We start from the raw sequence: 45,130 nt of genomic DNA, 5'->3' as shown, positions 1-45,130 counted from the left end.
GTCGAGCCGGCCCCGGGCGCATCTCGATCAATCACGACCGGGTTGGCCACGATGGAGGTTGGCACCATGGGCGCCACCTCGGCGGCGGCGGCACGCGCCTCCTCCGACAACAAGATCGCGTGGTCCGCATGCTTCAACGTGGCGCCCACATAGCGCGGGTTCGACCGCGCGAATGCGGGAAAGTCGGCACCATGCAGCGTGACGATCACCCGCAAGCCGCGGGCCCGGGCCAATCGGATCAACGGCCCTTCGCGCAGCCACGCTCCGCCATTCGAGATGTGAAAGTGCGCGACGGTCGTGCGAGAGGCGAGAGCCAGCGCCATCCCGGCGTGCGCGGTGAGCAACAGGTTCTTGGCGTGGTGCCGCCCGTTCCACGTGGAAAGGACGCGCATGTCGTCGGCGCCAATCTTGTTGTCATGTATGACCCGAATGACGGACTGCGTCCCGCCGATGCTGTACATGTCGGGTCCTACGTGGGTGACCGCGTTCATTGCGGCCTGGCCGTTACGGTCAGCGCCGGCGCTTGGCCGGTGACTATTTGGCTCGCACCGCGGTCGCGGCGCTGCAAGCCGGCGAACCCCATCGCCGCTCCCAGGGCGATACCCAATCCCAAGGCGTCCATCGGCATCTCCGGCAATGGCCAAACGGCGGAGATCGCCAGCAGGCCCGCGGCGACCGCCGCACTGATTTTCGCCTGCGCCGACGCGCAACGCATCGCAAGGAGCACCGGCGTGAGCGCGAACAGTGCGAACGCTGCCATGCCGACCACACCGGCCTTAGCCAACCACCACAAATAAAAGTTATGGGAGTAGGCGGGATACAGGATCTGATGGAACTCGTCGTCTCCGTTCGGCGGTTGATAGGGGTAGCCCAGGCCATGACCGAATACCGGGGCACGGGCGATGGTTTCCTTGAGCAGGTTGATCTCCCGAAGTCGTTCCAGCGCCGAATCGTCAACGGCGAGCGCGCTTGACGACACCCCGCCGAGCACCCGCTGACTGAACGCGACGAACTGGTCGCTGAGCCATGCCCCGGTTTTCGACTGCTGTAGTAAAAACAGCGAGCCGGGCACCGCCACCGCGACGATGGCGGCACCGACGAAAGCGGTGGCGATCATCCGTCGCAGCGCCGCCCAGCTGAAGCTCGCAAGGAAAGCGACTCCGGCCGCAACTCCCATGGAAATCAACGTGTTACGGGAGAAGGACAACAGCGAAATGATCACCGCGGGCGGGCCCAGGGCGACATACATTGCGGGCTTGACGCGACCGACGATCGGGGCGGCGACCAACGCGGACAGGACGGCGGTGGCCGGTGTCTGGGTGGACAGGATGATGCGGAGGGCCTGGCCGGCGCCCGTGGTCCATTCGAGGCTTTCCGCCCGCCCGGCCAGCCGGACCGCGTATAGCGAACTCACTATTGCCATCCCGGCCGAAAACCAGATGACGGCGACCATCACCCGGATTGACCATTTGACGTGACCACCGTAGACGACAAACAACGCCAACACGAAGCCGAGAACCATTTCGAGCATGCTGGTGGATTCGCGCATCACCACCAGGGCCGACTGTCCAGTTGCGAATCCAGTTACGGTGGCCGACACCACCGTCAGCACCAGGATTCCCGGCCACAGGAAATCGGCGGGCCGCGCTCTCACGGTCGGGATCAGATAGCAGATCGCGAGCACCGCGGCCACGTGGTAGGCGTAGATGGTGACCGGCCCGATGACTTTGCCGACGTGCAGGCCTTCCGGTAGTGCGGCGAAAGCGCCGAACAGCGTGACCCCTACCATCCCTTCGGGTTTCACCCAATACACGACCACGCAGAACAACGCTGCGATCAGCAACGCTCCCTCGGTGGTTCGGCGGACCGAGAGCACTCCGAAAGCAAAGCAGCCGAACAGGAATACCGCCAGCAGGGCGCCATCCACGGCGAGGCGATGGCGAGCGGGCAAATAGGGGATCACGCCGGTCCGCTGACCTTCGACCGGTAGGTTCGTGCGGCGGCCCTTACGTGCAGAGCCGGTCGGGCGTCGGTCAGTACGGTGCCGACAACCTCCGCGCCGGCCGAGCGCAGCGCGGCCAGCGCGTCCTTGAGCTCGTCGGCGGTGGTCCGACGAGCCCGCACCACCAACACGGTGGCTTGCACGGCGCCGGCCAGCAGAGCGGTGTCAGCTGTCGCCAGCACGGGCGGCCCGTCGACCACGATTCGATCGAAACGGGACGACAAGTCCTGCAGCACTCGGTCGATCGTTTCCGGCAGGAACGCGCTGCACGGCGGCGTTTCACGGCGGGCTGACCTCGAGGCGAGGGTGAACAGCTTCGGAACCGATGACGGTTTGACGACTTCCGCGGCGGTGTCGGGGTTGGCCAGCGCATTGGCCAGCCCCTCCCCCGCTTCGACTCTCAGCAACCCGGCGATGACGCGCCGGCGGGTATCGCCCTCGACGAGTAGGACGTCCTCGCCGATTTCGGCGAGCGCGAGCGCCAGATTGAGCGCGGTCGTTGTGGTCCCTTCCGCGCCGAACGGCCCCGCCACCAGCACGCGACGGACATCGGGCCTCGTCACCCTGAGCAGCCGGGCGCGCATCGCCCGCACGGCATCGTCGAATGCGGTGTCGGTGCCGAATCGCGGAGCCGTGCCGCGCTTTCCGGGCAGCTCCGCCAAAGTGGGCAAACCCGTGAGTCCTTCCAGCTTCTCGCGGGTGCGGATGGTGCGATCGCCGGCCTCGCGGGCCAGCGCCACCCCGATGGCAAGCAGAACACCGGCGATAAATCCGATCACCATGTTGCGCATCGGCAGGGGCGAAACCGGACTACTGGGTACCCGGGCCGGCTCGACCACCGTCGCCCGGGCCACCGGTAGTGGTTTCGCCGTGGGCTGCACCGATCCAGGTGCGTCCAACGGTTGGCCCGAGGTTGGGGTCGTCTCGTCCGCGTCGGGTCGCGCTCCGGCGGTTACCGGCGCGCCCACACTGTGTGGACCCGGATTTATCCCGAGCGTCGGCACGATCGCACCGAATTGATTGGCCATCGCGCCCGCCAGCGCGGCAGCTCGCGCCGGATCGGTGTCTTTGACGCTGATGGTGAACAACATCGATTTCGAGGTGTACTTGACTTGGGTTTGGCTCACCACGTCATCGGCGCTGATCGGTAGTTGAAGCTGACGGACCGCGCGCTCAGCCACCAGGTGTCCGGCGGCGATCTGGGCATACGATGACAGCCGTTCCTGTGCGGCCGTCGTGCCGCTGTACAACTCATTCAGGTCGGTAGCACCGGGAAACGAGACGAGGACCGTGGTCGAGGACTGGTAGTGCTTGGTCTGCAACGCCGTGACGAACGCGGCGCCGACGGTACAGGTCAGCAACGCGGCAGCGGCGAGTTTCCAATGTGCGAGAAGAATCTTGACAAAGGTGCGGAAATCCATCCACTAACCTTTCTGGCCGGCGCCACACGAATAGCGTCGAATTGATTTACTTCGCACCGCCGCGCAAAGTCCAGTGCACATTATGCAGCAATCGCCATGCGGCAGCGGCAAAATCGCAAGTGTGCCTGCCGACCGGCATTCATTGTCGAGGCGCAGAGGTCAACACACCGCGTGATATGTCCAGCGTCGCGAGCGGATACCACCCATTGCCGTCGCGTCCGCCGCGCGCCAACTGCATGGGTGGATAGTTCACCACGTGCGAGGCATTGGGCTTGTGTTGCTGCCAATCCACTGCAGCGCTCAGCGTGTAATGGCCCGGCGCCAATCCGGCCAAGTCGATGGCCACCGAATCGGTGTAGGACGCCGGGACCGGTTCGGTATCAGACTTGTCCCCGGATTGCCCCTGGGCCAGCGTCTTCAACGGCACGTGCGCGGGCAAGGTGCGGACTACCTGTCCCGAGAAATCCGTTAATCGGTAGCTGGGGACCCATGTCTCGGTCGAGGCGGCCGAACCGTAGTTGGTCCACACCACCGATACGGTGGGCACCCCGTCGCGTGCCGATCGCGACCCGGCCCGCGCCTCGGCCGAATACCGGTAGCCGGCCGAGACATTGGCTTGCGCCCATACCAGGTACAGCGCCGGGTCCATCGGAGTCGTCGAATCTACCGCCGGGAAGTTGTAACTCGACGTCATCGACACGTGGTATTTGACGACGTCACGCAGACCCTTGTCATAGTAGGACCGCGGATCGGTTCCGTCGGGCAACTGGCACCACTCGGTGATCACCAATGCCGAGGCCAGCCGGTCTTTGAGTTGTCCGACAACAGGATCTTTCGACCGCACATAGTATGAGCCGTCCGCCTCGGCCCAGGTGGGTAACGGCGCGTACACGCCGAGGCAATCCGAGCGGATCCCCACCGGCGCAGACAGTTTCTTGGTGACATCGTCGGCCAGCAGTTGGCGAACGATTTCCGGGTTCAGCGCAGTTGTCACCAATTGTGTGTGGGGAAAGGCATTTACATTCGCCGAGACCAGCTGCGCAATGGAGGCTTTGGTGATGCTCTGATCGCGGAACTGGCTGTAATACCCCAGCTTCGCGACACTGTCTTCCGCAGTGGGACCCGGTGCGCCCAGCGTGTCCCGTAGGTACGCGATGTGGTTCTCGCTGAAATCCCCGTAGCCGGAGAACTCGAATACACTGAGCCGCTCGTCACCGTCGTAACGACGGCCCAGCGCGGCCAGCAGCTGGCCGAAGGCGTTGAGGTAACCGGGGTTGTTCCAGTTCGGTACCACCTGCGTCACCCCGGCTGTCCACCAATACCGTTGCGGCCCGGTGAGGCTGACGGTGGCGTCGGGAAGCGCACGCACCCAGTCGGGCATGCCGATGTTGGTGTTGTTGGCATAGGCCGTGTCGCAGCAGGAATTGTAGGCGACCACGCGAAGGGTCAGCCGCATGTTTCGGCTGGCCAACTTTGTCAGCGCGTCGTCGATCACGCTGAAGTCGAACTTGCGATCATCGGGCGCGTCGGGGGGCAGCGTGCCCGGATCGGTGGGCTGCAACTGTCGCCACGAGATACGCACACTGGCGTCATACGACGACGGCCACGCCGGGAAGCGCCGCTGCACGGAATTGGCTTGGGGGAAAAGCGGCATCAAGAGGTCTTCATACTGGCCGCGCAGCGGATTGGGCACCTCTTGAACGCTCAGGGGTAAGGGCGGGCTGTTGACCACGGACAAAGGACCGGGATCGGCGCGGTGACCACCGCATCCGCTCAGCACCAGCGCCGAGCACAGGGCGAGGATCGCCGTGGTGTGCCTTATTGTTCGGACCACCGTTGCGATGCTAGAGGGAACCCAGCGACGATGACTCCGGATCGGAAAGGAATGGCATCGGCATCCATCGGGCCGACAGCAACGCTTCCATCGCATCGCCGGCGACGGGACGCGACAGTAGGAAGCCCTGCGCCCGGTGGCAGCCGTGCTGCATCAAAGTCAATGCGGCAGCGGGTGTCTCGACGCCTTCGGCAACGACTTCCAGGTCAAACGCCTCGGCCAGCCCGATGATCGCCCGGACGATGGCCAGATCGCCGGCGTCGGTCGCCACCTCCCGCACGAATCCGGCATCGATCTTGAGCATGTCGACCGGCAGGGACTTCAGGTGGGACAGCACGGCATACCCGGTGCCGAAGTCGTCGATGGCGATCTGCACCCCCACTTCTTTGAGATCCGCCAAGGTCTTTCGAGTGGTGTCGATGTCGTGCACCACCGCGCGCTCGGTGATCTCCAGGCACACCGATCCGGCGTCGATCCCGAACTCGCCGATGGTATCGGCAACACTTTCCACGAAACCGCGGCCTATCAGCTGGATGGGCGACACGTTGATCCGCAGCATGGCGCCTGCCCCGACTCCGTTGGCCCGCCACCGGCTGAAATCGGCGCAGGCGCCGCGCATCACCCACCGGCCCAACTGCGCAGCGAGATTGGTCGATTCGGCTACCCCGATGAACGCGTCGGGCAACAGCAGACCCCAGACCGGGTGCCGCCAGCGCACCAGCGCCTCGGCACCTACGATGACGCCGGTCCACAAGTCGACCTCGGGCAGGTAGTCCAAAATCAGACCTTCGCTTTCGATGTCGCCTTGCAGATGCAGTTCGATGTCGTTGCGGAAGGCCCTTTTCAGCGACATGTCGTCGGTGGATACCGCTGTCTGGTTGCCGCCGGCCCGCTTGGCCGTCAGCACGGCCTCATCGGCTCGCCGGAGCAGATCGGCGCAGTTGTCGGTCCCGGGCGCGCCCACCGCCAGCCCGATGCTGACGGTGCGGCTGATCACGTGCCCGCCGATGGTCAGGCGGTCGCACAGCATCGTCGACAGGCGCCGCGCGAATGCCTCGGCATCCTCCGGCGACATCGGCTGGTCCGGGATGACCACGAACTCGTCGCCACCCAACCGGGCGATCATGCTCTGAGTTCCGGCGCACTCCTCGATGCGTTGCGCGAACATTCTGATGAACCAGTCGCCCGCGGAGTGGCCGAGGTAATCGTTGATCGCCTTGAGCCGGTCGAGGTCGAGGTAGAAGACCGGGACGGGCCCGGGGTTGCCGGCCGCGAGCCGTTTGGTCAGATACGCGACCAGTGCCCGACGGTTGTAGACGCCGGTCAGATCGTCGTGTTCGGCGAGATAGCGCAGTCGTTCTTCGGCGGCGATGCGGGCTTGCAGCTGGGCGAACAGGGCGGCGACCGCCTCGAGCGTGTTGATCTCTGCTTGCTTCCACTTGCGGGCGCCGAACTTCACGAAGCCGAGCACACCGGTGGTCGCATCGCCGGACACCAGCGGCGCAACGGCCAGCGAGGGCAACGCCGGTGTCTTGCGCTGGTTCAGCGAGCGGCCAAACCAACCGCGGCGCTGATCGGGCGCGATCACCACCGGCTTCCTGTCGCGCTCGCACTGGGCGAGCACCGATTCGGCGCCGTCCAATTCGAGATGGGCTATCGGATCCGGCTCGGCAGCGTCAGCGCGGCGAGGCCACTCGGCTACCGGCACCGACGCCGGCGCGTCCTGAGCGTGGTGGCGCAAGAAGCTGACGTCCACATCGAACTGCTCGACGAGTTGGGCGAGAACTTTTTCACTGACCTGGATCGCCGTGGATGCCGTGGCCTCCATCAACTGGGTGGCGACGGAGGTGACCACTAAATCCAGGCTGCGCGGCACGGGTCCTCCGGAATGGGGCACCCATCGAGGGGGTCCGGTAGTTCGCTGGGCTGTTTGCTGACGAATTTCGATCCACGCGGCGACTGGGCCGAAATCCGTGGAAAAACGGTATCACGCACAGTGCCATCCATCAGGAAGTTGCGAAAAGCCGCGGGCAACTGCTGCGGCAACAGCGCCGCCGCGGGTCACTGACCGTTTGCTGACGCCGAGTCGCTCGGGATGTCAAGTGTGGCAATCGGATACAGCCCCGAGCTGTCCCGGCCGTCCCGGGCCAGGGCCATCGGCGCGTAGTTCACGACATGTGAGGCGCCCGGAATGTGCTGTTGCCATTCGACCGAGGCACGCAGCGTGTAATGTCCGGGCGCCAGGCCCGTGACGTCGACGTGCACCGACTCGGTGGCCAACTCTGGAACCGGCTCCTCACGTGACTGGCTCGATTCGTCGTGCACCAGCTTCTTGAGGTTGACGGTCGCGGGCAGGCTGCGAACCACCGCCCCCGAGAAATCCACCAACTTGTAGTCGGGAACCCAACGTTCGGTGGCCGCCGCCGAACCGTAGTTGGTCCACACCACCGAGATCGTCGCCACCTTGCCCTGGATCGATTGCGATCCCGGCTTCGCCTCGACCGAATATCGATAGCCCGCGGCGGTATTCGCCTTACCCCACAGCAGAAACAGCTTGGGATCCATCGCCGCTGTTGCGTCACGGTCCGGGAAATCGGCGCTCGACGTCATCGACACGTGGTACCGGATGACGTCATGCAGCCCCTTCTCGTAGTACGAGCGCGGATCGGCTCCGCTGGGCAGTCGACACCACTGGCTGATCACCAACGCCGTCGTCAGCCGCTGCTTGATCGCGCTGACGACGGCGTCGTTGGACCGGACGTAGTGCGAGTCGTTGGCTTCGGCCCACTCAGGCAACGGAGCCTGCACCCCGAGGCAGTCCGCGCGGATACCGACCGGCGCGGCCAATTTGTTGGTGACGTCGTCGGCGAACAGTTCGCGCACGATCTCCGGGTTCTGCGGAGCTACCACTAATTGGGTGTGCGGAAACGCATTGACGTTGGCCGAGACCAGCTGCGCAATGGAGGCTTTGGTGATGCTCTGGTCGCGGAACTGGCTGTAATAGCCCAGCTTTGCCTCGCTGTCATCCGGTGTGGGACCCGGCGCGCTCAGCGAATCACGCAGATACGCGAGCTGATTCTGGCCGAAGTCTCCGTAGCCGGAGAACTCGAACACGCTCAACCGCTCGTCGCCGTCATAGCGACGGCCCAGCGCGGCCAACAGTTGGCTGATGCCGTTGAGATAGTCGGGGTCGTTGAAATTGGGCACCACGTGGGTGACGGCGGGGGCCGAACCGTTGGGCGGCGCGGGATAGCTGGCCGCGGACGGGCGCAGCCAGTCCGGAATCGCCATGTTGGTGTTGTCCGGAGTGGGGTCGTTGCGGGACTTGTAGACGTAGACGCCGAGCGTCAGGCGCATGTTCCGGGTCGCGAGCTTGGCCAGCGCGTCGTCGATCGCGCTGAAATCGAACTTGCGGTCATCGGGTGCGTCGGGGGGCAACGTGCGCGGATCGACCGGCTGCAGCTGCCGCCACGAGACGCGCAGGCTGGCATCGTATGAGGCCGGCCAGGCAGAGTATCGCTGTTGCGCCGGATTGCCTTGCGGGAAAAGCGGATTCAGCATTTCCTCGTACTGGCCGCGCAGCGGGTTGGGTATCTCTTGGGCGGTCAGCGGTATGGCCGGACTGACCATCGCCGACAGCGGGCCGGGGTCGCTGTTACCGCCACATCCGCTGAGCACCGCCGCTGCGCACAGGACAACGGCCAGCACGCGTCTGTCCACAGAGCACACCATCGGGCCGTCAGATCGCGCCCGACGACGACGGGCCCCCGCCGCTCGGCGACTGCGCCGCGGCCGGCCCGATCAAACAGATGGTCGTCGTCAACGTTGCTTCTCCCAATACCCACCGATGCGCACTGCAGTGGCCCCATATTTCGCGGGTTGACTGGTGCGGATATCCGGCCCTGGGGCAGGCCACGATTTGGCGTAGCGCAGCGTAACATGCGCGGCACGCCATAGCCCGGCGCTTGCTGACCGGCCGCTGAGCAGCGCGGCCGACGACGGCGAGCATCTATTAGGGTAATGACTCAGCAAATCGCACGAGAGACGAGAAAATGCCCGTCACACGTTCGGTCAAGCATTGGTTCGCGCCAGCGGCAAAGAAATTCGCCCCACGCTTGTTCTGGTGGCGGAAGTACCGCATGCTGCGACGACTCGGCGAATCCCGGCCGGACGTGCGGCTTGCGGCCTCGTTATGCGACCCGAACCGGGTTTCGCTGGACATCGGAGCAGACGTCGGGGAATTCACGATCGCAATGCTGGCGTCTTCGCTGTCGGTGATCGCGTTCGAGCCCCGGCCAGGCCAGGCCCGCGACTTGACCACGATGTTCGATGCCGTCGGCGCTGCGGTCCGGGTGGAAGCGGTGGCGCTGTCGGACACAGGTGGCATGACTTCCATGCGTGTGGTTGGGTCCGAGCCAGGTCGCAGCACCATCGACAGCAACAATGCCCTCAGCGACGTGGATGGCAGTGAAGTGCAGAGCATCGACGTACCAGTCACCCGACTCGACGACTTGCATCTGCACAACGTCGGCATGATCAAGATCGACGTCGAGGGCCATGAACTGGCCGTTTTGCAAGGCGCCGCAGACACACTCTTAAGAAATCGACCAGCGGTCCTCCTGGAAGCCGAGGAACGCCATCGCCCGAACGCCGTCGCCGAGGTCACTCGGTTTTTGAACGGTCTGGGTTACGCGGGTTACTTCGATCGCGGTGATGCTTGGCGGCCGATAGAGGAGTTCGACCCGGCCCGGCACCAAGACCCGGCCAACCTCGGCAACAAGGAAAACGACTGGGCCCCTCGAGGGGTCTACGTGAACAGCTTCACCTTCTTTCCCGAGGATGTTCAGTCGCACGCGGACAGGCGGCCACGGCCAACTGCGCAGTGAGGCGGGTCACAATTGCGGGCGCGCCTGTCACGCTCGGCGGGTCTGCGGTGTCTCAAGGGCACAGGTCCTCACGAATAGGAGACAGCCATGACCCAGGTGGCCCCCGAAAGAACCCACGTCGTCGTTGTCGGCGCCGGATACGCCGGAACCCTGGCGGCCAACCATCTGCGCCAGCGCCCGGACGTCGACATCACCGTGGTGAACCCCCGGCCGGTCTTCGTCGAGCGAATTCGGTTGCACCAGTTGGTTGCCGACACCGGCACCGCCACCGCCGACTACGCGACGCTGCTCGGCGAGGGGATCCGGCTGATCGTCGACAGCGTCGAGGTCATCGACACCGCCGACCGGCGGATCGAGCTGACCTCGGGCGCCGAGCTGACCTACGACTACCTGATCTACGCCGTGGGCAGCACCGGAGCGGCCGCATCGACGGTGCCAGGCGTTGCGGAATTCGCGCACTCGGTCGCCGACCTGGAGAGCGCGCAGCGGCTGCACTATGCGCTCACCGACCTGCCGCTGCCCGCACCCATCACCGTGGTCGGTGGCGGGTTGACCGGCATCGAAACCGCCTCCGAGCTGGCCGAGCGCGGGCGCCCGGTGACCCTGGTCTGCGGCCCCGTCCTCGGTCCGTCGCTGAGCAAGCGGGGCCGGCGCTCGGTGGCCAAGCAGCTTCGGCACCTGGGCGTCAACGTGCTGGAGTCGGTGGCCGTGGCCGAGGTCCGCTGGGATGGGGTGGTGCTCACCGATGGCGTTGTGCTGCCCAGCGGGGCGACCATCTGGACGGCCGGATTCACCGTGCCGGATCTGGCCACCCGCAGCGGGCTGCACACCGACCCGATGGGCCGGCTGCTCACCGACGAGACACTGACCAGCATCGACGACGAGCGGATCGTCGCCGCGGGTGACGCCGCCGCGCCGTCCGGTCAACCGTTGCGGATGAGCTGCCAGGCCGCCGGCCCGATGGGCGCCCAGGCCGCCAACACCGTGCTGAGCCGCATCGGTGGCGAGGCGCCAGCGCCGCTGAGCCAGGCGTTCGTCGGGCAGTGCATCAGCCTGGGCCGCTCGCACGCCACCGTGCAGTTCTCCCGCAGCGACGACACCCCGGTGAACATGTTCCTCGGTGGCCGCGCGGCGGCTTCGATCAAGGAGGCGATCTGCAAGGGCACGCTGTGGTCCATTCGGCGAGAGGCCGCCAAGCCCGGTTCGTACCTCTGGATCAAGGGCGGCAAGCGGCCCGAGTGGGCAGTCGTCGACGAGGAGGTCGCCGCGCGATGACGCAAGCACCGACCGGCAGCGAGCACGCCGAACGGTTCACTTTGCTGCGGCCACTGCTGTTCACCATCGCCTACGAGATGCTGGGCTCGGCGACCGAGGCCGACGATGTCTTGCAGGACAGCTATCTGCGCTGGGCGGCGGTCGACTTGGCGACGGTACGCGACACCAAGTCGTACCTGGCCCAGCTGGTCACCCGTCAGGCGCTGAACTCGCTGCGGGCCGGTGCTCGCCGGCGCGAGGATTACGTCGGCCCGTGGTTGCCCGAGCCGCTGCTGCTCGAGGAGCAGGATCCCTCGGCCGATGTCGTTCTGGCGGAGTCGATTTCGATGGCGATGCTGGTGTTGCTGGAGACGTTGAGTCCCGACGAGCGGGCGGTGTTCGTGCTGCGCGAGGTGTTCGGTTTCGACTACGGCGAGATCGCCGAGGCGGTGGGCAGGCCGGCGCCCACCGTGCGGCAGGTGGCGCACCGGGCACGCGAACACGTGCGGTCGCGGCGCAAGCGATTCGACACCGTGGACCCGCAACGCAATGCCGAAATCACCGCGCAGTTTCTGGCCACGGCCGCCGGCGGCGACGTGGAAGCGCTGATGACGATGCTCGCCCCGGACGCCACCTGGACCGCCGACAGCGGCGGCGTGGTGAGCGCCGCCCGCCGGCCGGTGGTCGGCGCCGAGAAGGTGGCCCGCGCGATCGCCGGGCTGATGCGCCGGGCGGCAACCATGGGCGCGGTGCGGGTGGACATGGTGACCTGCAACAGCGCCCCGGCGGTGTTGCTCTACCTCGGCGAACAGCTCGAAGGCGTGATCACGCTGGAGATCGTCGAGGACAAGATCACCAACTTCTATGTGATGCGCAATCCGCAGAAACTGGCGGCGCTGGCCACCGCCCGCGACATCAGCCGCAGCTGAGCGCGCGAGCACTGAAAGTGCGAATCCCCGCCGCTCTGTCAAGCTAGGGCTGTGCGAATCGAGCGGCTCGGCGACCTTGGCGCCGCACCTGGGGTGCTGCGCGCGGTGGGTGATGCCACCAGCCGGCTCGGGCTGCCGCCGCCGGCCGCGCTGACCGGCGAATGGTTCGGCGCGCTGGCGGTGATCGCGCCGAGCGTGTCGGTGCGCCCGGCGCATGTCGACGACGTCTTCGCGGTTCAGCCGTCGCGGACACTGGAACCGCACGCGGTGGGAGGCGGCTGGATCGGCTACCTGTCGTATCCCGACCCCGGCGCCGACGCCCAGCCCAATCGAATCCCCGAGGCCGCCGGCGGCTGGACCGACTGCGTGCTGCGCCGCGACCGCGACGGCCACTGGTGGTACGAGAGTCTGTCCGGCGCGCCGATGCCGGATTGGCTGGCCGTCGCGCTGGCCACACCCGCGGCCGCGCCGCACGAATGCCGGATCGACTGGGGCGTCGCCGACCGGGCGGCGCATCGCGACGGGGTGCTGTCCTGCCTGGAAGCGATCCGCGCCGGCGAGGTCTACCAGGCCTGCGTATGCACGCAGTTCGCCGGGACGATCACCGGCGCTCCGCTGGACTTCTTCATCGACGGCGTGGCCCGCACCTCCCCGGCCCGGGCCGGCTATCTGGCCGGCAGCTGGGGTGCGGTGGCGTCGCTGTCGCCGGAGCTTTTCCTGCGGCGGTGCGGCACGATCGTCACGTCCAGCCCGATCAAGGGCACCTTGCCGTTGGATGCCTGGCCGTCGGCGCTGCGCGCGTCGCCGAAAGAGGTGGCCGAGAACATCATGATCGTCGACCTGGTGCGCAACGACCTCGGCCGGGTGGCGATCGTCGGCACGGTGACCGTGCCCGAACTGCTGGTCGTGCGGCGGGCGCCGGGCGTATGGCACCTGGTGTCCACGGTGTCGGCGCAGGTTCGGCCCGACCTACCGACGGCGGCGCTACTGGACGCCACCTTCCCGCCGGCCTCGGTCACCGGGACGCCCAAACACCGGGCCCGGCAACTGCTCTCGCAATGGGAACCGTATCGTCGCGGAATCTATTGTGGCACAATCGGATTGGCATCACCTGTGGCGGGGTGTGAGCTGAACGTCGCGATCCGCACCGTCGAATTCGATGCCGCCGGCGGCGCGCTGCTGGGTGTCGGCGGCGGGATCACCGCCGATTCCGACCCGGACGCCGAGTGGGCCGAATGCCTGCACAAGGCGTCGCCCATCGTCGGGCTGCCGTCCGTCGCGGCCGCCAGCTCGGCGGGCTGACCGACCGGCCTCAACCGCGTCGGGATTGCAGCACGGCGTCGTAGAGCTGGCGGGACCGCACTCCCGGGTGGGCGGCGGCCACCTCGCCGCACGCGTCCTTGATGCGGATGCCGCCGGCGACCTGCTCCTCGACCTCGGCGACCAGCGACGGCAGGTCGGCGCGCGGGGTGGCGCCGGCCAGCACCACGGTGATCTCGCCGAGCACCCCGTCGTGTGCCCAGGCCGCCAGCTCGTCGAGCGAGCCACGCACCACTTCCTCGTGCACCTTGGTCAGTTCCCGGCAGACAGCGGCGCGGCGTGCGCCGCCGAGCCGCTCGACGGCGTCCTGCAGGCAGGCGGACAGCCGGCGCGGTGATTCGAAGAACACACAGGTGCGCCGCTCGTCGGCCAGGGAATCCAGCCAGGTCCGCCGCGCCGCCTTCTTGCGTGGCGCGAATCCCTCGAAGCAGAACTTCTCCGCCGGGAGCCCGGACACGGCCAGCGCGGTCGTCACCGCCGACGGCCCCGGCAGGCATGCCACCGGCAGGCCGGCCGCCACGCAGGCCGTCACCAGCCGGTAACCGGGGTCGCTGATCAGCGGCATTCCGGCGTCGCTGACCACCAGCACCGTCGCGCCCGCGTGGATGGCCGCGATCAAGGAGTCCACCCGCGAGGACTCGACCTGGTCGAACATGCTGACCACCCGACCGCTGATCCGCACGTCCACGGCTTTGGCCAAGGTGCGCACCCGGCGGGTGTCTTCGGCGGCCACCACATCGGCTCGGGCCAGGGCGTCGAGCAGGCGGGGGGAGGCGTCCGACGGCTGGCCCAGTGGGGTCGCGCCCAGCAACAGGCGGCCGGTGGTCATGATCGACAGCCTACGATCGACGTGATGACCGCCCCGCCCCGCGAATCCCCCTTGGACATGGAGGGTGCCGTTAAGGAGCGCGTGGTGCCTATCGTCAGTCCCGGGCCGCTGGTTCCGGTGGCCGATTTCGGGCCGACCGATCAGGTCCGCGGCTGGGTGGTGACCGGCGTGATCACGCTGGTGGCCGCGGTCACCCGCTTCCTGAACCTGGGCTCCCCCACCGATGGCGGCACGCCGGTCTTCGATGAAAAGCATTACGCGCCGCAGGCCTGGCAGGCGCTGCACAACCACGGGGTGGAAGACAATCCGGGGTTCGGTCTGGTTGTCCACCCGCCGGTCGGCAAGCAACTGATCGCGCTCGGTGAGGCGATCTTCGGCTACAACGGCATCGGCTGGCGGTTCACCGGCGCGCTGCTCGGCGTGGTGATGGTGGCGCTGGTGATGCGGATCGTCCGGCGGATCAGCCGCTCGACGTTGGTCGGCGCGGTCGCCGGCGTACTGGTGATCTGCGACGGCGTCAGCTTTGTCGCGGCGCGTACCGCGTTGCTGGACGGCATACTCACGTTCTTTGTGGTCGCGGCGTTCGGCGCGCTCATCGTCGACCGCGACCAGGTTCGGCAACGGATGCACATCGCGCTGATGGAGGGACGCCACGCCGACACGATGTGGGGTCCACGGCTGGGGGTCCGGTGGTGGCGCTTCGGCGCCGGGGTCCTGCTCGGATTGGCCTGCGGCACAAAGTGGTCCGGCCTGTACTTCGTGCTGTTCTTCGGCGCCATGTCGCTGGCGTTCGACGTGGCGGCGCGGCGTCAGTACCAGGTGATCCGGCCCTGGCTGGGGACGTTGCGGCGCGACCTCATCCCCACTGCGTACGCGTTGGGCGTTATCCCGGTGTTGGTGTATCTGGCCAGCTACGCCCCGTGGTTTGCCTCCGAGACCGCGATCGACCGCCACGAGGTGGGCCAGACGATCGGTCCGCATTCGGTGCTACCGCTGCCCGACGCCATCCGATCGCTGTGGCACTACACCGCCAAGGCGTTCCAATTCCATGCGGGCTTGACGAACGCCGCGGGCAACTACCACCCGTGGGAATCCAAACCGTGGAGCTGGCCGATGTCGTTGCGGCCGGTGCTCTATGCCATCGACCAGCAGAACGTACCCGGTTGCGGAGCCCAATCCTGCGTCAAGGCCGAAATGCTGGTGGGCACGCCGGCGATGTGGTGGTTGGCGGTGCCGGTCCTGGTTTTCGCGTTGTGGCGCATGTTGGTGCGCTGCGACTGGCGCTACGCCGCGGTGTTGGTCGGCTACTGCGCCGGCTGGTTGCCATGGTTCGCCGACATCGATCGGCAGATGTACTTCTTCTATGCGGCCACCATGGCGCCGTTCCTGGTGATGGCCATCGCGCTGATTTGCGGCGACATTCTCTACACCCCGGGCGCGCCGGTACGCCGGCTGCGGCTCCAGCCCAATTCGGAGCGACGGACGCTGGGGCTGATCGTCGTGTGCGCCTACGTGGCGTTGGTGGTGACCAATTTCGCGTGGCTGTTCCCAGTGCTGACCGGGCTGCCGATTTCGCAGCAGACGTGGAACATGGAGATCTGGCTGCCCAGCTGGCGTTAGCGGTCCGCTACAACAGGTCGCGGGCGACCGGACAGGACATGCACCGGGGGCCACCGCGGCCGGTGCCCAGTTCCGATCCGGCGATGGTCAGCACCTCGATGCCGGCCTCCTGCAAGCGACTGTTGGTCTGCACGTTGCGCTCATAGGCGACCACCACGCCGGGCGCCAGCGCCAGCGTGTTGTTGCCGTCGTCCCACTGCTCGCGTTCGGCGACGACGGGATCCAGCCCGGTATCGATGACCCGCAGCTGGTCGATCTCCATCGCCTTGGCCGCGGCCTCCAGGAAGGGCGCCTCGTCGCTGATGGCCACTCCGTCCGGCGTGCGTGCGAGGGTGAAGGCGGACAACGAGTCGACGATGTTGGCGTAGATCACCACCGTGTCGATGTCGACCATGGTGCACACCGTGTCCAGATGCATCTGGGCACGCCGCTGGGCGATCGGCACCGCGAGCACGGTGTGTGCCAGGTCGTCGTCAAACAGGCTGCGGGCCAACGCTTCGGCACCGGCGGGGGTGGTCCGCTCCCCGACCCCGACCGCGACCACGCCGGGCGCCAGCAACAGCACGTCGCCGCCCTCGACCGGGGCGGTGCGCGATTCGTAGGCACGCCGCACGCCGGTGAACCGCGGGTGATGGGCGTAGATGAGATCGGTCAGCGACGCCTCGCGGACGCGGGCGCGCAGCGCCAGCGTCGGGATCACCACCCGCCGGCCGATCCAGATCGACGAGTCGCGGGTGAACACCAGGTTGGGCAGTGGGTCGATGACGAAATCGCCGCCATGGTGCATGCGCAGCACCAACGACACGTCGGTCCGGGTGTCCGAGGGCAACTCGTTGAATGTCATGCCGGCGATCAGCACCTGGGCCAGCCGGGCCGGCTCGAGGCCGCGCAGATAGGCCGAAAGCTCTTGCGCCAACGGCACTCCCAGCCGTCGCGCATCGACGGCGGCCGCTACGCCCTGCATCCGGGCGGCTCCACTGTGGGTCAGCGCCTCGGTGAGCAGATCCGACAGCAGTAGCACCTCGATGCCGCGCGACCGCAACAGCGACGAAAACTGGTCATGCTCTTCTTGCGCGCGGGCGACCCAAGGCAGGCCGTCGAACAGCAGCTGGTCGACGTTGCGCGGGTTGAGCCGGAGCAGCTCGGCACCGGGGCGGTGCAGGATGACCACGCGCAGCGCGCCGACCTCGGAATTGGTGCCCAGCTCAACAACACCCACAGCTCAACCGTAGCGGCGCCGGCGCCGCCCGGTCCCGTCACACACCCGTCGCGCACCCCCCGCCATCGAACGAATGTGCGATAAACTCGCATCCGTGGAGATCGCGGTCCAAGGCTCCCTGTTCCAGCACACCGAGCGCAGACAACTCAGCGACGGCGCGTTCATAGAAATCCGCGCCGGCTGGCTCACCGACGCCGATGACCTGCTCGAGGCCTTGCTGTCGACCGTGCCGTGGCGCGAGGAGCGCCGGCAGATGTACGACCGGGTGGTCGACGTACCGAGGCTGGTGAGTTTTCACGACCTGACGGTCGATGAGCCGCCGCATCCGGAGCTGGCCCGGCTGCGGCGCCGGCTCAACGACATCTATGCCGGCGAGCTCGGTGAGCCGTTCACCACGGTCGGGCTGTGTTGTTATCGCGACGGCTCGGACAGTGTGGCCTGGCATGGCGACACCATCGGCCGCAGCAGTTCTGAGGACACCATGGTGGCGATCGTCAGCCTGGGCGCCACCCGCTCCTTTGCGATGCGGCGCCGTGGCGGCGGCCCGTCGCTACGGCTACCGCAGGCGCATGGGGATCTCCTGGTGATGGGCGGGTCATGTCAGCGCACCTGGGAGCATGCGGTGCCCAAGACCACGGCGCCTGTCGGTCCGCGGGTGAGCATTCAGTTCCGGCCGCGCGGCGTGCGCTAAACGTCAGGCACGCACCGCCGTCACCGCTTTGACGAGCAGGTCGCGCGCTCGTTGGGTGTCAACCGGCGCAACGGGCTGATCGGGAACGACCAACGGGTTGGCGATGACGATCACCTGGTAGTCGCCGAATGAGGCGGAGTAGTCGTACAGCTCGCCGGTGCGTGGCCCTCCCGGTGTCAGCGCCTGCATGACGCGATGCACGCCCAGCGTGCGGGTGCTGTCGATCTGCGGCACCTCGACCACCTGGACACCGCCCCGCAGCTGTGGGCCGGCGAAAGTCACCTTGTTGCAGTCCTTCCCAGGATCGTTGACGGGCAACGCTTTTGAGGTCTCCAGCGCGATCACCACGAACCGGTTGCCGCGGCCTTCGGCGGTGACTGCGGACATGTTGCCCTGCAAATCCGCCGGCATGTCCGGACCTGCCGCCACTTTCGCGCAGTTGGCGGGGTCGAATTTCAACCCGTCGGGCAGTTTCCGGCCGGCCAGCAGCTTGGGATCGATACCCCGCTTGCTGATGTCGCTGACTTTGTATTCCGGTCCAAAGCTGGACTTCACGTCGACGACCTTGTTGATGTCAACGTTCGCCGAGTGACTGGCCGATGAGCAGCCGGCCACGACGCAGACAGCCGCGACCGCGAGCAACCTCTTGGACATCGTGGCCAATCTACCCAAGCCGGGGAGCTCAGCTGCGCAACGTGGACACCGTTTTGGCGAGCAGATCCGCGGCGAATTGCGGCGGCAGCACCGGAAGCCCGGAACCCGGATCGGTGGTCAGCGTGGTGAAGGCGTAGTAGTTGCCCAGGTACGCGGTGAATGTGTAGACGCGCGAATCTATTTCAGTGCCCGACTCGACCGATGACTTGACATCGGCCACCATGCCCACGGTTTCGGCACCATCGACGTGCGGGGCATCGGTCAAGTGGACCCGTACCACGGTGTGCCCGGCGGTCTCCGACCATTGGGCGCACGCGACGACCAGGTCCTCCGGGAACTCCACCGGCCCCGGCAAAGCCACCACCACCGCGTTGACGATGCCGCCATTACCCGATCCCGACACGCCCTGCGCCGACTGGTCTCGACCGTTGCCGGGGTCGGCCAGCGCCCCGCATTTGGCCGGCTTGACCTGCAGGTCGTCCCCCAGGCTCCAGACCACCCTAGGTGAGGCCGCGCTGGGAGTTGCGGTGGTCACCTCGTAGCCGGGCGGCAGGTCGCGAACGACTCGTTTGATGTTGGCGGGATTGACGATAACGGCGCTCGGCGGCGCGGATTTCGTGGAAGTGGCCGACGGTGCGCGAGCGGGTGAGTGACCGCATGCGGCGATCACCACCGTGAACGCCACGGCCGGCACCGGGCCAATCCAGAACGGCCGCATGAGGAGTTGATAACACAACATGCGGCCATATCTTCGGAACCGCATCCGTCACACGGCCGGAAAGGAGCAGGTAATTCCCAAACGTGCTAGCACATGCGCCAGCGGATTCCGAGGTCACCTAATGGTGCGCAGACTGGCGGCGGCTGGCGCACAGGCATCCGGTGAAAAGGCCGGCCCCGACTCAGCCGACCGCCTCGATCACCTGCCGGGCCACCCGCTTGATCTGCTCAGCCTCCTCTGGCCGCAGGTGATGCGGGCGCGGCACGTCGATCACGGTCGTGATGACGCCGATGTCTTCACGCTGCCAGACCGCGCCGTAGCGGTCCATGATCGCGCGCATCGGGCCGTTGTCGGAAAGCATTCGCGCAGAGAACTTTTCGATGCCGTCGAGCTCGGCGGCGACGGCCAGTGCACTGATCAAGAAGGTGCCGATGCCACGGCCCTGGTAGGCGTCGGCGACGGTGAAGGCGATCTCGGCGACCGTCGGGTCATTGGCGTCGCGCACGAAGCGCGCGTCGGCGACCGGGTCGCTGCCGTCGGTTACCACCCACACGAAGTGATCGACGTAGTCGACCTCGGACAGGTAATGCATCAACGCCGGGGAGGGAAGCCGCGGGGTCATGAAACGCCGATACAGCGTGTCGCTGGAGAAGTAGATGTGTCCATGCACGGTGCGCTCGCTGTCGCCGGGCATCACCGGGCGCAGCAACAGCAGGGTGCCGTCTCGAACTCGAATCGGGATAGGCGTGATGAAGGCGGCCAGTCGCTGGCGCACGGTGCGCAGCAGCCGCGGCATGACGCCGGCGATGTGCACCATGCTGGCGAAGGCCCTGGTGTCGCCGATCCAGCCGGTCAGCGGTTCGGCTGCGGTCACCGTCGCGGTCCGGGGAATGTCGCGCAACAGCGCGATCTCACCGACGATCATGCCCGCGGACGCGTGCTCGATGATCACCACGCCGTCGTCGCCGACGTGTTTGATCTCGGCGGTCCCCGAGGAGATCAGCAGAAACGAGACGGCCTGCTCGCCTTGCCGCATCAGCACCTGGCCGGGCGCCGCGCGCAGCGGCTGAAGCCGGGCAGCCAACGGCTCCAGGTCTTCGGCGGGACATCCCTTGAAGATGTCCATCTGCGCAAGGACGTCGGCCCGGGCGCCGGTCAGTCCGGCCACCGCTACAGACCGCCGCCCGCAGCGTCGCGAGACCGCTCCGCGCGTCGCTGTGATGCCATGACCTGCCCGCCTGCTTGCCGTCGTCTCCCGCGCCAGGCCCAACACCCCCGGTTGCGGTCGGATGTTTGCCAGGTTATGAGCAGGGCTGTGGCTCCGGCAAGGATGAGCGGGGCCACCGCCTGAATTGGGCGGTGCGTTCGGACGCCGTCGAGCCCAAGCCTTACGCGATTTTCTGACTCGGCTCCAGCACAAAATCGACCACGATGGCGGCCATGTCGTCGATCGCGTGCCGCGCCATGACCTCGTAGCCGTGGGTGCTCAGCGTGGGCAGGCACAGCAGGCCGGCGCGCGCGGTCAACCCGCTGGCCTTGGCGTGCGACGCGTCGGATTCGAAGGCTCCCAATGCGGCCGCCTGGGGTGACAGCTCTCGGTCGGTGGCGATCTTCAGCAGCCGGTCGGCGACGCTCTTGTCGTAAACGCATAGCGCGTCGCTGTAGCCGATGATCGGCCCACCGGTGACGGTGGTGTTGTACTCGTGTTCGGTGGGGCCGACTTCCAGCGCGAGGGTGAGGTCACCGGGCAGGGTGGCGCTGGCGTAGGTGCCGCCGACGCCACCGATTTCCTCGTTGGTGGTGAACACCAGGTAGACGTCGTCGGCGGGGCGTTGCTGGCGCTCGCGCAGTTGGCGCGCGGCGTGCAGCAGGGCGGTCACCGCGGCACGGTCGTCGAGGAAGTAGGCGCCGACGTAGTCACCGATCTCGACCACCGATCTCTTGCTGCGGTCCATGCAAACCCGGGTGCCTGCGTGCACGCCCGCGGCGGACAGCTCGTCGGTGCTGCGGCCGGTGAAAACGTAGACGTGATCCCAGTCCAGCGCCCGGTCGCCCTGATCCGGCTTGGTCTCCCAGATCCGCTGGCTTTCCTGGGTGGTGTGCTCGGAGCCGAGAGCCAGCACCGCCGTGAGGGTTTCGTTGTCGCCGAGGACCGCGACCGGGCCCAGTCCGAAGTTTCCCGGGTACATGGTGCCCAGCTGGCTCAAATGCAGTGTGCCATCGGGTTCTACACGCTTGACGATCATGGACAGTTCGTCCATGTGCGCCATGACGCGGGTTGCGGTACCGGGGATGGCCTCGGTGCGGTGGCGGTGGTTGGGTGCTCCGGTATCGCCTGCAGACGGCGTGGCGGCGATATACCCGATCAGGTTGCCGGCGTCGTCGGTCCACATGTCGTCGACGACGGGTTCCAGTTCACGGGCGATGACGGCGCGTACCGCATCCTCCTGACCGCACGGGCCAAAGGTCAACAACAGTTCTTGCAGCAACTCGTCGGTGTAATCGCGGTCGCGGTGCATGGGATCCTCTCGGTCTGGGGTTCAGAGGATCAGTACCCGCGCTGGCCTGGGGTTACCCCGAACGCCGCATAACGTCAGGCCGGCGCGACGCCGAGTTCTTGGACGAACACCTTGATCATGCGCTGTGCGCACACTGCAGTCACTCGGACTATCGCTGGTTGTCAGCAGCCTGTTCGCTGGCGTAACGGAACATCCGCTCACTTAGGCGGATAAGCGGGTCCTCATACCCGCCAGGCATGGTGTACGCCAACCGGCGCAATTCCAGGGCGAACTCGCGAAGATTCTGGCTCAGTGATGCGACAGTCATGAGATGGCGGCGCCAACGAAACTTGTAGCGAACAACATGGCTCCCAAACTTCAACGCTCAAGTTTTGTGACGTGTCCCGACCCGTCAGTGGCATAGTAGGCACTTCTGCGCGCTACTAACAATCGGAATTGTGAAAATTTGCTCGTTACGCGCCGGCCTCCACCGCCTCGTCAGCGATCGTGCCGTTCAAGCAAGCGCCTGGCCCGGTAAGCGCAGGGCTGAACTTGAGAGCATCCACGAGTTCGTCGATTACCGCTGCTCCCTGCCCACCCAACACGGCCTGCGAGAAGCATGCCAAAGGCTTGCGTATACAGGCGATATGCGGCGGCGCGCTGCGTGACGTAACAGTGCGGGAAGGCGATCTGTCGGCCCGCTATGGCGTGGAGGATGGACGTTTTCCTGCCACCTACCCCGAGAGGCTCTGACGACCGGCACTCAAACTTCGACCTGCGCCGAGATCACTCGACCGACGGGGAATGGTCAGCAAGGGCTGGAGTTAGTGTCGACGGGCAGCGCTGCCGGGTGGGCGGCGTTCTTCGTGCCGATGCTCGGGGTCGGCGCGCGACGACGACGCCGGAGGGCGCAACGATGTGCGGAATTTTCGCCGCGATGACACGTCAGGGCATGTCCAGTGACCGCTGCGATACTGCGCTCAAACTCTTGGAGCATCGGGGGCCAGACGGCACCGGCATCTGGACGTCGCGTGATGGGCAATGGACGCTCGGACACACGCGGTTGTCGATCATCGGTTTAAGGAACGGCAGTCAACCCCTGACCAGCCCGGACGGCGCCGTACACATCGTGGTGAACGGCGAGTTCTACGGCTACCGCGAGATCCGCAAGCGTCTGCGGGCGAAGGGCTACCACTTCTCCACCGAGAGCGACAGCGAAATTGCGCTGCACCTCTATCACGAACGCGGCATGCAGGCCACGGCGCAGTTGCGCGGTGAGTTCGCGCTGGTCATCGCCGACGAACGCCAACGAGCAATGTTCGCGATCCGCGATCGCTTCGGGGTAAAGCCCCTCTACTACGCGGTGGTCAACGGCGAGGTGTTCTTCGCGTCAGAGATCAAAGCACTGCTGGCGCTGGGCGTGCCGGCCGCGTGGGACCTCGAGGGCGCCATCGGAGGCATGGGTAGATCTCACGAGCAGACCGAGTTCGCAGGCATCAGCACTGTGCCGCCGGGCTGCTATGCGATCGCCCGCGATGGCGAGGTGCGCATCTACCGCTATTGGGATTGGGAGATTCCGACCGCGGAGCAGATGCAGGCAGACACACGAAGCGACGCCGAGGTCGTCGACGAATTCCGCGAGGCTCTGTGCGATGCCGTGCGGGAGCGACTGGTCGCTGATGTCGAGGTCGCGTCGTATCTCAGTGGTGGCATCGACTCGTGCGCCGTCCTCGGACTCGCGCAACAGGAGATGGATCGGCCGATCCGCGCGTTCACCCTCACCTTCGAAAACCCGCTCTACGATGAAGCCAGCGTCGCCGAGGCTCAGGCCAAACATGTTGGCGCGACGTATCATCCGATTCCGATCACCGGGCGCGAGATCGCCGACTCGTTCGCGGATGCGATCTGGCATTCCGAAACACAGATGTTCAACGGCCACGGCGTCGCCAAGTATTTGCTCAGCCGTGCCGTGCGAGCCGCGGGCATCAAGGTGGTGTTCACCGGCGAAGGCGCCGACGAAATGCTGGGTGGCTATCCGTTCTTCCGGGTCGATGCGCTCAATGACGACGCGACGTTGAGTGATGCCGAGAAGTCGGCGCTGCTCGATGAGATGCTCGGCGCCAATACGGCGACTCGTGCGTTGATGATGCCCGAGCAACTCAGCAGTCCCGAGATGCAGGCGGTGGAGCGCAGGCTTGGCTGGCTTCCGGCGACGCTCAATGTGGGTGCAGCACAGATCAATAGCGTGGCGCCGTTGTTCCGCGATGACCTCCCGGCGTCCGTTCAAGAGTTTCAGCCGCTGGTGGCCGCGCTGGACCGGTTGCCGCTAGCGCAACGAGTCACTGGCCGCGACCGCCTAAATCAGATGCTCTACGTCAATGCCAAGACGGTATTGCCGAATTTCATCCTGAACTATCTGGCCGATCGCATGGAGATGGCGCACTCCATCGAAGGGCGCGTACCGTTCCTGGACCATCATGTCGCCGAAGCCGCGGCGCGTATGCCGGTGGGCATGAAGGTGAAAGGAATTCGGGAAAAGCATGTTCTGCGCGAAGCGGCGAAGGATGTGTTGATCCCCGAGGTCTATGACCGCCAGAAGCATCCCTTCACGACGCCACCTACACGGAGCCCGAATGACCCGATGCTCGCGTTCTACCGGGATACGTTCGCGTCGCAAGCCGCCAAGGACCAGCCGATCTACGACATGAAGAAAGTCTCGACGGCACTCGATCAGCTACTCGAAGTCCCCGACGATCAACGCATCGCGGTCGAAGGCGGTCTGCAACGCGTCGCCAGCGTGATCGTGATGCAAGAGCTGTTCTCGATGGCGTGAACCATCGAATCGCGCAATCGCGCACGTCGGCCAGACAGTGAGGCCCTACTCCTGAGAAGCCGGAACCTTGCAATCGCGGATCACTTCTCGTTCTGGGAGTGTCAACAAATGATGACGCGCCACGACAGCGTGGTCAGCACAGGCGGCGTCCGCGGGGACTATCAGTCGACTTGGCGATGGGCGATTTGAAAGACGTTGCCGTGCGGGTCGCGCACCATGGCTCGCCGGTCGCCATATGGAGTGTCGAGTGGTGGCTCGATGCTTGTCGCGCCGGCGGCCATTGCTCGGTGATAGACCCGGTCGGCGTCATCGACATCGGGCCCGTGATCCTCCAGCAGCGTCTTGAAACGCTCTGCGGCGGGCAGGTTTTCGAAGGTGGTTCCGGACGTAACTTCGAAAATAGCATTTGACCTGCTCAATCGTTGTGGAGCTAAGGGGAATCGAACCCCTGACCTACTCGATGCGAACGAGTCGCGCTACCAACTGCGCCATAGCCCCTGACCGCTAGCAGGCTACCAGCCGCGGCACCATCCGCCGAACCGCGAGCACTATTCGCCGACGGCGCGCGGCAAGTCTCTGGGCCAACCGAAGGTCCGCATTGCCATCGCGTAATCCAGGTGCTCGAAGACCGGGTCCTCGTCGTCGATCTCCAACACCACCGCGCCCGGGCGCCGCAGCCGCGACGGCACCACGTCGTAGTCGCGGTCGTAGGCGTTTTCCACGCCGAGTCGCGCCCGCGCCATCCGCTTCATCCGGCGGCGGCGCACCTTCTCCTCGATGCGTGTCTGGCGCCGCAGATACCCCAAGTACAGCAGCGTGATCGCGGTCGCGGTGCCGCACACCCACCAGGCGCTCGGCGAGATTTTGAACGCCGCGGTCGCCGAGCCGATCAACACGACCGCCATCAACGTCAACACCTTCTTGCGGAAGGCGTACTTGCGGGCGCTGACCGCGGCGGCGGTCTTGTTGTCGAACCGGCGCCGCCGCGAGGCGTTGCGCGGCACCGGCGCCGGCGCCTCCTCGTCGGCCTCGTCAGCCGCGGGCTCCACACCCGACGAGTCCTCGACGTACTCGTAGCTGTCTTGATCCTCGTCGGCCCCTTTGGCGACGGCTTCGGTGTCGCCCTCGCCTTCTTCGACGGGCTCGACGTCGGCCGTCTCCGGCTCGGCCGCAACATCGCTGGCCCCCGCCGGAAGTACGTGCGAGTCCTCGACGACATCGACGTCGAGGTAGTCGGGTTCGGAGGGCTCGGCGACGGCCATTCTCATCACCACCGGGCGCCGTCGGCTCAGCTCGTCGGTGTCCGCATCGTCATCGGCTTCGTGGTCGCGGTCTTCGTTCTCGGCGCGTTCCTCATCGAGGTCGGTCTCGGCCGAGTCTTCCGGTGGCGTCCAGTTGGGGTCGCTGCGATGCCCGGCGGCCGGACCGCTGCGCTTGATCAGCCGGGAGTTGGCCGCGCCGTTGAGCACTCGGGTCGCCAAGGCCACGTCGCTGGTGCGCCGCACCGCGTCGCGTTTGCTGACCAGCATTGGCACCAAGACGAACAGCCAGAGCACCACGAGCGATATCCACAACAATGACTGCGGGATGCTTGGCATGTTGACCTGCTCTCTTCGTTCTCGTCCCCCGCGAAGCCCTCTGGTGGCCAACGCGGCCGGGTCGGAAAGACCAGGACAATTACACACCTGTAATTTGCCTCTCACAAGCACCACAAGTCACTCGTGTCGCGCTAGTCCCAAATTGACAACAGATTGGGTCCCGCCCGTCGCTTCGGGCTAGCGGGTGATCAAGCCGGCGACCGAGTGGCTACGCCCAGCTGGCGTTACCCGCGCGGACCAGCGTCGATGCCACCGACCCGCTGACCTCTTCGACGGTGATGGCCATCAGCAGGTGGTCGCGCCACGCCTTGTCCACCTCCAGGTAGCGCTGCAGCAGCCCCTCCTGGCGGAACCCCACCTTTGCCAGCACCGCGCGGCTCGCGGCGTTTTCCGGGCGCACGGTGGCCTCGACCCGATGCAGCATGACCGGGCCGAAGCAGTGATCCAGCCCCAGCGCCAACGCGGCGGTGGCCACCCCGCCGCCGGTGGCCGACCGCGGCACCCAATAGCCGATCCACGCCGACCGCAGCGCGCCGTGGGTGACGTTGCCGATGGTCAGCTGTCCGCAAAACCGTCCGTCGAGTTCGATGACGTAGGGCAGCATCCGTCCCTGTCGTGCCTCGGCGCGCAGGCCGGAACACAGCGCCGGCCACGCGGCCACCGCATGGCGGGCCGTCCAGTCGCCCTCGGAGCTGGGCTCCCACGGTTCCAGATGCGCACGATCGGTCAGCCGGATCCGGCTCCACTGTGCGCCATCGCGTAACCGCACCGCCCGCAACCGGACGACGCCGGCCGGAACACGCAGCGGCCCAACGCTCATGGGCCAACCTGGATGGCGGGAAGTGGAGCGCAAAAGGTTCACCGTGGGTGCAGTCGTTTCGCTCAGCCGCGTTGAGCCAGGAAGGCGACGTCGACGATCTCGCCGGTGCGGATCTGCTCGGCACCGCTGGGCACCACGACCAGACAGTTCGCTTCGGCCAGGGTCGCCAGCAAGTGCGACGACGCGCCCGGCGCGCCGCCGAGCGCCTGCACCAGATACTCCCCGCTCTCCTGATCGCGCATCAGTTGGCCACGTAGAAAGCCTTTCCGCCCGGCCACCGACGTGATGGGCGACAGGGTGCGCGCCTGCACGACGCGGCGCATCGGCTGACGCTTACCCAGCGACAACCGAATCAGTGGGCGGACCATCACCTCGAACACCACCAGCGCGCTCACCGGATTGGCCGGCAACAGGAACGTCGGCACGCCCTCCCGGCCCAGCTGCCCGAAGCCCTGGATGGATCCCGGATGCATGGCAACCCGGACCACCTCTATCTCCCCGAGTTCGGCCAGCACCTGCCGCACCGCCTCGGCCGCCGCGCCCCCGACGGCACCGGCGATGACGATGACCTCGGCCCGGTTGATCTGGCCCTCGACGATCTCGCGGAGCTCCCGGGGTCCACCACTGACGATCCCGATGCGGTTGACCTCCGCACCCGCATCTCGGGCCGCGGCCGCCAATGCATAGGAGTTGACGTCGTAAACCTGCCCGTTGCCGGGGGTGCGCGAGATATCGACCAGTTCGCCGCCCAGCGCCATGATCGTCACTCGAGGGCGCGGGTGGACCAGCACCCGTTCCCGGCCGACCGCGGCCAGCAGCCCGACCTGAGCCGCACCGATCACCGTGCCGGAGCGCACCGCAACGTCACCGGGCTGCACGTCGTCGCCGGCGCGGCGCACGTAGGCGCCCGACGGGGCGCCCCGCAAAATCCGCACCCGCTGCGTCCCGCCGTCGGTCCACCGCAACGGCAAGACCGCGTCGGCCAGCGTGGGCAGTGGGGCTCCGGTCTGCACGCGGACGGCCTGACGGGGCTGCAATCGGCTGGGCGTGCGCGAACCGGCTTCGACGGTGCCCATCACCGGCAGCACCAGGCCGTCGCGCCTGTCGCCCTCGCCCGAGTCGTCGAACGGCTCCGGCAGGCTGTCGCTGCCCACCTCGCCGACACCGAGGACGTCAACGCTGCGTACCGCATAGCCGTCGATCGCGGCCTGATCGAAGCCGGGCATCGGGCGCTCGGTCACCACTTCCTCGGCACACATCAATCCCTGCGCCTCGGCGATCGCCACACGTATCGGCCGCGGGGCCACCGCGGCCGCCGTGATCCGGGCCTGCTGCTCTTCCACCGAACGCACAGCGCGCCTCTCTGCCGTCGAGCCGCACGTAGGGCGGCTCGCTCACTGCGCAGACGGGGCATCCCCGCCCGGGACCGCTACGCGTTCCGCCGGCCCGCCGTCGTCCGCCAGCCGGGGTACCGCCCGGCTACTGCTCGGCCAGGCCTAATCGCGCCACCAACCATTGCCGCAAATCCGGGCCGTAGTCGTCACGATCCAATGCAAAGTCAACCGCAGCCTTGAGGTAGCCGCCAGGATTTCCCAAGTCGTGTCGAGATCCGCGATGCACGACCACATGCACCGGGTGGCCCTCGGCGATCAGCAACGCGATCCCGTCGGTGAGCTGTACTTCGCCGCCGGCCCCCCGCTCGATGCGCCGCAACGCGTCGAAGATGGCGCGGTCGAGCACGTAGCGGCCGGCCGCGGCGAACAGCGACGGCGCCTCCTCGGCCTTCGGCTTCTCGACCATGCCGTTGACCCTGAGCACGTCCGGATTGTCGTCGTCGGCGATCGGCTCGACGTCGAAAACGCCGTAGGCGCTGACGTCTTCGGGCGTCACCTCGATGGCGCACAACACCGTGCCGCCGTAGTGCGCCCGCACTTTCGACATCGTCCCCAGCACGCCGGTGGGCAGCACCAAGTCGTCGGGGAGCAGCACCGCGACGGCGTCCTCGTCGTCGGCCAGCCGCGGCTCCACGCACCCGATCGCGTGGCCCAGCCCCAGCGGCTCGCTCTGCACGACGGACTCGACCTTGATCAGCTGCGGAGCGCGCCGGACCTTGTCGAGCATCGCGGTCTTGCCGCGCTCCTCCAAAGTGCTTTCCAGCACCAGGTCTTCGACAAAATGCGCGACGACGCCGTCCTTGCCCTCCGAGGTGATGATCACCAGGCGCTCGGCACCGGCCTCGGCCGCCTCGGCCGCAACCAGCTCTATGCCGGGGGTATCGACCACCGGCAATAGCTCCTTGGGGACCGTTTTGGTCGCCGGCAAGAAGCGGGTACCAAGACCGGCGGCGGGCACGACCGCAGTGCGTGGCACCGCCACGTTTGGGCATGACATCGTTCACACGATAACCCGCACCCGCTTTGCCGAGTCGATGTGGCGCGGGGAAAGACCTGGCTGTCATGGTTAACAAATGGCGACCACCAGCAAAGCCGCGTTGCGTGAGCAGCTGCTTGCCGCCCGGCGCCACGTTGCCGACGACGTTCGCGCCACCGAGGCGCAGCAGGTGTGCGAGCAGCTGGAAGCTCTGGAAAGCATTGTGACCAGCGGCAGCACGGTGTGCGCCTACGTGCCGGTGGGCACCGAGCCCGGGTCGATCGAGATGCTCAACATGTTGCTACGGCGCACCGGACGAGTGCTGCTGCCGGTTGCGCGCACCACCGCCGACAACACGCCGCTGCCGCTGTCCTGGGGCGAATACCGGCCCGGCACGCTGACCACCGGGCGGTGGGGGTTGCTCGAACCGCCGCAACCGTGGCTGCCGCCGTCGGCGCTGGCGCAAGCCGGCGTGGTGCTGGTGCCCGCGCTGGCCGTGGATCGCCGCGGCGTGCGGCTGGGCCGGGGCCGGGGCTTCTACGATCGCTCGCTGGGCGGCCGTGACCCCCGGGCGCGGCTGATCGCGGTCGTCCGCGACGCGGAAGTGCTCGACGAAGTGCCGGCCGATCCGCACGACGTTCCCATGACCCACGCGCTCACGCCCCGGCAGGGATTGATCGATCTCGCCCCGCGGTGACATATCGGGAATGAGACATGTCACGTGGCGGTTCTAGCACTTGAGACGCTAGAGTGCTAACCAGTTTGCAATCATCCGGAGGTTTTCGTGCCGACTTACAGCTATCAGTGCACCGAGTGCGACGATCGCTTCGACATCGTGCAGGCCTTCACCGATGACGCGCTGACTACGTGCAAGCGCTGCTCCGGGCGGTTGCGTAAGCGCTTCAACTCCGTCGGCGTGGTGTTCAAGGGCAGCGGCTTCTACCGCACCGACAGCCGCGAGTCCGGCAAGAAGTCGTCGAGTTCGACCAACGGCTCCTCGTCGAGCGACTCCGGATCGAGTGATTCCAGCGAAAAGTCCGGTTCGAGCGAGAAGTCAAGCTCCAGCTCCAGCGACAAGTCGAGCAGCAGCTCCGCGACGTCCACCGCCGCGGCGACCAACTGAGGGTTATCCACACCGGCAGTGCCGATCGTCGGCGCGCGCACCCGGCCGCGCTTAACGTTGCGGCGTGCGCGAATCGTCGCTTGATGCAAGCCTATTGAGCCGGCTGTCGCTGTGGTTGCGCCCGGACTGGACTCGTACCGTACTGGCCCGCCGCGTCGCCGCCGGCGGGCTGGTCGTACTGGCCGGGATCGCGACGCTTCGTTCCAATTCCGCTGGTGAGTACGCGCAGGTGGTGGTGGCCGGCCATGACCTGCGGCCCGGCGCCGCGCTGACCGCTACCGATGTGCGGATCGAAAAGCGTTTGGCCGCAACGGTTCCCGAAGGGGCACGGGTTGAGCTGGGGGCCGTGGTGGGTTCCACGCTGGCCGGCCCCGCCAGGCGCGGCGAGGTGCTCACCGATGTCCGGCTGCTGGACAGCCGGCTGGCAGAGTCGACGGCCGGACCGGGCGCACGCATCGTGCCGCTGCATTTGGCGGACCCCGCCCTGATCGACCTCGTCCGGGTCGGTGACGTGGTCGACGTACTGGCGGCGCCGGCCACCGGTTCGCCGGACCTCTCCCACACCGCTCCCAAGGTGGTGGCCACCGACGCCGTGGTGGTGTTGGTGTCGGCCAAGGAAAAGCTTCAGGCCGCCGATAACGACCGCGTAGTGTTGGTGGCGTTGCCGGCTCGTGTGGCGAACACGGTGGCAGGGTCGACGCTGGGGCAGAACGTGACGCTCACCCTGCACTGAGTGCCTGGCCGTCGTTGGCCTCCCAGCCGACGGCTAACTCTGTCCAGTCCCAGAAAGGCCATCGCCAATGCTCAAAGGGTTCAAGGAGTTTCTCTCCCGGGGCAACATCATCGACCTGTCTACCGCGGTGGTCATCGGTACCGCGTTCACCGCGCTGGTCACCCAATTCACCGACAACATCATCAAACCGTTGATCAACCGCATCGGCGTCAACCAGAAGTCCGATCTCGGCATCCTGCGTATCAGTATCGGTGGCGGTCAGACCATCGATCTGAACAATGTTTTGTCGGCCGCCATCAACTTCGTCATCATCGCCGCAGTGGTCTACTTCCTGGTCGTGCTGCCATACACCACGTTGCGCAAACGCAATCAGGTCGAGCCGGCAGATGACGCGCAGGTCGTCCTGCTCAAGGAGATCCGCGACCTGCTCGCGCAAACCACCAATGGCGAGTCGCCGGGCAGGCACGGAAATGTGACCACCAAGCCGCCACCGGAATACGGACCCCGGGCCGAGGCCGAATCGTCCTCGACCTAACTAGGTGTGGCTCCCGGTCCGGAAACGGCGCCTGGGTGACTCCGGAGCGGGGCAAGCAGGGGAATTCCTTCGCCTGGCGATGGGGACCGCGAGGTTAAATCTCCAGGCTCGATAACTGCCCGATGATCTGGGCGGCCAGCGGATTGAGCGTCGCCATCCCGTCGCGCACCGCGTAGCGGGAGCCGGCCAGGTTGACCACCAGCGTGCTACCGGACACTCCGGCCAGACCCCGCGACAAACCGGCATCGATGATCCCCGCCGACAGCCCCGAGCCGCGGATGGCCTCTGCGATGCCGAGGATTTCGCGATCCAGGATCTCGCGGGTGGCCTCCGGGGTGACGTCGCGTGGGGTGACGCCCGTACCGCCGACCGAGACAACCAGATCCACCCCGCCGATCACCGCGGTGTTGAGCGCGTTGCGGATCTCGATCTCGTCAGCGGCGACCGCGACCACACCGTCGACGACGAATCCCGCCTCGGTCAGCAGCTCGGTGACCAGCGGACCGCTGTGGTCCTCGTCGCCGTGTGCGGTGCGATCGTCGACCACCACAACCAAAGCCCGGCCAACTACCAATTCCGCACCCGTTTCCATGGGTGCAACCGTATATCCGAGCTCAGACAACCCCGTCGCCGAGGGTTCGTCCACTCTCACTACTGATCCGCCTTCCCGAGCGTGACCGGCACGGTCCGGTTGCCGCCACCAGCGGCGTCCTGGAACGTCAGTGAGATCTTGTCGCCGGGCGCTTTGGACCGCACGGCCGCGACCAACGCATCGGCACTGTTGATCGGCCGGTCGTCGACCTTGGTGACGACCACGTTCTTCGGTACGCCGGCGGTCGCGGCCGCACCGCCCGCGACGACGTCGACGACCTTGGCACCGGGGGTGCCTTTGTCGTTGGTCACCTGCACCCCGAGCGAGGCGTGGGACGCCTTGCCGGTCGCAATCAGCTCATCGGCGATGCGCTTGGCCTGGTCGACCGGAATCGCGAAGCCCAGACCGATCGAGCCGCTCTGGGCATCCGGCGAGTCGGCGCCCAGGGTGGCGATCGCCGAGTTGACGCCCACCAGCTGGCCGTTCATGTTGACCAACGCGCCACCGGAGTTACCGGGGTTGATCGCGGCGTCGGTCTGGATCGCGTCCAGCACGGTGTTCTGGTTGCCCGACTCACCGGTGGTGGACACCGGCCGGTTCAGCGCGCTGACGATGCCGGTGGTCACGGTGCCGGACAGACCCAACGGCGACCCGATCGCAACGACCGGTTGGCCGACCCGAAGGTCGGACGACGAGCCCAGGGAGATGGGCGTGAGCCCGGAAATGCCCTGTACTCGAATCACCGCGATATCGCTGGTGGGATCCGCGCCGACCACTGTGAACGGTGCGGTGCGACCGTCGGAGAAAGTCACCGTCGTCTTCGGCGTTCCCGCGCCGGCGCCACCGCCGCCCGGACCGCCGGGAGGGGGCAGCGGAATTCCGGGCGGACCGCCAGGAGGGGGCCCCCCGGCAGCCTTGGGCGCGCCCGCCGCGGCGGCGATCACGTGGTTGTTGGTCAGGATGAGCCCGTCGGTGGACAGGATGATGCCGGAGCCCTCTTCGGACTGTCGCCCGACGTTGGTCTCCAGCATCACGACGCTGGGCACCACCTTGGAGGCGACGCCTTCGACGCTGCCGGGTGGCATGTTGGCGGCCGGGACGCTCGGCGCCGCACCGATGACCCGTCCGCCGCCGTTCGCGGTCGTGTGCGTGCCCAGCTCGACCGCCGTCGCCGCGGCACCACCGATACCGGCCGACACCACCGCGACGGCCAATGCACCGACAACCAATAACCCTGTGCGAGAACGCTTTTGGGGCTCCGGCGGGGGCGGCATTCCGGGTATCATTCCGGGAACGGGGCCCGTGCCGGGCCCTCCCGGTATCGGGCCTACCCCGGTTCCCCCGGGGATCCGGCCCGGCCCGGTGGTGCCGAACGGCTCGTAGGGCGGACGGAACTGCGTCGTCGGCGACGGTGAGGATTGCGACCGGTAACGCCAGTCGAACTGCTGGTTGTACGGCTGCTGCTGTCCCTGGGCGTAGCCCGGTGAGCCCGCATGGCTCGGGACGGGCGCAGGCTGATTCGGCGCGGGAGGGTATCCCGGCTGCTGCGGCGGTGGCGAATACCTCGGGTCATTCGTCATGTCGCTATGTCGCTCTTCCTCTATCTCAGTGTTTCGGCAAGTCGACGGCTGAGTTCAACAGTAGCCGCAGACCTACCTTGCCCGCGCGGACTGAGAGTCCACTGAGATAACGTTCGCTGATTCCCGAGAGTTCTCCTGCTCGTCGGCCACCGCTTGGGTGGGCTCGGTTGTGGCGTCTACCTGGTCGGTTTCCGGCTCGCCGGCAGCCGTGGAGTACCTCGGGGCGGGCAGGGGCCGGCCGGGCAGCAGCACATAGAAGGAGGTACCCGGCGGCTGGCCGCCGGGAACGGTGTCCTCGACGCGCAGCAGTCCCCCGTGATTCAGCACCACCTTTTTCACGATCGCCAGCCCGAGCCCAGAGCCTGGCATGGCCCGTGCCGTCGTCGAGCGGTAGAACCGCTCGAACACCAGCGGGCGCTCCTGCGGTGGGATGCCGGGGCCGTGGTCGGCGATCACCAGCTCCGCGTGCGACGGGTCGAGCTCGCGCATCGTGACACCGACGTGGCCACCGGGCGGGCTCCACTTGGCGGCGTTGTCCAACAGATTCAGGACCGCGCGGGACAGCCCGGCGGCGTCCCCGTACATCTGCCAGGGCGTGACGTCGACGTCGAAGTGAATGTCGTTGCGCCGCCGCCTGACTCGCTCCAGGCTGCGCTCGACGACATCGGACATGTCAACAGGCTCGTGCACCACCTGGCCGGCGTCGTCACGAGTGAGGTCCACCAAATCGCCTACCAGCGTTGACAATTCCTCGATCTGCGCGACCACATCTGCGCGCAGACCAACCATCTCCTGCTCGGGCAGCGGCGGGGCACCCGGTTCCATCGAAGCCATCAGCAACTCGACGTTGGTCCGCAGCGACGTCAGCGGGGTGCGCAGTTCGTGCCCGGCGTCGGTGACCAGGCGCGCCTGCCGCTCCCGAGATTCGGCCAGTGCCCGCAGCATCAGGTTGAACGACTCAGTGAGCCTGGCCAATTCGTCACTGCCGAACACCGGAATAGGTCTCAGGTCATCGGTGCGCGCCACCCGCTCGGCCGCTTCGGTCAGCCGCCCGACCGGGCGCAGCCCGGCCCTGGTGACCATGCCACCCGCTACCGCGGCGACCGCCATACCAATACCGCCGACGAGCAGCAGCACCCAGCGCAGTTTGTTCATCACCGCGTCGGTCGGCTTGAGGCTCTTGGAGATCAGCAACGAGGTGCCGTTCTGCAGGTGCACGGCAAGGATTCGTTGCTCGCCTGCGGTACGTCGCGACATGAACAAATCACCGTGGATGACCGCTTTCTCCGGCGGACCCATCGGCAAGGTCTGCCCCGGCTGCTGGGCGGTGTAGATCGCGTGGCCCGGGTTCACCAGCATCGCGTTGACGTCGGAATATGCGGTGCCCTCGATGGCTTTGCCCGGGTCGGCGGCCAGCGAGCCGCTGGCGATCAGCAGCTGCGCCCGGCTCTGCAGCTGGTTGTCGATGTCGCTGTACAGCGCGGCCGAAATCACGGCATAGACGGCGAAGGCCATCAGCACCACGACCATGGCGACCATCGACATCGCCAGCAGCATCACCCGCCACCGCAGCGACAAGGAGGGCGCTGCGCGCAACGGCGGCCGCAGCGGTGGGCGTTGGGGCCGGTGGAACCGGATCATCGATCGCCCCGCCGCGTCACGGTGGTGTCTCCCGAAGGACATACCCCACCCCGCGCACGGTGTGGATCAGGCGTGACTCACCATCGGCTTCGGTTTTGCGCCGCAGATAACCCACGTAGACCTCCAGCGCGTTGCCCGAGGTGGGAAAGTCGAATCCCCAGACCTCCTCGAGGATACGGCTGCGGGTGAGCACCCGACGCGGATTGGCGATCAGCATTTCCAGCAACGCGAACTCGGTGCGGGTCAGGCTGATGCGTCGCTGCCCGCGGGTGACCTCGCGGGTCACCGGGTCCAGCGTCAAGTCGGAGAACTTCATCGCCACCGATTCGGCGTCATCCTCCGGCTTGGTGCGGCGCAGCAGTGCGCGCATCCGGGCCAGCAGTTCTTCCAGGGCGAACGGCTTGGGCAGATAGTCGTCGGCGCCGGCGTCCAACCCGGCGACCCGCTCAGAAACCGAGTCGCGCGCGGTGAGCACCAGGATCGGCAGGTCGTCACCGGTGCTGCGCAGCTGACGGCACACCTCCAGCCCGTCCAGGCGCGGCATCATCACATCCAGGACGAGCGCGTCGGGACGATCGCTGGCGATCGCTTCGAGGGCTTCGACCCCGTCATGGGCCAGCTCGACGGTGTAACCGTTGAAGGACAAGGACCGACGCAGCGACTCGCGCACCGCGCGATCGTCGTCGACGACCAGTATTCGCACGATCCCTAGTCTCGTCCCGCCGTCTGAGACTGACCTGAGAGGCGCGCCGGTAAGTGGGTTAGCGGCGGTCCAGGTCGATCAGTCCGAGGCGGGCGGCCTTGAGCAGCCGGCGCGGCACTTTGTGCCGCTGACCTGCGACCGTCACACCGACGAGTTCGGTCTTCTCGGCCTTCCACTGCGCGCGCCGGCTACGGGTGTTCGCGCGCGACATTCTGCGCTTGGGTACGGCCATGGTCGGGCCCTAACTCCTCGATGTGGGACTTGCAGTTCGGCATGTCGCGCGGCGTGGCCGGTGGGCCGAACGGGCGACGATCGATATCAGGATAGTCGCTGGTCCGCTTGTCACCAAAATGGCCGCCCCGCGCCGATCGCCAACCCGCCAGGCGCGACCCGAGCCGCCCCCGTCCGAAGTGGGATCCTTGACGTGACACCGACGGCACCCGCTAACCTACCGGTTGGTTGGTTGGTCCGAACCGGTGAATCCCTGAATGGAGGACAGGCATGGCCTCTGCTTCCGGTGCTGCTGGCGCTTCGGGCAATTCCGGCGCCGTGCGGATCGCGAATTGCTCGGGGTTTTACGGCGACCGGCTGTCGGCCATGCGCGAGATGCTCACCGGCGGTGAGGTCGACTACCTGACCGGCGATTACCTGGCCGAACTCACCATGTTGATCCTGGGCCGGGACAAGATGAAGCACCCCGAGCGTGGGTACGCCAAGACCTTTCTGACGCAGCTCGAGGATTGCCTGGGCGAGGCCCGTGACCGCGGGGTGCGCATCGTCGCCAACGCCGGCGGCCTGAACCCGAGCGGCCTGGCCGATGCGATACGCGCGCTGGCCGAGCGCCTCGGTATCGACGCCCGGATCGCCCACGTGCAGGGCGACGACCTGTTGGCGCGGGCCGCCGAATTCGGGTTGGGCAGCCCGCTGACCGCCAACGCGTACCTGGGCGCCTGGGGAATCGTCGATTGCCTGGCCGACGGGGCCGACGTGGTTGTCACCGGCCGGGTCACCGACGCCTCGGTGATCGTCGGTGCCGCGGCGGCGCACTTCGGTTGGGGCCGCACCGACTACGACCAGCTGGCCGGCGCCGTCGTCGCGGGCCACGTCATCGAATGCGGGGTACAGGCCACCGGCGGCAACTATTCGTTCTTCACCGAGATCGCCGACCTCAGCCACGCCGGTTTCCCCCTAGCCGAAGTCAACGCCGACGGATCCTCGGTGATCACCAAGCACCCCGGCACCGGCGGCCTGGTCAGCGTCGACACCGTGACCGCGCAACTGCTTTACGAGATCGGCGGCGCGCGGTACGCCAACCCCGACGTCACTGCCCGGATGGACAGCGTCGAGCTGTCGCCCGACGGGCCCGACCGGGTGCGCATAAGCGGCGTGCGCGGCGAGGCCCCGCCGCCCACCTACAAGGTGTCGCTGAACAGCATCGGCGGATTCCGCAACTCGATGACCTTCGTGCTGACCGGCCTGGACATCGAGGCCAAGGCCGAACTGGTGCGCCGGCAGCTCGACGCCGCGCTCACCGTCAAACCCGCCGAACTGCAGTGGTCGCTGGCCCGCACCGACCACCCCGACGCCGACACCGAAGAAGCCGCCAGCGCGCTGCTGCACTGCGTGGTGCGCGATCCCGACCCCGCCAACGTCGGACGTCAATTCTCTTCGGCGGCAGTTGAATTGGCGCTGGCCAGCTATCCCGGATTCCACGTCACCGCCCCGCCGGGCGACGGCCAGGTCTACGGCGTGTTCACCGCGGGCTACGTCGACGCCACGAAAGTGCCGCACGTCGCCGTACATGCCGACGGGACCGGAACCTTCATCCCTTGCGCCACCGAGACTTTGGAGTTGGCGCCGGTCGATCCCCCGCCGCTGCCCGAGCCGCTCCCGGCCGGCCCGGTACGCAGGGCGCCGCTGGGCCACATCGCCGGGGCCCGCAGCGGCGACAAGGGCGGCTCGGCCAACGTCGGGGTCTGGGTCCGCACCGACGCGCAATGGCGATGGCTGGCCCACACGCTGACCGTCGAGCTGCTCGAGGAGCTGCTACCCGAGGCGGCGGACTTCGCCATCACCCGCCACCTGCTGCCGAATCTGCGGGCGGTCAACTTCGTCATCGACGGCATCCTCGGCCAAGGTGTCGCTTACCAGGCTCGCTTCGATCCGCAGGCCAAGGGGCTCGGCGAATGGCTCCGCGGTCGCTACCTCGACATCCCGGAGGATCTGCTGTGAATCTTTGGACCACACCCGAGCGCGAGCAGCTGCGAAAGACGGTGCGCTCGTTCGCAGAACGCGAGATCCTGCCCAACATCGACGAGTGGGAGCGCACCGGAGACTTGCCGCGCGACCTGCACCGCAGCGCCGGATCCGCCGGGCTGCTGGGTGCGGGGTTCCCCGAATCGGTCGGCGGTGGCGGCGGCGACGGCGCCGACGCGGTGGTCATCTGCGAGGAGATGCATCACGCCGGAGCGCCGGGAGGCGTGTTCGCGTCGTTGTTCACCTGCGGAATCGCGGTGCCGCACATGATCGCATCGGGCGATGAACGGCTGATCGAGGAGTTTGTCCGGCCGACTCTGGCGGGCGAGAAGATCGGTTCGCTGGCCATCACCGAGCCCGGCGGCGGTTCCGACGTCGGCCATCTGCGGACCGCTGCGGTGCTCGACGGTGACCACTATGTCGTCAACGGCGCCAAGACCTACATCACCTCCGGGGTCCGCGCCGACTACGTGGTGACCGCGGTCCGCACCGGAGGCCCTGGCGCGGGCGGGGTTTCGCTGCTGGTGGTCGAGAAGGGCACACCCGGTTTCGAGGTGACCCGCAAGCTGGACAAGATGGGCTGGCGGTCCTCGGACACCGCGGAGCTGTCCTACACCGATGTCCGCGTCCCGGTGGCCAACCTGGTCGGCGCCGAGAACAGCGGATTCGCCCAGATCGCACAGGCCTTCGTCTCTGAGCGCATCGGCCTTGCCGCACAAGCGTATTCGAGCGCACAGCGGTGTCTGGACCTGACGGTGCAATGGTGCCGCGACCGCGAGACATTCGGGCGCCCGTTGATATCACGGCAGTCGGTGCAGAACACGTTGGCCGAGATGGCCCGCCGCATCGACGTTGCCCGGGTCTACTCGCGCAGCGTGGTCGAGCGGCAATTGGCCGGCGAGACGAATCTGATCCCGCAGGTGTGTTTCGCCAAGAACACCGCGGTCGAGGCCGGCGAATGGGTTGCCAATCAAGCCGTTCAGCTGTTCGGCGGCATGGGCTACATGGCCGAATCCGAAGTCGAACGCCAATACCGGGACATGCGAATCCTGGGCATCGGCGGCGGCACCACCGAGATCCTGACCGCACTGTCCGCCAAACTGCTGGGATTCCAATCATGAGTACACCGCCTCCACTTGCTCCATATCGCTGGGCTCCACAACGTCGGCGGTCGTCATGACCGTGCTGCAATCCACACTCGATCGTGAGGCCGGTGCCTACGCCGACGCGGCATCGGCGGCCATCGCCAAACTCGACGAGATCGACACCGAACTGGCCAACGCGTTGGCCGGCGGCGGCGCCAAATACGTTGAGCGTCATCATGACCGTGGCAAGTTGACGGCACGCGAACGCATCGAATTGCTGGTCGACCAGGATTCGCCGTTCCTGGAGCTGAGCCCACTGGCGGCCTGGGGCAGCGCCTTCAAGGTCGGCGCCAGCACGGTCACCGGTATCGGCGTGGTCGAAGGCGTCGAATGCATGATCGTCGCCAACGACCCGACGGTCAAAGGCGGCACCAGCAACCCGTGGACCCTGAAAAAAATCCTGCGGGCCAACCAGATCGCCTTTGAAAACCGGCTTCCGGTGATATCCCTGGTGGAATCCGGCGGTGCCGACCTGCCCACCCAAAAGGAGATCTTCATCCCCGGCGGGCGGATGTTTCGCGACCTGACCCGGCTCTCGGCCGCCGGGATCCCCACCATCGCCTTGGTATTCGGCAACTCCACCGCGGGCGGCGCCTACGTCCCGGGCATGTCCGACCACGTGGTGATGATCAAGGAACGTTCCAAGGTCTTCCTCGCCGGTCCCCCGCTGGTGAAGATGGCCACCGGCGAGGAGTCCGACGACGAATCGCTCGGCGGCGCCGAAATGCACGCCCGGGTATCGGGTTTGGCCGACTACTTCGCCGTCGACGAGCTCGATGCAATCCGGATCGGCCGCCGCGTGGTGGCCCGGTTGAACTGGATCAAGCAGGGACCGAAACCCAAACCGGTCACCGAGCCGCTGTTCGACACCGAGGAACTCATCGGCATCGTGCCCGCGGATCTGCGTATCCCGTTCGATCCCCGAGAGGTGATCGCCCGCATCGTCGACGGCTCCGACTTCGACGAATTCAAGCCGCTGTACGGATCCTCGCTGGTGACGGGCTGGGCTCAGTTACACGGCTATCCGATCGGCATCCTGGCCAACGCGCGCGGGGTGTTGTTCAGCGAAGAGTCCCAGAAAGCCACCCAGTTCATCCAGTTGGCCAACCGATCGAACACGCCGCTGTTGTTCCTGCACAACACCACCGGCTACATGGTGGGCAAGGACTACGAAGAGGGCGGGATGATCAAGCACGGTGCGATGATGATCAACGCGGTGTCCAATTCCACGGTGCCGCATATCTCGCTGCTGATCGGTGCCTCCTACGGCGCGGGCCACTACGGAATGTGCGGTCGCGCCTACGATCCGCGATTCCTGTTCGCCTGGCCGACTTCCAAGTCGGCGGTGATGGGCGGGGCCCAGCTGTCCGGGGTGCTGTCGATCGTGGCCCGCGCGGCCGCCGAGGCACGCGGCCAGCAGGTCGACGAGGAAGCCGACGCGGCGATGCGGGCCGCGGTCGAGGGCCAGATCGAAGCCGAGTCGCTGCCGCTGGTGTTGTCCGGCATGCTTTACGACGACGGGGTGATCGACCCCCGAGATACCCGGACCGTTCTGGGAATGTGTCTGTCCGCCATCGCCAATGGCCCGATCAAGGGGACGTCGAACTTCGGCGTCTTCCGGATGTGAGCCCCGTGGTTACTCGAGTACTGGTTGCCAACCGCGGTGAGATCGCCCGGCGGGTGTTCGCCACCTGCCGCCGGCTCGGCCTGGGCACCGTCGCCGTCTATACCGATCCGGATGCCGGCGCGCCGCACGTCGCCGAGGCCGACGCCCGGGTGCGGCTGGGCAAGACCAACGACTACCTCAACCCCGAGGCCATCATCGCCGCCGCCCGCGCCGCGGGTGCCGATGCGATACACCCGGGCTACGGATTCCTTTCGGAGAACGCCGACTTCGCGGCCGCCGTGCAAGACGCCGGCCTGACGTGGATCGGGCCGCCGGTGGATGCGGTGCGCGCGATGGGCTCCAAGATCGAGTCCAAGAAGCTGATGGCCGCCGCCGGGGTGCCGGTACTCGACGAGCTCGACCCCGACACCGTGACCGAGGCGCAGCTACCGGTGTTGGTCAAGGCCTCCGCCGGCGGCGGTGGCCGCGGGATGCGAGTCGTCCGCGAATTATCCGCTGTCACCGACGAAGTCGCGGCGGCACGCCGCGAAGCGCAGTCCGCCTTTGGCGACCCGACCGTGTTCTGCGAGCGGTATCTACCCACCGGACATCACATCGAGGTTCAGGTCATGGCGGATACCCACGGCACGGTGTGGGCGGTCGGCGAACGCGAATGCTCGATTCAGCGCCGCCACCAGAAGATCATCGAAGAGGCTCCGTCGCCGTTGGTGGAGCGGACACCGGGCATGCGCGAGAAGCTGTTCGATGCGGCCCGGTTGGCCGCCGAAGCCATCGGCTACACCGGGGCCGGGACGGTGGAGTTCCTGGCCGACGACGACGGCGAGTTCTACTTCCTGGAGATGAACACCCGGCTGCAGGTCGAACACCCGGTCACCGAGGAGACCACCGGACTCGATCTGGTCGAACTGCAGCTCGCCGTCGCCGACGGCGACCGTCTTGACGCGCAACCCCCTGTTGCTCAAGGACATTCGATCGAGGCCCGGCTTTACGCCGAAGATCCCGCCCGCGGCTGGCAGCCACAGGCCGGCGTGGTGCGCGCCTTCGAGGTCCCGTCGGTTCGGGCGGCGTTCGGCTCGCTGGGGCAACGGACCGGAATCCGGCTGGATTCGGGCGTCGTCGATGGGTTCACGGTCTCCATCCACTACGACCCGATGCTGGCCAAGGTCATCTGCTACGCCCCGACGCGCCGTCAGGCATCGCTGGTCCTCGCCGATGCGCTGGCCCGCGCCCGCGTCCACGGCGTGCGCACCAACCGCGATCTGCTGGCGAACGTGCTGCGCCACCCGGCTTTCCTGGACGGCGCCACCGACACAGCGTTTTTCGACACCCATGACCTGGCGCGGCTGGCGGCGCCCCTGGGCGACACCACGGTGGTCCGTCTGTCCGCCATCGCGGCCGCACTCGCCGACGCCGCGCACAACCGCGCCGCCGCCCCGGTGCTGGGAACCATCCCCAGCGGCTGGCGCAACTTGTCGTCGGGTTTCCAGGTCAAGGCCTACCGCGACGACGAAGATGGCGAGCACCGGATTCAATACCGGTTCAGCAGAATAGGTTTGGTGCTCCCGGACGACCAGGACGTACAGCTGGTGTCGGCCACGGCGAATGAGGTCGTGCTGCGGACTGACGGCGTCGACCACAGCTTCTCGGTACGGCGCTACGACACGCCTGATTCCGACGTCTACGTCGATTCCGCGCGCGGACCGGTGCACTTGATCGCGTTGCCACGCTTTCCCGAGCCCGGTTCGACCGTCGAAAAAGGCTCGCTGGTGGCGCCGATGCCGGGCAGCGTCATCCGACTCGGCGCCGAGATCGGCGATACAGTCGCCGCCGGCCAGCCACTGATCTGGCTCGAGGCAATGAAGATGGAACACACCATCGCCGCCCCGGTCGACGGGGTGCTTGCCGAACTCAACGTCAAGACCGGTCAGCAAGTCGAAGTTGGCGCTGTGCTGGCAAGAGTGGAAGCGCCAGAAGTAGAAGGAGATCCAGCATGACCGACACCAGCTTCATCGAGAGCGAGGAGCGTCAGGCCCTACGCAAATCGGTGGCGGCGTGGGCGGCCAACTATGGCAGCGAGTACTACCTCCGCAAGGCCCGCGCCCACGAACACACCGACGAATTATGGTCGGAGGCAGGCAAACTCGGCTTCCTGGGAGTTAACCTGCCCGAGGAGTACGGCGGTGGCGGTGCCGGAATGTACGAACTGTCGCTGGTCATGGAGGAGATGGCGGCCGCCGGTAGCGCGCTGCTGCTGATGGTGGTCTCGCCCGCCATCAACGGCACCATCATCAGCAAGTTCGGCACCGAGGAGCAGAAGAAACGCTGGATCCCGGGTATCGCCGACGGCACACTGACGATGGCGTTCGCCATCACCGAACCGGACGCCGGCTCCAACTCGCACAAGATCACCACGACCGCCCGTCGCGACGGCAGCGACTGGATCCTCAAGGGCCAGAAGGTCTACATCTCCGGCATCGACCAGGCGCAGGCGGTACTGGTGGTGGCCCGCACCGAGGAGGCCAAGACCGGCAAGCTGCGTCCCGCGCTGTTCGTGGTGCCCACCGATGCACCGGGCTTCAGCTATACCCCGATCGAAATGGAATTGATCAGCCCGGAACGCCAGTTCCAGGTCTTCCTCGACGACGTCCGGCTTCCCAGCGACGCGCTGGTCGGCGCCGAAGATGCCGCCATCGCACAGCTTTTCGCCGGCCTCAACCCCGAACGCATCATGGGCGCGGCAAGCTCGGTAGGGATGGGCCGGTTCGCACTCAACCGGGCCGCCGAATACGTCAAGACCCGCCAGGTGTGGGGGACGCCGATCGGTGCGCACCAAGGATTGTCACATCCGTTGGCGCAGTGCCACATCGAGGTCGAGCTGGCCAAACTCATGATGCAGAAGGCCGCCACCCTCTACGACTCGGGTAACGACATGGGCGCGGCCGAGGCGGCGAACATGGCCAAATACGCTGCGGCCGAGGCGGCAACCCGGTCGGTGGATCAAGCGGTGCAGTCGATGGGCGGCAACGGTCTGACCAAGGAATATGAAGTGGCCGCCATGCTGACATCGGCCCGGCTGGGTCGCATCGCTCCAGTCAGCCGCGAGATGGTGTTGAACTTCGTCGCGCAGACATCGCTGGGCCTGCCCCGAAGCTACTGATGGACACGGTTGTCGACTACGCCGGGCCCGCCGACGCCGGCGGCCCGTATGCGCGGCTGACACTCGACTCGCCGCACAATCGCAACGCGCTTTCCACCACGCTGGTCAACCAATTGCACCAGGGGCTGCGCGACGCCTCGGCGGATCCGGCGGTACGGGCGGTGGTGCTGGGCCACACCGGCGGCACCTTTTGTGCCGGTGCGGATCTCAGCGAGGCCGGCGAGGGCGATGCCTACGATCTGGCGGTCGCGCGGGCCCGCGAGATGGCCGCCTTGATGCGGGCCATCGTCGCCTCGCCGCTGCCGGTGATCGCCGCAATCGATGGGCATGTCCGGGCGGGTGGATTCGGTCTGGTGGGAGCCTGCGACATCGCGGTCGCCGGTCCGCGCAGTACCTTCGCACTGACCGAGGCCCGGATCGGCGTCGCCCCGGCGATCATCTCGCTGACGCTGCTGCCGAAACTGTCTGCGCGGGCCGCCGCCCGCTACTACCTGACCGGCGAGAAATTCGGCGCCGGGCAAGCGGCGGAGATCGGACTGATC

At 66.8% G+C, this 45,130-nt stretch carries 38 protein-coding genes, 1 tRNA gene and 2 pseudogenes; 17 read left to right on the top strand and 24 right to left on the bottom strand.

Annotated features, from left to right (window positions below; all coding sequences use genetic code 11):
• From A5625_RS00915 to A5625_RS00890, 6 genes and pseudogenes are all read right to left on the bottom strand, one after another.
• A pseudogene (locus tag A5625_RS00915) lies at positions 1–491 on the bottom strand (glycosyl transferase family 1); the annotation flags it as partial.
• Entirely contained in the window at positions 488–1,963 is a 1,476-nt protein-coding gene (locus tag A5625_RS00910; RefSeq protein ID WP_066988507.1) for an O-antigen ligase, read from the bottom strand. The pseudogene A5625_RS00915 and the gene A5625_RS00910, both read right to left, overlap by 4 nt.
• Entirely contained in the window at positions 1,960–3,423 is a 1,464-nt protein-coding gene (locus tag A5625_RS00905; RefSeq protein WP_066988506.1) for a polysaccharide biosynthesis tyrosine autokinase, read from the bottom strand. Before A5625_RS00905 ends, A5625_RS00910 begins: the two co-directional genes overlap by 4 nt.
• 139 nt (positions 3,424–3,562) lie before the next feature.
• Positions 3,563–5,257, bottom strand: a complete 1,695-nt coding sequence (locus tag A5625_RS00900; protein WP_066988505.1) for a hypothetical protein — start codon at positions 5,255–5,257, stop codon at positions 3,563–3,565.
• Between the two features lie 10 nt (positions 5,258–5,267).
• The gene (locus A5625_RS00895) at positions 5,268–7,133 is read right to left on the bottom strand and encodes a bifunctional diguanylate cyclase/phosphodiesterase (protein WP_066988504.1); all 1,866 of its coding nucleotides are present in this window, start codon (positions 7,131–7,133) and stop codon (positions 5,268–5,270) included.
• A gap of 185 nt (positions 7,134–7,318) precedes the next feature.
• Complete coding sequence (locus A5625_RS00890; protein WP_066988503.1) at positions 7,319–8,989, bottom strand: hypothetical protein; 1,671 nt, start codon at positions 8,987–8,989, stop codon at positions 7,319–7,321.
• Positions 8,990–9,309: 320 nt separating this feature from the next.
• On the opposite strand from A5625_RS00890, the gene A5625_RS00885 reads away from it, so the two are divergent.
• The 4 genes from A5625_RS00885 to A5625_RS00870 all read left to right on the top strand — a co-directional run bounded on the left by A5625_RS00885 (position 9,310) and on the right by A5625_RS00870 (position 13,628).
• Positions 9,310–10,143 (top strand): FkbM family methyltransferase, encoded by an 834-nt coding sequence (locus A5625_RS00885; protein WP_066988502.1) that lies wholly within the window; start codon positions 9,310–9,312, stop codon positions 10,141–10,143.
• 87 nt (positions 10,144–10,230) lie between these two features.
• On the top strand, positions 10,231–11,418 hold the full coding sequence (locus A5625_RS00880; RefSeq protein WP_066988501.1) for an NAD(P)/FAD-dependent oxidoreductase: 1,188 nt from the start codon (positions 10,231–10,233) through the stop codon (positions 11,416–11,418).
• Positions 11,415–12,326 carry an RNA polymerase sigma-70 factor gene (locus tag A5625_RS00875; protein WP_066988500.1) on the top strand — a complete coding sequence of 304 codons (912 nt, stop codon included), beginning with the start codon at positions 11,415–11,417 and terminating at the stop codon, positions 12,324–12,326. The genes A5625_RS00880 and A5625_RS00875 overlap by 4 nt, the downstream gene beginning before the upstream one ends.
• Positions 12,327–12,377: 51 nt before the next feature.
• Entirely contained in the window at positions 12,378–13,628 is a 1,251-nt protein-coding gene (locus A5625_RS00870; protein ID WP_066988499.1) for an aminodeoxychorismate synthase component I, read from the top strand.
• A gap of 10 nt (positions 13,629–13,638) precedes the next feature.
• On the opposite strand, the gene rsmI is transcribed toward A5625_RS00870, so the two are convergent.
• Positions 13,639–14,475, bottom strand: coding sequence for a 16S rRNA (cytidine(1402)-2'-O)-methyltransferase (gene rsmI / locus A5625_RS00865; RefSeq protein WP_066988498.1), 837 nt, complete (start codon positions 14,473–14,475; stop codon positions 13,639–13,641).
• Positions 14,476–14,556: 81 nt separating this feature from the next.
• Between rsmI and A5625_RS00860 the strand changes: the two genes are divergently transcribed.
• Positions 14,557–16,095 (top strand): dolichyl-phosphate-mannose--protein mannosyltransferase, encoded by a 1,539-nt coding sequence (locus A5625_RS00860; protein ID WP_197515902.1) that lies wholly within the window; start codon positions 14,557–14,559, stop codon positions 16,093–16,095.
• Between the two features lie 7 nt (positions 16,096–16,102).
• Here A5625_RS00860 and arcA read toward each other — a convergent pair whose 3' ends face one another.
• Positions 16,103–17,314, bottom strand: coding sequence for an arginine deiminase (arcA, locus tag A5625_RS00855; protein WP_066988496.1), 1,212 nt, complete (start codon positions 17,312–17,314; stop codon positions 16,103–16,105).
• Between the two features lie 94 nt (positions 17,315–17,408).
• Between arcA and A5625_RS00850 the strand changes: the two genes are divergently transcribed.
• Entirely contained in the window at positions 17,409–18,005 is a 597-nt protein-coding gene (locus tag A5625_RS00850; protein WP_197515901.1) for an alpha-ketoglutarate-dependent dioxygenase AlkB, read from the top strand.
• 3 nt (positions 18,006–18,008) lie between these two features.
• On the opposite strand, the gene A5625_RS00845 is transcribed toward A5625_RS00850, so the two are convergent.
• The 5 genes and pseudogenes from A5625_RS00845 to A5625_RS29785 all read right to left on the bottom strand — a co-directional run.
• The gene (locus A5625_RS00845) at positions 18,009–18,659 is read right to left on the bottom strand and encodes a DUF5642 family protein (RefSeq protein WP_066988494.1); all 651 of its coding nucleotides are present in this window, start codon (positions 18,657–18,659) and stop codon (positions 18,009–18,011) included.
• Positions 18,660–18,687: 28 nt separating this feature from the next.
• Positions 18,688–19,377 (bottom strand): DUF5642 family protein, encoded by a 690-nt coding sequence (locus A5625_RS00840; RefSeq protein WP_066988493.1) that lies wholly within the window; start codon positions 19,375–19,377, stop codon positions 18,688–18,690.
• 181 nt (positions 19,378–19,558) lie between these two features.
• Positions 19,559–20,503, bottom strand: a complete 945-nt coding sequence (locus A5625_RS00835; protein WP_156747799.1) for a GNAT family N-acetyltransferase — start codon at positions 20,501–20,503, stop codon at positions 19,559–19,561.
• A gap of 262 nt (positions 20,504–20,765) precedes the next feature.
• On the bottom strand, positions 20,766–21,896 hold the full coding sequence (locus A5625_RS00830; protein ID WP_066988491.1) for a M42 family metallopeptidase: 1,131 nt from the start codon (positions 21,894–21,896) through the stop codon (positions 20,766–20,768).
• A 452-nt stretch (positions 21,897–22,348) separates the two neighbouring features.
• Positions 22,349–22,495: pseudogene (locus tag A5625_RS29785) on the bottom strand (transcriptional regulator); the annotation flags it as partial.
• A 296-nt stretch (positions 22,496–22,791) separates the two neighbouring features.
• Between A5625_RS29785 and asnB the strand changes: the two are divergent.
• Positions 22,792–24,708 carry an asparagine synthase (glutamine-hydrolyzing) gene (gene asnB, locus A5625_RS00825; protein ID WP_066988490.1) on the top strand — a complete coding sequence of 639 codons (1,917 nt, stop codon included), beginning with the start codon at positions 22,792–22,794 and terminating at the stop codon, positions 24,706–24,708.
• 161 nt (positions 24,709–24,869) lie between these two features.
• Here asnB and A5625_RS28835 read toward each other — a convergent pair whose 3' ends face one another.
• From A5625_RS28835 to A5625_RS00795, 6 genes are all read right to left on the bottom strand, one after another.
• Complete coding sequence (locus A5625_RS28835; RefSeq protein ID WP_156747797.1) at positions 24,870–24,989, bottom strand: hypothetical protein; 120 nt, start codon at positions 24,987–24,989, stop codon at positions 24,870–24,872.
• Between the two features lie 144 nt (positions 24,990–25,133).
• Positions 25,134–25,206 (bottom strand) — tRNA-Ala (locus A5625_RS00815).
• 50 nt (positions 25,207–25,256) lie between these two features.
• Positions 25,257–26,306, bottom strand: coding sequence for a gephyrin-like molybdotransferase receptor GlpR (gene glpR / locus A5625_RS00810; RefSeq protein ID WP_066988488.1), 1,050 nt, complete (start codon positions 26,304–26,306; stop codon positions 25,257–25,259).
• Positions 26,307–26,514: 208 nt separating this feature from the next.
• On the bottom strand, positions 26,515–27,168 hold the full coding sequence (locus A5625_RS00805; protein WP_197515900.1) for a GNAT family N-acetyltransferase: 654 nt from the start codon (positions 27,166–27,168) through the stop codon (positions 26,515–26,517).
• Between the two features lie 20 nt (positions 27,169–27,188).
• Positions 27,189–28,478 (bottom strand): gephyrin-like molybdotransferase Glp, encoded by a 1,290-nt coding sequence (gene glp / locus A5625_RS00800; protein ID WP_066988486.1) that lies wholly within the window; start codon positions 28,476–28,478, stop codon positions 27,189–27,191.
• Positions 28,479–28,605: 127 nt separating this feature from the next.
• Positions 28,606–29,517 carry a UTP--glucose-1-phosphate uridylyltransferase gene (locus A5625_RS00795; RefSeq protein WP_066988485.1) on the bottom strand — a complete coding sequence of 304 codons (912 nt, stop codon included), beginning with the start codon at positions 29,515–29,517 and terminating at the stop codon, positions 28,606–28,608.
• A 76-nt stretch (positions 29,518–29,593) separates the two neighbouring features.
• Here A5625_RS00795 and A5625_RS00790 point away from each other — a divergent pair, with 76 nt between their 5' ends.
• The 4 genes from A5625_RS00790 to mscL all read left to right on the top strand — a co-directional run bounded on the left by A5625_RS00790 (position 29,594) and on the right by mscL (position 31,887).
• Positions 29,594–30,193 (top strand): 5-formyltetrahydrofolate cyclo-ligase, encoded by a 600-nt coding sequence (locus A5625_RS00790; RefSeq protein ID WP_066988484.1) that lies wholly within the window; start codon positions 29,594–29,596, stop codon positions 30,191–30,193.
• Between the two features lie 87 nt (positions 30,194–30,280).
• On the top strand, positions 30,281–30,619 hold the full coding sequence (locus A5625_RS27830; protein ID WP_082984176.1) for an FmdB family zinc ribbon protein: 339 nt from the start codon (positions 30,281–30,283) through the stop codon (positions 30,617–30,619).
• A gap of 64 nt (positions 30,620–30,683) precedes the next feature.
• Complete coding sequence (locus A5625_RS00780; RefSeq protein ID WP_066988482.1) at positions 30,684–31,352, top strand: SAF domain-containing protein; 669 nt, start codon at positions 30,684–30,686, stop codon at positions 31,350–31,352.
• Between the two features lie 67 nt (positions 31,353–31,419).
• Positions 31,420–31,887 (top strand): large-conductance mechanosensitive channel protein MscL, encoded by a 468-nt coding sequence (mscL, locus tag A5625_RS00775; protein ID WP_066988481.1) that lies wholly within the window; start codon positions 31,420–31,422, stop codon positions 31,885–31,887.
• Positions 31,888–31,981: 94 nt separating this feature from the next.
• On the opposite strand, the gene A5625_RS00770 is transcribed toward mscL, so the two are convergent.
• The 5 genes from A5625_RS00770 to rpmF all read right to left on the bottom strand — a co-directional run bounded on the left by A5625_RS00770 (position 31,982) and on the right by rpmF (position 36,635).
• Complete coding sequence (locus A5625_RS00770) at positions 31,982–32,479, bottom strand: molybdenum cofactor biosynthesis protein B (protein ID WP_044487196.1); 498 nt, start codon at positions 32,477–32,479, stop codon at positions 31,982–31,984.
• Positions 32,480–32,538: 59 nt separating this feature from the next.
• On the bottom strand, positions 32,539–34,059 hold the full coding sequence (locus A5625_RS00765) for a S1C family serine protease (RefSeq protein ID WP_066988480.1): 1,521 nt from the start codon (positions 34,057–34,059) through the stop codon (positions 32,539–32,541).
• Between the two features lie 72 nt (positions 34,060–34,131).
• Positions 34,132–35,700, bottom strand: a complete 1,569-nt coding sequence (locus A5625_RS00760) for a HAMP domain-containing sensor histidine kinase (RefSeq protein ID WP_066988479.1) — start codon at positions 35,698–35,700, stop codon at positions 34,132–34,134.
• 16 nt (positions 35,701–35,716) lie between these two features.
• On the bottom strand, positions 35,717–36,403 hold the full coding sequence (gene mprA / locus A5625_RS00755; RefSeq protein WP_066988478.1) for a two-component system response regulator MprA: 687 nt from the start codon (positions 36,401–36,403) through the stop codon (positions 35,717–35,719).
• Positions 36,404–36,461: 58 nt separating this feature from the next.
• Positions 36,462–36,635, bottom strand: coding sequence for a 50S ribosomal protein L32 (gene rpmF / locus A5625_RS00750; protein WP_003872812.1), 174 nt, complete (start codon positions 36,633–36,635; stop codon positions 36,462–36,464).
• A gap of 317 nt (positions 36,636–36,952) precedes the next feature.
• Between rpmF and A5625_RS00745 the strand changes: the two genes are divergently transcribed.
• From A5625_RS00745 to A5625_RS00720, 6 genes are all read left to right on the top strand, one after another.
• On the top strand, positions 36,953–38,635 hold the full coding sequence (locus tag A5625_RS00745; protein ID WP_156747795.1) for an acyclic terpene utilization AtuA family protein: 1,683 nt from the start codon (positions 36,953–36,955) through the stop codon (positions 38,633–38,635).
• Complete coding sequence (locus A5625_RS00740) at positions 38,632–39,780, top strand: acyl-CoA dehydrogenase family protein (protein WP_066988476.1); 1,149 nt, start codon at positions 38,632–38,634, stop codon at positions 39,778–39,780. Before A5625_RS00745 ends, A5625_RS00740 begins: the two co-directional genes overlap by 4 nt.
• A 61-nt stretch (positions 39,781–39,841) precedes the next feature.
• Complete coding sequence (locus A5625_RS00735) at positions 39,842–41,431, top strand: acyl-CoA carboxylase subunit beta (RefSeq protein ID WP_156747793.1); 1,590 nt, start codon at positions 39,842–39,844, stop codon at positions 41,429–41,431.
• A gap of 5 nt (positions 41,432–41,436) precedes the next feature.
• Positions 41,437–43,425 (top strand): biotin carboxylase N-terminal domain-containing protein, encoded by a 1,989-nt coding sequence (locus A5625_RS00730; protein WP_066988508.1) that lies wholly within the window; start codon positions 41,437–41,439, stop codon positions 43,423–43,425.
• Positions 43,422–44,588: an acyl-CoA dehydrogenase family protein gene (locus A5625_RS00725; RefSeq protein WP_066988474.1), complete on the top strand. Its 1,167-nt coding sequence runs from the start codon at positions 43,422–43,424 to the stop codon at positions 44,586–44,588. Before A5625_RS00730 ends, A5625_RS00725 begins: the two co-directional genes overlap by 4 nt.
• Positions 44,588–45,130, top strand: a 543-nt coding sequence (locus A5625_RS00720; protein WP_066988473.1) for an enoyl-CoA hydratase family protein, incomplete at its 3' end; no start/stop codon positions are given. The genes A5625_RS00725 and A5625_RS00720, both read left to right, overlap by 1 nt.

Origin of the sequence: Mycobacterium sp. 1465703.0 (genome assembly GCF_001672975.1) — a bacterium.
In the GTDB taxonomy this organism is placed as follows: Bacteria; Actinomycetota; Actinomycetes; order Mycobacteriales; family Mycobacteriaceae; genus Mycobacterium.
The sequence above is the reverse complement of the archived record's forward strand: the minus strand, read 5'-3'. Positions and strand labels throughout refer to the sequence as shown.

Coding starts and splice junctions, on each gene's coding strand:
- A5625_RS00905 (WP_066988506.1), bottom strand. CDS start 3,423: ATGGATTTCCGCACCTTTGTCAAGATTCTTCTCGCACATTGGAAACTC.
- A5625_RS00890 (WP_066988503.1), bottom strand. CDS start 8,989: ATGGTGTGCTCTGTGGACAGACGCGTGCTGGCCGTTGTCCTGTGCGCA.
- A5625_RS00885 (WP_066988502.1), top strand. CDS start 9,310: ATGCCCGTCACACGTTCGGTCAAGCATTGGTTCGCGCCAGCGGCAAAG.
- A5625_RS00880 (WP_066988501.1), top strand. CDS start 10,231: ATGACCCAGGTGGCCCCCGAAAGAACCCACGTCGTCGTTGTCGGCGCC.
- A5625_RS00875 (WP_066988500.1), top strand. CDS start 11,415: ATGACGCAAGCACCGACCGGCAGCGAGCACGCCGAACGGTTCACTTTG.
- rsmI (WP_066988498.1), bottom strand. CDS start 14,475: ATGACCACCGGCCGCCTGTTGCTGGGCGCGACCCCACTGGGCCAGCCG.
- A5625_RS00845 (WP_066988494.1), bottom strand. CDS start 18,659: ATGTCCAAGAGGTTGCTCGCGGTCGCGGCTGTCTGCGTCGTGGCCGGC.
- A5625_RS00840 (WP_066988493.1), bottom strand. CDS start 19,377: ATGCGGCCGTTCTGGATTGGCCCGGTGCCGGCCGTGGCGTTCACGGTG.
- A5625_RS00835 (WP_156747799.1), bottom strand. CDS start 20,503: ATGGACATCTTCAAGGGATGTCCCGCCGAAGACCTGGAGCCGTTGGCT.
- A5625_RS00830 (WP_066988491.1), bottom strand. CDS start 21,896: ATGCACCGCGACCGCGATTACACCGACGAGTTGCTGCAAGAACTGTTG.
- asnB (WP_066988490.1), top strand. CDS start 22,792: ATGTGCGGAATTTTCGCCGCGATGACACGTCAGGGCATGTCCAGTGAC.
- A5625_RS28835 (WP_156747797.1), bottom strand. CDS start 24,989: ATGGCCGCCGGCGCGACAAGCATCGAGCCACCACTCGACACTCCATAT.
- glpR (WP_066988488.1), bottom strand. CDS start 26,306: ATGCCAAGCATCCCGCAGTCATTGTTGTGGATATCGCTCGTGGTGCTC.
- A5625_RS00795 (WP_066988485.1), bottom strand. CDS start 29,517: ATGTCATGCCCAAACGTGGCGGTGCCACGCACTGCGGTCGTGCCCGCC.
- A5625_RS00790 (WP_066988484.1), top strand. CDS start 29,594: ATGGCGACCACCAGCAAAGCCGCGTTGCGTGAGCAGCTGCTTGCCGCC.
- mscL (WP_066988481.1), top strand. CDS start 31,420: ATGCTCAAAGGGTTCAAGGAGTTTCTCTCCCGGGGCAACATCATCGAC.
- A5625_RS00770 (WP_044487196.1), bottom strand. CDS start 32,479: ATGGAAACGGGTGCGGAATTGGTAGTTGGCCGGGCTTTGGTTGTGGTG.
- A5625_RS00765 (WP_066988480.1), bottom strand. CDS start 34,059: ATGACGAATGACCCGAGGTATTCGCCACCGCCGCAGCAGCCGGGATAC.
- A5625_RS00760 (WP_066988479.1), bottom strand. CDS start 35,700: ATGATCCGGTTCCACCGGCCCCAACGCCCACCGCTGCGGCCGCCGTTG.
- rpmF (WP_003872812.1), bottom strand. CDS start 36,635: ATGGCCGTACCCAAGCGCAGAATGTCGCGCGCGAACACCCGTAGCCGG.
- A5625_RS00725 (WP_066988474.1), top strand. CDS start 43,422: ATGACCGACACCAGCTTCATCGAGAGCGAGGAGCGTCAGGCCCTACGC.